The organism is Myroides sp. LJL116 (assembly GCF_054871685.1).
The window spans coordinates 1-50,521 of record NZ_JBTXLR010000019.1 but is presented as its reverse complement, the minus strand read 5'-3'; the positions used below and the strand labels follow the sequence as shown (position 1 = coordinate 50,521).

The 50,521-nt window shown below is 33.8% G+C and carries 40 protein-coding genes and 1 rRNA gene; 12 read left to right on the top strand and 29 right to left on the bottom strand.

The genetic code is table 11. The annotated features are described in order from the left end of the window. Nucleotides 1-12 precede the first annotated feature (12 nt). Both rrf and ACYSNM_RS12280 read left to right on the top strand, forming a co-directional pair. Nucleotides 13-122 (top strand): 5S ribosomal RNA (gene rrf / locus ACYSNM_RS12285). A 516-nt stretch (nt 123-638) separates the two neighbouring features. Then, complete coding sequence (locus tag ACYSNM_RS12280) at nt 639-2,564, top strand: polysaccharide biosynthesis protein (RefSeq protein ID WP_461757178.1); 1,926 nt, start codon at nt 639-641, stop codon at nt 2,562-2,564. A gap of 151 nt (nt 2,565-2,715) precedes the next feature. On the opposite strand, the gene metK is transcribed toward ACYSNM_RS12280, so the two are convergent. Continuing rightward, nucleotides 2,716-4,011, bottom strand: coding sequence for a methionine adenosyltransferase (gene metK, locus ACYSNM_RS12275; protein ID WP_461757177.1), 1,296 nt, complete (start codon nt 4,009-4,011; stop codon nt 2,716-2,718). Between the two features lie 390 nt (nt 4,012-4,401). Between metK and ACYSNM_RS12270 the strand changes: the two genes are divergently transcribed. Next, entirely contained in the window at nt 4,402-5,046 is a 645-nt protein-coding gene (locus ACYSNM_RS12270; protein WP_461757176.1) for a carbonic anhydrase family protein, read from the top strand. A 9-nt stretch (nt 5,047-5,055) separates the two neighbouring features. Beyond that, on the top strand, nt 5,056-5,706 hold the full coding sequence (locus ACYSNM_RS12265) for a carbonic anhydrase (protein WP_461757175.1): 651 nt from the start codon (nt 5,056-5,058) through the stop codon (nt 5,704-5,706). Here ACYSNM_RS12265 and ACYSNM_RS12260 read toward each other — a convergent pair. The 3 genes from ACYSNM_RS12260 to ACYSNM_RS12250 all read right to left on the bottom strand — a co-directional run bounded on the left by ACYSNM_RS12260 (nt 5,703) and on the right by ACYSNM_RS12250 (nt 11,062). Further along, nucleotides 5,703-6,866 carry an LETM1-related biofilm-associated protein gene (locus ACYSNM_RS12260; RefSeq protein WP_461757174.1) on the bottom strand — a complete coding sequence of 388 codons (1,164 nt, stop codon included), beginning with the start codon at nt 6,864-6,866 and terminating at the stop codon, nt 5,703-5,705. The genes ACYSNM_RS12265 and ACYSNM_RS12260 overlap by 4 nt on opposite strands. 54 nt (nt 6,867-6,920) lie before the next feature. Next, on the bottom strand, nt 6,921-8,285 hold the full coding sequence (rimK, locus tag ACYSNM_RS12255; RefSeq protein WP_461757173.1) for a 30S ribosomal protein S6--L-glutamate ligase: 1,365 nt from the start codon (nt 8,283-8,285) through the stop codon (nt 6,921-6,923). A 224-nt stretch (nt 8,286-8,509) separates the two neighbouring features. Further along, on the bottom strand, nt 8,510-11,062 hold the full coding sequence (locus tag ACYSNM_RS12250; RefSeq protein WP_461757172.1) for an ATP-dependent Clp protease ATP-binding subunit: 2,553 nt from the start codon (nt 11,060-11,062) through the stop codon (nt 8,510-8,512). Between the two features lie 246 nt (nt 11,063-11,308). On the opposite strand from ACYSNM_RS12250, the gene gyrA reads away from it, so the two are divergent. Further along, complete coding sequence (gyrA, locus tag ACYSNM_RS12245; protein ID WP_461757171.1) at nt 11,309-13,861, top strand: DNA gyrase subunit A; 2,553 nt, start codon at nt 11,309-11,311, stop codon at nt 13,859-13,861. A 51-nt stretch (nt 13,862-13,912) separates the two neighbouring features. Then, nucleotides 13,913-15,181: a tetratricopeptide repeat protein gene (locus tag ACYSNM_RS12240; RefSeq protein ID WP_461757170.1), complete on the top strand. Its 1,269-nt coding sequence runs from the start codon at nt 13,913-13,915 to the stop codon at nt 15,179-15,181. 108 nt (nt 15,182-15,289) lie between these two features. Here the strand turns inward: ACYSNM_RS12240 and ACYSNM_RS12235 are convergent, their stop codons facing one another. The 15 genes from ACYSNM_RS12235 to ACYSNM_RS12165 all read right to left on the bottom strand — a co-directional run bounded on the left by ACYSNM_RS12235 (nt 15,290) and on the right by ACYSNM_RS12165 (nt 34,387). Continuing rightward, complete coding sequence (locus ACYSNM_RS12235) at nt 15,290-17,170, bottom strand: DUF349 domain-containing protein (protein WP_461757169.1); 1,881 nt, start codon at nt 17,168-17,170, stop codon at nt 15,290-15,292. 257 nt (nt 17,171-17,427) lie between these two features. Then, nucleotides 17,428-18,165, bottom strand: a complete 738-nt coding sequence (locus ACYSNM_RS12230; RefSeq protein ID WP_461757168.1) for a shikimate dehydrogenase family protein — start codon at nt 18,163-18,165, stop codon at nt 17,428-17,430. Between the two features lie 46 nt (nt 18,166-18,211). Further along, nucleotides 18,212-19,612: a tetratricopeptide repeat protein gene (locus tag ACYSNM_RS12225; protein ID WP_461757167.1), complete on the bottom strand. Its 1,401-nt coding sequence runs from the start codon at nt 19,610-19,612 to the stop codon at nt 18,212-18,214. A gap of 24 nt (nt 19,613-19,636) precedes the next feature. Continuing rightward, entirely contained in the window at nt 19,637-20,830 is a 1,194-nt protein-coding gene (locus ACYSNM_RS12220) for an aspartate aminotransferase family protein (RefSeq protein ID WP_461757166.1), read from the bottom strand. Nucleotides 20,831-20,995: 165 nt separating this feature from the next. Then, nucleotides 20,996-22,795, bottom strand: coding sequence for an OstA-like protein (locus tag ACYSNM_RS12215; protein WP_461757165.1), 1,800 nt, complete (start codon nt 22,793-22,795; stop codon nt 20,996-20,998). Nucleotides 22,796-22,914: 119 nt separating this feature from the next. Then, complete coding sequence (locus tag ACYSNM_RS12210) at nt 22,915-24,186, bottom strand: adenylosuccinate synthase (RefSeq protein WP_461757164.1); 1,272 nt, start codon at nt 24,184-24,186, stop codon at nt 22,915-22,917. A gap of 49 nt (nt 24,187-24,235) precedes the next feature. Next, nucleotides 24,236-24,694, bottom strand: a complete 459-nt coding sequence (locus tag ACYSNM_RS12205) for a Fur family transcriptional regulator (RefSeq protein WP_461752793.1) — start codon at nt 24,692-24,694, stop codon at nt 24,236-24,238. Between the two features lie 168 nt (nt 24,695-24,862). Next, a complete protein-coding gene (locus ACYSNM_RS12200; RefSeq protein WP_461757163.1) occupies nt 24,863-27,067 on the bottom strand; it encodes a RelA/SpoT family protein in 2,205 nt (734 codons plus the stop codon). A 208-nt stretch (nt 27,068-27,275) separates the two neighbouring features. Further along, nucleotides 27,276-28,073, bottom strand: a complete 798-nt coding sequence (locus ACYSNM_RS12195; protein ID WP_461757162.1) for a TrmH family RNA methyltransferase — start codon at nt 28,071-28,073, stop codon at nt 27,276-27,278. Between the two features lies 1 nt (nt 28,074). After that, nucleotides 28,075-29,217, bottom strand: coding sequence for a DUF58 domain-containing protein (locus tag ACYSNM_RS12190; RefSeq protein WP_461757161.1), 1,143 nt, complete (start codon nt 29,215-29,217; stop codon nt 28,075-28,077). Between the two features lie 205 nt (nt 29,218-29,422). Further along, the gene (locus ACYSNM_RS12185) at nt 29,423-30,421 is read right to left on the bottom strand and encodes an AAA family ATPase (protein ID WP_461757160.1); all 999 of its coding nucleotides are present in this window, start codon (nt 30,419-30,421) and stop codon (nt 29,423-29,425) included. A 13-nt stretch (nt 30,422-30,434) separates the two neighbouring features. Next, nucleotides 30,435-31,652 carry a DUF4350 domain-containing protein gene (locus ACYSNM_RS12180; RefSeq protein ID WP_461757159.1) on the bottom strand — a complete coding sequence of 406 codons (1,218 nt, stop codon included), beginning with the start codon at nt 31,650-31,652 and terminating at the stop codon, nt 30,435-30,437. After that, nucleotides 31,645-32,496 carry a DUF4129 domain-containing protein gene (locus ACYSNM_RS12175; RefSeq protein ID WP_461757158.1) on the bottom strand — a complete coding sequence of 284 codons (852 nt, stop codon included), beginning with the start codon at nt 32,494-32,496 and terminating at the stop codon, nt 31,645-31,647. The genes ACYSNM_RS12180 and ACYSNM_RS12175 overlap by 8 nt, the downstream gene beginning before the upstream one ends. Then, on the bottom strand, nt 32,471-33,394 hold the full coding sequence (locus ACYSNM_RS12170; protein ID WP_461757157.1) for a hypothetical protein: 924 nt from the start codon (nt 33,392-33,394) through the stop codon (nt 32,471-32,473). The genes ACYSNM_RS12175 and ACYSNM_RS12170 overlap by 26 nt, the downstream gene beginning before the upstream one ends. Nucleotides 33,395-33,409: 15 nt before the next feature. Then, the gene (locus ACYSNM_RS12165; RefSeq protein WP_461757156.1) at nt 33,410-34,387 is read right to left on the bottom strand and encodes a stage II sporulation protein M; all 978 of its coding nucleotides are present in this window, start codon (nt 34,385-34,387) and stop codon (nt 33,410-33,412) included. Nucleotides 34,388-34,410: 23 nt separating this feature from the next. Here ACYSNM_RS12165 and ACYSNM_RS12160 point away from each other — a divergent pair, with 23 nt between their 5' ends. Together ACYSNM_RS12160 and ACYSNM_RS12155 are read left to right on the top strand one after the other, a co-directional pair. Next, nucleotides 34,411-35,148, top strand: coding sequence for an RDD family protein (locus ACYSNM_RS12160; RefSeq protein WP_461757155.1), 738 nt, complete (start codon nt 34,411-34,413; stop codon nt 35,146-35,148). Nucleotides 35,149-35,171: 23 nt separating this feature from the next. Continuing rightward, on the top strand, nt 35,172-35,777 hold the full coding sequence (locus ACYSNM_RS12155) for a trimeric intracellular cation channel family protein (RefSeq protein ID WP_461757154.1): 606 nt from the start codon (nt 35,172-35,174) through the stop codon (nt 35,775-35,777). Nucleotides 35,778-35,861: 84 nt separating this feature from the next. Here the strand turns inward: ACYSNM_RS12155 and ACYSNM_RS12150 are convergent, their stop codons facing one another. From ACYSNM_RS12150 to ACYSNM_RS12120, 7 genes are all read right to left on the bottom strand, one after another. After that, entirely contained in the window at nt 35,862-37,721 is a 1,860-nt protein-coding gene (locus ACYSNM_RS12150; protein ID WP_461757153.1) for an LTA synthase family protein, read from the bottom strand. A gap of 803 nt (nt 37,722-38,524) precedes the next feature. Further along, a complete protein-coding gene (locus ACYSNM_RS12145; RefSeq protein ID WP_461757152.1) occupies nt 38,525-39,205 on the bottom strand; it encodes a glycosyltransferase family 32 protein in 681 nt (226 codons plus the stop codon). Nucleotides 39,206-39,408: 203 nt separating this feature from the next. Then, complete coding sequence (locus tag ACYSNM_RS12140) at nt 39,409-40,170, bottom strand: glycosyltransferase family 2 protein (protein ID WP_461757151.1); 762 nt, start codon at nt 40,168-40,170, stop codon at nt 39,409-39,411. Nucleotides 40,171-40,394: 224 nt separating this feature from the next. Next, nucleotides 40,395-40,931, bottom strand: coding sequence for a mechanosensitive ion channel domain-containing protein (locus ACYSNM_RS12135; protein WP_461757150.1), 537 nt, complete (start codon nt 40,929-40,931; stop codon nt 40,395-40,397). A 10-nt stretch (nt 40,932-40,941) separates the two neighbouring features. Continuing rightward, entirely contained in the window at nt 40,942-41,526 is a 585-nt protein-coding gene (locus tag ACYSNM_RS12130) for a Maf family nucleotide pyrophosphatase (protein WP_461757149.1), read from the bottom strand. 4 nt (nt 41,527-41,530) lie between these two features. Further along, entirely contained in the window at nt 41,531-42,058 is a 528-nt protein-coding gene (locus tag ACYSNM_RS12125; RefSeq protein WP_461752809.1) for a KdsC family phosphatase, read from the bottom strand. Beyond that, a complete protein-coding gene (locus ACYSNM_RS12120) occupies nt 42,058-42,807 on the bottom strand; it encodes a Rossmann-like and DUF2520 domain-containing protein (protein ID WP_461757148.1) in 750 nt (249 codons plus the stop codon). Before ACYSNM_RS12120 ends, ACYSNM_RS12125 begins: the two co-directional genes overlap by 1 nt. Nucleotides 42,808-42,866: 59 nt before the next feature. On the opposite strand from ACYSNM_RS12120, the gene ACYSNM_RS12115 reads away from it, so the two are divergent. Then, nucleotides 42,867-43,256 (top strand): group III truncated hemoglobin, encoded by a 390-nt coding sequence (locus ACYSNM_RS12115; RefSeq protein WP_461757147.1) that lies wholly within the window; start codon nt 42,867-42,869, stop codon nt 43,254-43,256. A gap of 84 nt (nt 43,257-43,340) precedes the next feature. Here the strand turns inward: ACYSNM_RS12115 and ACYSNM_RS12110 are convergent, their stop codons facing one another. After that, nucleotides 43,341-44,756 (bottom strand): TlpA family protein disulfide reductase, encoded by a 1,416-nt coding sequence (locus ACYSNM_RS12110; RefSeq protein ID WP_461757146.1) that lies wholly within the window; start codon nt 44,754-44,756, stop codon nt 43,341-43,343. Between the two features lie 184 nt (nt 44,757-44,940). Between ACYSNM_RS12110 and ACYSNM_RS12105 the strand changes: the two genes are divergently transcribed. Beyond that, nucleotides 44,941-46,557 carry an ABC-F family ATP-binding cassette domain-containing protein gene (locus tag ACYSNM_RS12105; protein ID WP_461757145.1) on the top strand — a complete coding sequence of 539 codons (1,617 nt, stop codon included), beginning with the start codon at nt 44,941-44,943 and terminating at the stop codon, nt 46,555-46,557. Between the two features lie 265 nt (nt 46,558-46,822). Then, nucleotides 46,823-47,461: a VTT domain-containing protein gene (locus ACYSNM_RS12100; RefSeq protein WP_461757144.1), complete on the top strand. Its 639-nt coding sequence runs from the start codon at nt 46,823-46,825 to the stop codon at nt 47,459-47,461. Between the two features lie 317 nt (nt 47,462-47,778). Here the strand turns inward: ACYSNM_RS12100 and ACYSNM_RS12095 are convergent, their stop codons facing one another. Both ACYSNM_RS12095 and ACYSNM_RS12090 read right to left on the bottom strand, forming a co-directional pair. Beyond that, entirely contained in the window at nt 47,779-48,849 is a 1,071-nt protein-coding gene (locus ACYSNM_RS12095) for an alanine racemase (RefSeq protein ID WP_461757143.1), read from the bottom strand. 2 nt (nt 48,850-48,851) lie between these two features. Then, a complete protein-coding gene (locus ACYSNM_RS12090; RefSeq protein ID WP_461757142.1) occupies nt 48,852-49,298 on the bottom strand; it encodes a GNAT family N-acetyltransferase in 447 nt (148 codons plus the stop codon). A gap of 745 nt (nt 49,299-50,043) precedes the next feature. Between ACYSNM_RS12090 and ACYSNM_RS12085 the strand changes: the two genes are divergently transcribed. Continuing rightward, complete coding sequence (locus tag ACYSNM_RS12085) at nt 50,044-50,406, top strand: DUF6680 family protein (RefSeq protein ID WP_461757141.1); 363 nt, start codon at nt 50,044-50,046, stop codon at nt 50,404-50,406. Nucleotides 50,407-50,521: the final 115 nt, after the last annotated feature.

The window sequence follows — 50,521 nt, the reverse complement described above, 5'->3', positions numbered from 1 at the left end:
TGACAACCGATTTAGGGTGGTTATTGCAGCGGGGCTCACCTCTTCCCATTTCGAACAGAGAAGTTAAGCCCGCTTGCGCAGATGGTACTGCTAACCAGTGGGAGAGTATGACACCGCCCTTCTTTTATAAAATCCTCAACATGTTTATGTTGGGGATTTTTTTTTGGAATGAACTTTGCTATACTTTAAGTGAAGAATTTCCTACCAGGAGTTTTAATGGAATATGAGCTGTTTAAGCCTTATGTATATCTCATAGACTCTATTATACTTGTCGATCTTACTATGCCTTAAATAGGCTAAGTTTGCCTAATAGAATGCATTGCTAACCTGTTGGGATTTTTCTTTAAAAAGAAAGCAAATTAATTTTTAACCGAAGGTCTAAGAGGCTTTTGGAAATGTTTTTGGTAAAACACGCTTTTTCTTGAGTATAATCTATTTTTAGAAATCCTCAGTGTTTATTCTGTTTTTAACTTAGATATGCTTTCATTAAGGATGAAAGCTTTTAAATAGTATTAAAAATTTAATAAAATAAAGGTTTTTTTTAGAATATTTATTATTTTATATAGTCTTTTTTTTAGAGTATATTTGCATTTTAGGAAAAAGAGTGGGGCAACTCAAAAGTTAATAGGTATTATATTATGAAAACAGCTTTAAAGCGTCAACTTAAACGAGATACACCTAGGGGTATTGTTTTATTTATAGATTTACTGATTATTTCGTTTACTTATATTATTTCTAATTTATTCTTAACGAATTTTTTTGGGAATTACTCTGTAGACTTAATGATGAGTAAGTACGTTGTTGTACTTTTAAGTTATTCTATTTCCTTTTATATATTTAAGCCCTACCGCGGTATTATCCGTCAGACTAGTATTAAAGATATAGAGAATATATTCCATACTTGTCTATTTGCTACGGTTCTTCTTACCATTTGTACTACTTTACAAAGGAATGAGTTCTTGGGTAATAGTATGGAGGAATTTTTCCGCTATTCCTACTCCTTTATTTTCCTACAATTTTTCTTTACCGTTGTGATGCTTAGTTTAGCGCGCTTATTCTATAGTCAATTTTACCATACTTATATTTTAGAGGTAAGAAACCAAAGAAGGGTACTTATTTATGGAGCTGGGGATTCAGGTATTATTACTGTAAAGGCCCTACAAGCAGATACTAAAGTACGTACGGAAGTTATTGCCTTTGTAGATGATAGTGAATTTAAAGTAGGCAAGCGTATTGCGGGATATAGAGTTTTAGATTCTAAATGTATAACAGAGAGTTTTATTCATAAGAATCGAATTGACGATATTGTTATTTCTATTCAAAATATTTCTAGGGAGCGTTTGAATGAAATCTCTGCATGGTTAGAGCTTTTACCTGTTAAGATAAAAATTATACCAGGGGCTAGCGATTGGTTAGATGGTAAGATTACTAATAGACAAATCAAAGAATTAAAGATTGATGATTTATTAGGTAGAAAAAGTATACGCTTAGACAATCCAATTGTATCTAATGAGATTAATAATAAGGTAGTTCTAATTACTGGAGCTGCTGGTTCTATTGGAAGTGAGATTGCGCGTCAAGTAGCAAGTTTATCTTTTAAAAAGTTGATCCTAGTAGATTATGCTGAATCTGCTTTATATGACGTGCAGCAAACTATGGTTTCTAAAAAGACTCAAGATATTGCCTACATTGTAGGTAATGTTAGGGACTTTGATACCATGGAGGATATCTTTGCTATGTATCGTCCAGATATCGTATACCATGCTGCAGCTTATAAGCACGTACCATTAATGGAGATTTATCCTTATGAGGCTATTCATACCAACATTAAAGGAACTAAGATTATTGCTGATTTATCGGTAAAATATAAGACAAGCAAGTTTGTGATGGTATCTACCGATAAGGCTGTAAATCCTACTAATGTGATGGGAGCTACTAAACGAGCTGCTGAATTATATGTTTCTTGTCTAAAGGATACAGGAGTTACCAATTTTATTGTTACTCGTTTTGGAAACGTATTAGGTTCGAATGGTTCTGTTATTCCTCTATTCAAGCGTCAAATTGATGCAGGAGGACCATTAACAGTTACCCACCCAGATATTACTAGATACTTTATGACCATACCAGAGGCATGTCAATTGGTATTAGAAGCATCCGTAATGGGACATGGGGGAGAAATATTTGTTTTTGATATGGGACAAAGTATGAAGATTGTGGATCTAGCTAAGCGTATGATACGTTTAAGTGGGTATAAGTACCCAGAGGAAATAGATATTAAGATAACAGGACTTCGTCCAGGAGAGAAAATCTTTGAAGAGTTATTAGCCAATAATGAGAATACTGTTAAGACACATCATGAAAAGATTATGATTGCATGTGTACCTGAACAAGACTTGACTTCTATTAAAGCTCTTTTAGAACAAATTTGTCATAGTGTTTGTGAACCTGGACTTCAGGATAATTCTCTAAACTTAGTACGCCAATTAAAAATTATTGTACCTGAGTTTAAAAGCCAGAATTCCCAGTATGAAAATATAGATAAACAATTGTGCTCTGTGCAATAGTGTACTAAAGATATACCATAGGTAAAACGCTCCTTTACAAGGAGCGTTTTTTGTTTATAGTAATTTGATATAGGTAGCAAAAAAAAGCAGCAAGATTAACCTCTTGCTGCTTCTTAGCTTAAAATGGTACTTGAATAAAGTACTATAGTATTTATTTTATTTGAAAAGCATTTTTAATGTCTTCAACACGGTCTAATTTTTCCCAAGTAAATAACTCTACTTCTAATTCAACTGTTTCTCCACCTGGTTTAGTAAAGGACTTTGTAACTGTTTGTGGTTTACGTCCCATATGACCATAAGCAGCTGTTTCACTATAGATAGGATTTCTTAACTTAAGGTTCTTTTCAATAAAGTATGGTCTTAAGTCAAATAACTCACTTACTTTCTGTGCGATTTGTCCATCTGATAATCCAGTTTTACTTGTATTATACGTATTGATATATAAACCTGTTGGTTTAGCAACACCAATAGCGTAAGAAACTTGAACTAAAGCCTCATCACAAACTCCAGCAGCAACTAGGTTTTTTGCAATATGTCTGGTAGCATAAGCAGCACTTCTGTCTACTTTACTTGGGTCTTTTCCTGAGAAAGCACCTCCACCATGAGCACCTTTTCCTCCGTAAGTGTCTACAATAATCTTACGTCCTGTTAATCCAGTATCTCCATGAGGTCCACCAATTACAAAAACTCCTGTAGGGTTGATTAAGTGTTCGATTTGCTCTGGGTTTTCAAATAAGTATTGGTATTGAGGATATTTAGCTAATAATCTAGGGATTAAAACTGTTTTAATATCTTTCTCAATTTGAGCTTGCATTTGTTTTTCTGCTTCTTGTTTAGCCTGTGGGCTTGCATCTGCAGGTTGAATGAAGTCATCGTGTTGAGTAGATAAAACAATAGTTACAATTCTAATAGGTGTATTATTATCATCATACTCTAAAGTAACTTGACTCTTAGCATCTGGTCTAAGGTAAGTAACTTCTTTGTTTTCTCTTCTTATTTGTGCTAGTTCTTGCAATAATTTATGAGACAAGTCTAAAGCTAAAGGCATATAGTCTTCCGTTTCTTTAGAAGCATATCCAAACATCATCCCTTGATCTCCTGCTCCTTGTTCCTCTGGGTTGCAACGATCTACTCCTTGGTTGATATCCGCTGATTGTTCGTGAATTGCAGATAAGATTCCACAAGAGTTTGCATCAAACATATACTCGCTTTTTGTGTAACCAATCTTGCGAATAACCTCTCTTGCGATTTGTTGTACATCTAGGTAAGTTTCACTTTTAACCTCTCCAGCTAAAATAACTTGACCAGTGGTAACTAAAGTTTCACAAGCTACTTTTGAGTTTTTGTCAAAAGCTAAAAAGTTGTCGATTAATGCGTCTGAAATTTGATCTGCGATTTTATCCGGATGTCCTTCACTTACAGATTCCGATGTGAAGTAATAAGCCATATTTACTATTTTTTTATAGATTAAAAAATAAGAGGAAGTGGCTAAAGGGAAGTAATGATATATTTCTGCTTTAGCATTTTTTTACCGAGGTTGCAATCAGTTCAAATTTTTCCTCCCTTTATTTGTGATGCAAATGTATTAACTATTTTGTATTAAAGGCAAGTTTTTTCGTACTTTATATTAAGCTTAACGAATATTTGTCACACTTATAGTCTAAAAATGTCTAGTTTTTTCCGCACACATTTCCTTAAGCTTTGAATTATAGCTATTTTCTACATATATTTATTGTGTAATTAGCAAAAAGAGCAAGATAAATTCGTTAAATTCTATTTTTAATTCTATTTTTATATACATTTGTCCCCCAACAATACGTTTTTAAAACAAGTACATATGAGATTACATAATGTGGATGATCAAAAGTCATTGTCGCCTAGAGTAGCACTTAACTTCTTAAAAGAAGGTAATAAGCGATTTGTTGCTAATTTAAAAGCACATAGCAACCTTTTAGAGCAAGTCAATAGTACTAAAGCAAATCAATTTCCTTTTGCTATTGTATTAAGTTGTATCGATAGCCGTACTTCTGCAGAATTAATTTTCGATCAAGGTCTTGGAGATATATTTTCTACTCGAATTGCTGGAAACATTTTAAACGATGATATCCTAGGCTCGATGGAGTTTGCTTGTAAGTTAGCAGGATGTAAGTTGATCGTTGTTTTAGGACATAGTCACTGTGGTGCAATAACTGGAGCTTGTTGTGGAACTAAATTAGGTCATTTGACTAATTTATTAGACAAAGTACAACCTTCGGTAGAATACGTGAAAAAGCATAATCCAGATTTAGAAATCACCTCTAAGGAAGCTGTGGATTTAGTTGCTTACCAAAATGTAACTCATACTTTAGAGCAAATTTTTGATAAAAGTACAGTATTACAACAAATGTACGAACAAGGAGACATTGGAGTAGTTGGTGCTTTTTATAAAGTAGAAACTGGAAGTGTAGACTTCGTACAAGAGTTATTTATTGACAAAAAATAAGATGTAATTGTGAAGCACAATGAATTCTACCGTAAAATCTTAGATAATAATAAGGTGTGGGTAGAGAAAAAACTGGCCATAAATCCCGAGTATTTCAAGCGACTAAGTGAAAAACAATCTCCTCCGGTTTTATGGATAGGTTGTTCGGATAGTCGTGTTCCTGCAAATGAAATAATAGGAGCTGATCCAGGGGATGTATTTGTACACCGAAATATAGCCAATATGGTTATACACTCGGATATGAATATGCTTAGTGTATTGGCCTATGCGGTGGATATATTAAAGGTTACCAATATCATTGTGTGTGGTCATTACGGTTGTGGTGGAGTGCTAGCTGCCATGAAAAACGAATCTTACGGACTTATAGACAACTGGATTCGTCACATTAAAACGGTTTATCGACTTCATCATGATGAACTAGACCAAATAGAGTGCGATCAAGAGCGCTTTAACCGTTTTGTGGAAGTAAACGTACAAGAACAAGTATATGATTTAGCTAAGACTTCTATTGTACAAGAAGCCTGGGCACGTAACCAAGAACTTAGTATACACGGATGGGTATATGGTTTAAATTCTGGCTACGTGACCGACTTAGAGGTAAATGTTACTAGCAATGCTGATTTAGACGAAGTATATCAGCTTAGCTTCAAAAAACTTTAATCGTTTTGTTGGATATTTTCGTTAAATGCACTTGGTAGTAAAGTAGGTATAAAACGAAGTATAATCGGTAGCATTACTGTTCCACCAGGTAGTAAGAATATGGCCAAAGAAGGTACTGTTTTAATAACTTCAATGGTTTGTGTTTTTACTATTTTCTTTTCCTGCTCTGTAAGTGGAGTAGTAGTAGCTTTAGCTAAAAGATTCATCAATTGGGCATCTTTTTTCATTTCTTTTACAATGCGAGTTTTATTTCGCGATAAAAGGTGCTCTATATAAGAAGTTGAGTTAGTAAGTATATTGCCAAATAAGTTAGTAGACTTGTAAAATTGGTAGTTGTTTGCATTTAACTGCACTAAGGCTTTAAAAGCTTCTGCACTTACCTCTAATTGATCCTTTTTCAATTCTAATAACTCAAAAATAGGCTGGTTTAACTCCGGTAATTCTATTTCTTTAGTGGTATTATTCCAAGCATTACAAACTGTAAAATCGCTAATAAAAGCAATTTCTAATTCCGATTTGTGAATTTTTTGATGTTCATCACTATTGATAGTTATGGACTTTTGTAAAAAAGAGATTAGTTTTTTATCCTGATCCCCTTTAGGGTCTATGTCTTTTTTAAAGGCTAATACAACTTCTTCTAATAAGTGGGCTAAAGTTTGGGTATAAGCATTAGGGTCAGTCTTATCAAAGAGGTATTTCTCAAAGGCTAAAACGTCCAAGCACAATAAAATCATATTTAGTACTAAATCGTTTTGGGCACTTTGGGAGAAAAAGTGATCTTTCCATCTACTAGTGAAAATTTCTTCTACTTTATCTTCTGGTTTTTTTGGTGAAAATAACTTAGTAAATAAATTGTTCTTATGAGGTATAAGAATCTCATAGAAGTCAATTAGAGTAGGAAGAAACTCCTGGCTCTTATCGTTGCTATGAAAGTATACTTGTTCTAATAATTGCAGATAACAAATTTTAGAAAGCTCTACTTGGGTGTATTTAAATTCATGGAAAGCCTCTGGGAAGCGCTCATAATTTAATAGTCCATAGGTAAAACCTAACTGTCTTACCTTAGCTATTATTTCTTTTTTAGAATGGTTAGGGAATAATTGAAATTTCTCGTGTTGGGAAAAATACTTTTTTATCCAACCATTAGCAGAAGGGTTCATATTGTATGTTTACTACTTTTAAGAAAAAAGATAACCTTTAAAAGGTTACCTTTTTTACCATTTAACTTGTTTTTCTATTGCTTTAATCATCTCAGCAGCGATATCTTTATTAGTTGCACCCTCGATTCCTTCTAAACCAGGTGAGGAGTTAACCTCTAATAATAAAGGACCTTTATCGGAGCGAATAATATCTACACCAGCCACTTTTAAGTTCATGGCTTTTGCAGCTTTGATGGCTATTTTCTTTTCCTCAGGAGTTACTTTTATCACCGATGCTGTACCACCCAAGTGGATATTGGCCCTAAATTCACCCGGTAAAGCTTCTCTTTGAATAGCTGCCACTACTTTGCCATCTACTACAAAACAGCGAATATCCTTTCCGTTTGCCTCTTTGATGAATTCTTGTACTAATATATTAGCATTTAAACTCTTAAAGGCATTGATAACACTCTCTGCTGCTTTTTTAGTTTCAGCAAGTACCACACCTTTTCCTTGAGTACCTTCTAAAAGTTTAATAATTAGCGGACTTCCTCCAACCATTTTAATCAGATCATTGGTGTCTAATGGAGAGTTAGCAAAACCTGTAGTAGGTATATCTATTCCATTGTTTAACAAGAGCTGTAAAGAGAATAATTTATCTCTACTTTGGGTGATAGCTGCCGCGCTATTTAAGCTAAATACTTTTAGGGATTCAAAGTGTCTAGTTAAGGCGCATCCATAATAGGTCATACTTGGACGTATACGAGGAATTACTGCATCAAAATCATTTAATACTCTTCCTCCTCTGTAATGTATCTCTGGTTGGTTAGCATCTAGTTTCATGTAGCAGTATTTTAAATTTAAAAAGTGCATTTCATGACCTCTAGCTTCTCCTGCTTCGATAATTCGTCGGTTGCTGTATAAATCTGGGTTACTAGCTAAAAGACCAATTCTAAGACCGGTACGTTCGGTTTTAACCGCATTATAATATTCTTGTATTTTTTCTATAGTTGGTTGTCCAAGTAGAAAATGTTGTTCAGGATCTACTAATAACTTACCAATCATAGCTTCTCTACCCAATAGCATTCTATAGCCCATCGAGTCTCTATTGGTTAGGGTTAATTCGATTTCCCAACTCATATCGGCAAGCTCGATGTTAGTAGCAATCACAAAGCGGGATTCTTTACTTCCACTAGAACTTTTTATTATTCTCTTATCGATTACTTTAGCTTCGCAATGGATAAGTGTTTTTCCATTATTTTGAAGGGGATTTACATTAAATTTTACCCAAGGTTCTCCATCTTTTTCAAAAGGAGTTATGTTAAGCGCATGCAAAGCAGAGGTTTTAGCCCCTGAATCTACTCTTGCTTTAATAGCAGGAATTTTTAAAGTAGAAAAAGAACACCATTCTTCACTACCAACAATTACTTTGTTTACCATATATGAAAATTATTTTGCGAATGTAGTATATTAAATATAATCCTTCGCTATGAAATAAAAAAAAATAAAGCCTAGTTTATTTTGGTTTTATTTACTTGAAAATAGGGGAGTTATCCTTTTTCTTTAGGCTTAATTTAGTTTTAAAACAGTTGGTTTTTTATCCTTTAGAACTTAAAAGTATAGGGAAATATTTAAAGCTAGTAAATACAAAAAAAATAAGCCTACTAATTAGTAGGCTTATTTTGGTTTTGTATCACGGTAATTTCTAATTCTTCTTTGTCCTTAGAAATAGAAAGTTCCACTTTATCTCCGATTGAAATTTTAGAGTTTACAATTTCTTGTGCTAAAGGATCTTCAATATATTTTTGGATTGCTCTTTTTAAAGGACGAGCTCCATATTGTTTGTCAAAGCCTTTCTCAGCAATGAATTCCTTAGCAGAATCCTCAAGGTGGATTTCATATCCAATTTCTTGAACTCTTTTATATAGCTTGTCTAATTCAATATCGATAATTAATTGAATGTGCTCTTTTTCTAAAGGATTAAAGACAATTATATCGTCGATTCTATTTAAGAACTCTGGTGCAAATGCTTTCTTAAGTGCATTTTCAATCACTGATTTTGAATGTTGATCAACTTGTTCTTTACGTGCAGTTGTTCCAAAACCAACGCCTTGTCCAAAATCTTTTAATTGACGTGCACCGATATTAGAAGTCATAATTATAATGGTGTTTCTAAAATCTACCTTTCTACCTAAGCTATCGGTTAAGTGTCCATCGTCTAAAACTTGTAAAAGCATATTGAATACATCCGGGTGAGCTTTCTCTACTTCATCAAATAGAATAACGCTATAAGGCTTTCTTCTTACTTTTTCCGTTAACTGACCACCTTCTTCATAACCAACATATCCCGGAGGTGCTCCAACTAATCTTGAAACGGCAAATTTCTCCATAAATTCACTCATATCAATGCGTAATAAGGCATCTTCTGAATCGAACATCTCTTTGGCAATTACCTTGGCAAGTTGTGTTTTACCTACTCCGGTTTGTCCAAGGAAGATAAAGGATCCAATTGGGCGATTAGGGTCTTTTAATCCAGCTCTATTACGTTGAATTGCCTTGGCAATTTTTTCTACTGCTTGGTCTTGTCCAATTACTTTTTGTTGGATTTGGTTTGGTAGATTAGCTAGTTTTGTAATTTCTTTTTCCGCAATTCTATTAACAGGAATTCCAGTCATCATAGAAACAACATCTGCAACATCTTGTTCAGATACAACAATGCGATTAGATTTTACGTCGTTCTCCCAGTCTTTTTGAGCCAGGGATAGATCTTTTTCTAGTTTTTTCTCCTTATCTCTTAACTCAGCAGCTTCCTCGTATTTTTGCTTTTTAACCATGTCGTTTTTATCCTGGCGCACTTCTTCTAATTGGGTTTCAAGCTCCACTATGTTTTGTGGAACATTGATATTAGTTAAGTGAACACGAGAACCAACTTCATCCATAGCATCTATAGCTTTGTCCGGAAGGAAGCGATCGCTCATATAGCGGTCGGTTAATTTCACACAAGCCACTAGTGCCTCAGGTGTATAAGTTACATTGTGGTGTGTTTCGTATTTATCTTTAATATTGTTTAAAATAATGATGGTTTCCTCCACAGAGGTAGGTTCCACTATTACTTTTTGAAATCTTCTTTCTAAAGCTCCGTCTTTTTCAATGTGTTGTCTAAACTCATCTAGAGTAGTTGCTCCAATACATTGTAGTTCTCCTCTTGCTAAAGCAGGCTTAAACATATTAGAAGCATCTAAAGAACCAGTGGCTCCACCAGCTCCAACGATGGTGTGAATTTCATCAATAAATAAAATGATATCTGGGTTTTTCTCCAGTTCATTCATTACTGCTTTCATTCTTTCTTCAAATTGGCCTCTGTATTTAGTACCTGCTACCAAAGAAGCTAAGTCTAAGGTAACTACTCTTTTATCGAATAAAACACGAGAAACCTTCTTTTGGATAATGCGCAAAGCCAAACCTTCGGCAATAGCAGATTTACCCACTCCAGGTTCTCCAATTAATAAAGGATTATTTTTTTTACGACGGCTTAGAATTTGAGATACTCTCTCAATTTCTTTCTCTCTCCCAATTACTGGATCAAGTTTGCCATTCTCGGCCATTTCTGTTAAATCTCTACCAAAATTATCTAAAACTGGAGTTTTAGTTCTTTTAGTAGATTTGCTAGTGAAATTGTCACTATTGTCATCATTGTCTCTGTCATTTTGACTGCTTGGGTCATAGGTTTGAGCAGAAGGTTGATCTGCAATATCTTGGTTATCAGAATTTACATCACTAACATTTCCAAGGTATTGGTGTTTAACAGCATCATAATCTACTTTTAATTTAGTTAAAACCTGAGCTGTTGGATCGTCGTTGTTTTTTAAAATACACAACAATAAATGAGCAGTGTTAATTTCTCTATTCTTGAAAAGTTTAACCTCTAAATAGGTTAAACGCAATGCTCTTTCAGCTTGTTTGGTTAAACTCAAGTGAGCCTTATCATTCATAACGGTATGATTAGCTGTAGTTGGGTTTAAGGTTTCTATTTTGTGGCGTAGAAAATCTACGTCTATATCTAAATTGCGTAGGATAGTAGATGCTTCACCTTGCTCCACTCTTAGTAGGCCTAATAAAAGATGTTCTGTTCCAATAAAGTCGTGACCCAATCTTAGGGCTTCGTCCTTACTGTAGGAAATTACATCTTTAACCTCTTGTGAAAAATTGTCTTCCATTGTTTATTAATATTTAGGTGAATATTGATATGTGACTATATTGCAAAAAGTGTTCCTTGCCCTATAGCTGTCATAAGCTAATATGACAAAAAAACAGCTATTAAAAAAATATGTGCTTAAGTTTTTTTAAAAAAAATCGAAAAGCATATTTTCTGGGGTAAATACTTGTTAAAAGATATGGAATAAAGCCACGAAATCCATATATTAGCACGTTTAATATTTTGAGAAATTTAATTTTATATACTTATGTCTGAAGGAGAAAAGTTGATTCCTATTAACATAGAAGAGCAAATGAAGTCGGCTTACATTGATTATTCAATGTCTGTAATTGTTTCTAGGGCTCTTCCGGATGTTAGAGATGGCTTAAAACCTGTTCATCGAAGAGTATTATTTGGAATGTACGAATTAGGTACTTTATCTAATAGAGCACATAAAAAGTCTGCTAGAATTGTAGGAGAGGTTCTAGGAAAGTATCACCCACATGGAGATACTTCGGTATATGATGCGATGGTTCGTATGGCTCAAGAATGGAGTATGCGATACTTGCTAGTAGATGGTCAAGGTAACTTTGGTTCTGTGGATGGTGATAGCCCTGCGGCTATGCGTTATACAGAAGCGAGAATGAAAAAGTATTCGGAGGAAATTCTTGCCGATATCGACAAAGAGACAGTTGATTTTCAACTGAACTTTGATGATACATTGCACGAGCCTACGGTAATGCCTACTAGAGTACCAAACTTACTTGTGAATGGTGCTTCTGGAATTGCAGTGGGAATGGCAACTAATATGGCACCCCACAACTTATCAGAAGTAATCGATGGAACTTTAGCTTATATTGATAATCACGATATCACTATCGACGAGTTGATGGAGTACATTAAGGCTCCAGACTTCCCAACAGGTGGTGTAATTTATGGTTATGAAGGTGTAAGAGAAGCTTTCAAGACGGGCCGTGGACGTGTTGTAATGCGTGCAAAGGCAAATTTCGAAGAAGTGGATGGAAGAGAGTGTATCGTGGTAACGGAAATCCCTTATCAGGTGAATAAAGCAGAAATGATTAAAAAAACTGCTGAAAGCATCAATGATAAGAAAATCGAAGGTATCTCGACAATTAGAGATGAATCCGACCGTAAAGGGATGCGTATTGTATACGTTTTAAAAAGAGACGCTGTTCCAAACATCGTTTTAAATACCTTATATAAATACACTCAATTACAGTCTTCTTTCAGTGTTAATAATATTGCTCTTGTAAATGGAAGACCTCATACTTTAGATTTAAAGGAGTTAATTTTCTACTTCGTAGAGCACCGTTTAGATGTAGTGACTCGTCGTACACAATTCGAATTAAGAAAAGCAGAAGAAAGAGCACACATATTAGAGGGATTAATTATTGCTTCTGATAATATTGATGAAGTAATTGCTATTATTCGTTCTTCTTCTAATCCAGAAGAGGCAAGAGCAAGATTAATCGAACGTTTTAGCTTAAGTGATATTCAAGCTCGTGCTATTGTAGAGATGCGTCTACGTCAATTAACAGGACTAGAGCAAGATAAACTACGTGGTGAGTACGAAGAAATCATGAAGTTAATTACTCACTTACGTGAATTATTAGCAAACAAAGATCTTTTAATGAATCTTATCAAAGAAGAATTAATCGAAATCAAAAATAAATACGGAGATGAGCGCCGATCAGTAATTGAATATGCTGGTGGGGATGTTAGTATCACCGACTTAATTGCAGATGAGCAAGTAGTTATTACTATTTCTCATGCTGGATATATTAAAAGAACACCACTTTCAGAATATAAGACACAAAATAGAGGAGGAGTAGGACAAAAATCTGCTGGAACAAGAGACCAAGATTTCTTAGAGCATATGTATGTTGCTACCAACCACCAATATATGTTATTCTTTACTCAGAAAGGAAAATGTTTCTGGATGAGAGTTTACGAGATTCCAGAAGGGACTAAAACAAGTAAAGGTAGAGCTATTCAAAACCTAATCAATATTGAGAATGACGATAAGGTGAAAGCATTTATTTGTACACAGGACTTAAAAGACGAAGAGTACATCAATAATCATTATGTGATTATGGCTACTAAGCAAGGTCAAGTGAAGAAAACACCTTTAGAGCAATATTCTCGACCACGTCAAAATGGTATTATGGCCATTACTATTAAGGAAGATGATGAGCTATTAGAAGCTAAATTAACCGATGGTAAGAGTAAAGTACTACTTGCAGTTCGCTCTGGTAAATTAGTTCGTTTTGATGAGGAAAAAACTCGCCCAATGGGTAGAACTGCCTCAGGAGTTCGCGGAATTACTCTAGCGGATGATAAGGATGAAGTAATTGGCATGCTTTCTGTAAGTGATATGACAAGTGAAATTCTTGTAGTATCGGAAAATGGATACGGAAAACGTTCTGCATTAGATGAGTACCGTGAAACCAACCGTGGTGGAAAAGGGGTGAAAACCATGAACATCACCGATAAAACAGGAGAATTAGTTTCTATTAGTTCGGTTACCGATCAAGATGATTTAATGATTATTAATAAATCGGGATTAACTATTCGTATGCGTGTTTCTGAACTTCGTGTTATGGGACGTGCAACACAAGGAGTGAAATTAATTAATATTAAAGATACGGACTCTATTGCAGCGGTTTGTAAGGTAATGAAAGACGAAGATGAAGATGAGTCTACTTTACATCAATTGCCTTTAGAAGAAGGAGAAACAGGAGATTTATTTAAGCACCAAAATCTAGAAGAGGAGCAGGAAGATCAAGAAGATCAGGAATAATTTTTGCTAATCAATAGATACCTATTTTGTCAAATTAAAAAACTATAAAAGATGAATAAAAAGTATGCTTATTTATTTACTGCTTTAATGATTTCAGGATTATCTATGGCTCAGAAAAAAGAGCTAAAAGATGCTGAAAAAGCAGTGAAAAAAGGAGATGTAACAGAGGCTACTGCTGCTTTGAAAACAGTAGAAGCACTTTTAGGTAGCGCTACTAAAGAGCAACAAGCACAATACTATGCATTACAAACTAATCTTGCTTACCAACAAGTAGAGAAGAATGTAGATGTAGATAGTAATGTGGATAAAGTACTAGCTTCTTATAAGAAGCTTACTGAGGTAGAACCTAACAAAAGCAGTAAGTTAATTCAAGTAGCAGATCAAGAACTTTTATCTGTTGCTAATAAAGTAGTAAATATTGCTATTGAAGATAATAGTTCTTCAAATTTTAAGGGTGCTTCTCGTAGATTTAACCAAGCGTTTCAATTAAATCCAAAAGACACTATTTATTTGTATTATGCTGCTTCTACAGCTATTAATGCTCAAGATTTTGACCAAGCTGCTACATACTACAAACAATTATTAGACTTAGGATATGATGGAAGCTCTTCTTACTACACAGCAGTAGAGAATGAGTCAGGTGAAGTACAAAACTTCGGAAGTGATTCTAAGATGCGTGATTTAATGGTAAAACAAGGAACTCACTCTTCTCCAGAGAAAGTAGTTGAGGAGTCTAAACGACCAGAAATCATCAAAAACTTAGCTTTAATTTACTACCAAGAAGGAAAGTTTGATTTAGCAGAACAAGCAATTGTAGAGGCTAGAAAATCTAACCCTGAGGATATCAACCTTTTACTTACACATATGGATTTATATTTAAAATCCAACAATATGGGTAAATATACAGAGCTTGCACGTGAGGCTTTAGCTAAAAATCCTAATGATGATGTTTTATTATACAACTTAGGAGTAACTAGTTTCCAAGCAGGGAACTTAGAAGAAGCTAGAAAGTATTACCTAGAGGCAATCCGCGTTAATCCTAAGAGTGAAAATGCTTATTTAAACTTAGCATTCTTAAAATTACAAAAGGATGAGGAGATTACCAATGAGATGAATAGTCTTGGTATGAGTGCTGCTGATAATAAGAAGTACGAAGCTCTTTTAGCTAAAAAGAAAGAAATGTATAGAGATGCAATGAATGACTTAGAAAAGGTAATATCTATTAATCCAGATAACCAAGAAGCTGTTCAAACTCTTAAAGGTATTTACAATGCTTTAGAGATGACAGATAAGTTAAACGCATTAAATGCAAAAGGATAATCCTTTACTTATAATACAAAAAAAGCGATCAAATTTAATTTGATCGCTTTTTTTATTTCTATCCTCCTTGGTTTTTATTATCCCAAAAAGGGCTATGATTTGTAGAACTTACTCGTTTTCTAAGTTTCTTATTTTGTTTAATTTATCTTCCCATATTTTGGTTTCCTCTTTCAACTTATAAATGTTTTTATGTACTTCCATTACAAGTGGGTTATTAGGAGCAGGGTTTTGAATATAAGCTAGGTTGTTCTCTAGCTGTAAGGTATTATTGTGTAATTCCTCTATTTTACGTTGAATAAAAACAGCTTCATTTTGCAACTTTCTAGTATCGTTAGAATCCAAAATTGAGTCCAATCTATTTTTGAATTTAACCTGTTCGGTCTCTCTTCTACTAAGGTTTAACTTGGCAAAGAAAGTATCGAGTAATCTATTGAATTTACCTTCTATAAAACGTTTATTATCGGGTACCTTCCCTATAGACTTCCAATTGTTGATATGGTTTTTTATCTCTGCTAAGTCTGTTTTATGGTCTCCAGATAGCTCAAAACTTTTCAGTAGTTGTAAGTATTCCTTTTTACGAGTAAAACTAGATTCCTCTTCCTTCAAGGTTTTTGCAGCCTGTTGGTGTAGATTCTCAAAGTAGTGATTACAGGTAGATTTAAACAACTTCCATAGTTTATCAGAATGTTTCTTTGGTACATGACCTATTTCTCTCCATTGCAGCTGGATCTTTTTCATAATAGGAGTAGCCATGGCAAAGTCTGTACTATCCTTTAATTCCATCGCTTTTTCTAGAAGAGCGGTTTTTTTGATATAGTTGGCCTGTTGGTCTTTCTTTAAATGCTTATAAAAGTTGTTTTTTTGCGTATTAAAGTTTCTAGTTGCAAGTTTAAATAAGTCCCAAACTTCATCACTGTTCTCATTGGGAACTTTGCCAATAGTATAGTATTTAGCGCGTAATTGCTCTACTTTTTTTATTTCTCTTTGCCAAGCGCCATGGCTGTCAAAGTCTTGTTTAGACAATTGATCAATCTGGCTAATGATAGCAACTTTTGCATGTAGATTTTCTCTTTCTACTTGTCGTAGTTGATCAAGGATAAGTTCTCTTTTAGCATATAAGGCTTTAGTTGCTTCAAAGAATTCTTTCCAAACTTGGTCTCTCACTTCTCTAGATACTGGTCCTATGTCTTCCTTCCAAGTACGATGTAAGATTTGCAATTCATTGAAGGCAGCAATTACATCACTTTTTTCTAGTAGATCTTTTGCACGTTGAACAAGGCGTTGTTTCTGTTCTAAGTTATGTTTAAAGTCCAGTTGTCTTGTTTCATTATCTAGTTGTAATAAGTCGTAAAATCTTTCTACTTGAAAATGGTAATTACTCCATATATCTTCATATTTATCCTTTGGAATAGATCCTGCTTTATTCCACTGGTCTCTTAACTCATTTAATTGCTTTATAGAAACCTTGGTAGAGGTTTTATCTTCTACCATATCTTTGATCTTTTCAATGATCTGTAGACGATTCTCTAAGTTTGCTTGCAGGCGAGCTTCAAGTTCTTGGCGGTAGGTATTTCTTTTTTGTTTGTATAGTTTATAGTAATGATCAAATTGCTCCTTAGGGGCGCATTTAAATTCAAAATCGCTTTCTAAAGCATCCGGGTTATTTTGTAGAAAAGCATCCCTTTTTTGCTCGAATAGGTCATCGTACTTTTGAATAAAATTCTTTTTGATTTGCTCAATATTGTCCCTAATGTTTTTAATAGGATGGTTTTCGGTTAGGTCTTTTAATACATTACTTAAAGAAGCTAAATCCATTTGTTCATAGTCCAAGTTATCTACTATGATTTGTGCACTACTTAGTTCTTGTTCTTCTCCTATTTCAGCATTAACTGCCGTGATAGAAGCCAGAGTAGTGTCCTTAGTAGTATTGGATTGGTTGTTTTGTCCATCTGCTAGCTCTTGCAGGTTATCATTCGATTGGTTGTGCATAATTAAAAAACTATTACGTTGAACAATTATTTGTTTGTATTTTACTACAATATAGTCAATTCTACTGATAAAAAAACAAAATACTCCCATTATTTGTAGCTAACCCTCTCTTTAGGGCTACTTTAGCTGAAAAAAGCTCGTTATTTCTCCAAGTACTTTACCTTAGGCATACTTGCTTGGGATAAGGGCAAAGAAAAACGCCCTAAGAACAGTAATTGTCTTAGGGCGTTATCTTTATAGTGATAAGTTGGTATAACTTATTTATTCCATATTTTCCAGGCTTTTTGGGCTTGTAAAACAAGCATAGGGTAACCATTGATAGTTACTGCTCCATTTTGGCTTGCTTGTTTTAAAAAGGCAGTTTGTTCTGGATTGTAAATTAAATCATAAGCAATGTGATCAGGGGTAAAACCACTATAGTCAATAAGGGGCTTATCTTCTACATTAGGAAAAGTACCCAAAGGAGTAGTGTTGATTACAATTTTATATTTTTGAAGTAATTCCGGTGTTACTTGCTCATAGGATAGTTGTCCTTTTTTTGGACTTCTACTTACTATGGTATAGTCTATTTTTAATTTATCAAGGGCATATTCAATGGCTTTACTAGCTCCGCCATTTCCTAAGATTAAAGCTCTTTTATGACGTAACTTTAAAAGTGGTTTTAACGAATGGTAAAAACCATACCAATCCGTATTATACCCTTTTAATTTACCTTTTTTAGTTACTTTAATAGTATTTACAGCGCCTATTTTTTTGGCTGTTTTCCCTAGAGAATCTAAATAGGGGATAACTTCCACTTTATATGGGATAGTAACATTTAGTCCTTCTATATTTTTATGGTCTTTGAAGATACCTTCGAAGTCCTCTATACTTTGCAAATCAAAGTTTTGGTAAGAGTGATTCTTTAGATTCTCTTTTTCAAATTTTTCTGTGAAGTGGTTTTTCGAAAAAGAATAAGAAATATTCTTACCTATTAATCCGTAGTTTTTTGTCATGTTTTATAGCTTAAAAAGCTATTTCAAAGGTGAAATAGCTTTTGTATTATTGGTTGTCGAATTTACTTAAAATGTTTTGTACAAAGGGATTATTCCACATGTTTGGGAAAATTCTTTGTATGATTTCTCTGCCCCTAGAATCTTGAACTAGTGCTTTATTTAAATAAAACTCTCCTTGCTCATTTTCCGATAGGATAAAATACAGAGCTGCTAAGCGGTAATTGACCTCTGCAGTATTGGCGTGAAAATCCGCTATTTGTAATAGCTTTTGGATAGCTAAGGGATACTGCTCTAAGATATAAAGTGTATCCGCCCATTCAATCCAGTGTTCCATTAGGTAATTGCCTAATTCGGCTGCTTTTTTATAGCCTACTTCTACCTCTTTGAAATTCAGAGTGTTTTTGTTTAACACCGCATATCTGATCCAATATTTTTGGTTCAGCTCATCGATTTGTATAGCCTTTTGTAAATAGAAAAGTGCTTTGTCGTATTTACATTCCTTAATAGATATATCGGTAAGGGCAATCCATCCTTTATCTAGTAATGGATCTTCGTGTACTGCTCTTTTATAGTATTGGTAGGCTTTTGGAAAATCGTTTAATTGTTCAAAACAACTTCCAATGCGCAGTAATACAAAGGAGGTAGCATCATCTAGCTCTAAAGTGGTATTATAACTTTCAATGGCCTCTGTGTATTTTTCTAACTTCTCTAAAGCTTTTCCTTTTTCTAAATAAGCTCCTAAGAAGTATTCATCGATTAAAGTAGCGTATTCAAAAGCCCAAACTGCCTTATCATAGTCCTTTAAAGTAAAGTACTCTCTACCTAATTGATGCCAAGCAATTTCACTATAAGGCTTTTTATCAATGTATTGAGTCAAGAAGTCAATAGCTTCTTGGGTTTCGCTTAAAAAGTCAAAACAATAAATAACGTTATAAAGCGCCGATTGGTCCTCTTGGTCTTTTTCAAGACATAGAATAAAGTTCTCCTTTGCCTTTTGAATTTCATCTAAAAGAAGATATTCCATGGCAATTAAAGAGTAAACATCTGCTAAATCTTGGGTAAGAGTAAGGGCAGTTTCTAAGGAAGCAATAGCCTGTTGGTGTTGTCCTTTCTTAGAAAGTATCGTTGCTCTTTGTATGTATATTTCCTCATTAGTGGGATCAATTTCTTGGATCTCATTTAAAAGGCGATCTACTTGATCGTATTTGTGTTCGAAAATTAAAATTTCTACTTCCACTAGCTTTAAACCAACTGAATTAGGGTGTTGAGCACAACCTAATTTAAGTGCTTTTTTAGCTAGATTAAGTTTTCCTGAATCTAAATAATGTAAGATAATATTCTCAAATTCCTCGGAATCAAAGAACAATACTTTATTGGTCTTGAGCATTGACTCAAAACGCGAAAGGGTTAATCTGTATTCTTCGTCTTCTTCGTTATCTAAATGCATAGTTTTGTTTTTTTGTACAAAAAATTATAAACCTAACTCTTGTTGTACTTCATTTAAGGCTTGTATAATCATTTCACAGCCTTGTCTAATTTCTTGTTCAGAAATAGTAAGGGGAGGAGTAATACGGATGGCTTTACCTTCAAAAAGTAGCCAAAATAATATCAATCCTTTTTCCTTACATTTAAGAATCACTCTATTGGTAACTTCACTACTTACAGTCATTGGAGCAAGCATTAGTCCAATTCCTCTGATCTCTTCAATTAATGGGTGAACTAATAATTCTCTAAATAGCTTTTCCTTTTCTAAGGTTTGGGCCATAATATCAGTATGTACCAATTCTTTTAAAACTGCTAAACTTGCCGCAGCAATAACAGGGTGACCACCAAAGGTGGTAATATGTCCAAATCCTGGGTTGCTATACAGAGTGTCCATATGCTCATCACTAGCCATAAAAGCACCACATGGCATACCGCCTCCCATTCCTTTACCCATTACTACAATATCAGGTACTACTTCATAGTTTTGGAATCCAAACAACTTTCCAGTTCTTCCGAATCCTGGTTGAATCTCATCCAAAATCATTAAGGCACCTACCTCTTGACAACGCTTTTTTACTTTGGTTAAAAAACCGTCAAAGGGCTGTATAAAACCAGCTCCACCTTGAATAGTTTCCAAAATAATACCAGCGGTTTTCTCGGTAATTTTTAAAAGATCCTCTTCATTATTAAAGGTGATAAAATCTACATCTGGAAGTAGTGGTCTATAAGCTCTTTTTCTTTCCTCAAATCCCATTACACTCATAGAACCCATAGTATTTCCATGGTAGGCATTAAAGCAAGAGATAAGCTGGCTTCTACCTGTTACTCTTTTAGCTAATTTTAATGCTCCCTCGGTAGCCTCTGTTCCGGAGTTTACCATATAGGTTTTGTTCAGCGGTTTTGGCGCATGCTCAGAAAGTAACTTACAAAACTCCACAGCTGGATCCTGGATGTATTCTCCATAAACCATTACGTGAGTATATTTATCTACTTGCTCTTTAATGGCTTTGCTTACCTCTGGGTGTTGATGACCTAGAGTACAGGCGGAAACACCTGCAACAAAGTCCAAATGAGCTTTATTATCTGTATCATATATATAGGACCCCTTGGCATGAGATACACTCATTGCAAGTGGGTTTGGAGATGTCTGTGCTTGGTATTTAAAAAAATCTTTTTGCATTATAATTCCATGTTTTTAAGGAGCTTTTCTATAGCTCCGAAAAATAATTTTTATGTATTTTAATAAGGTAACCCCTTGTCTATTAATCAAGTAATAGGTAGGGTTATTTGTTTGCAAAGATAAAGAACTTTTCACGTAAAGTGAAAACCTGTTTTTATAGGATTATTATTCCTGTATAGTTGGATTTTCAGGGGTAGGCTGACTTTGTTCTAAAACAGTTTCTTGAGATAGTTCTTGTGTAGATGTACCTATAGTATCTTGGTTGCCCATTGAAGGTTCTACCCAAGAGGACTCTTCCATGTCTTGCTCTTGTTGCAATTGTGGTAAGTCAGGATTTAGCTCGATGGTTTGCTCTTGTAATGGAATAGGAGTAGTAAAACGCTGTTTGGTTTTATCTAATTCTTGTAAAAGGGCTTTTTCCATATCTAATTCTTCTTGTGGAAAAATTTGCTCTAAAGAATCTATTCTCTCACTTGCTCTCCATAAAAATCCGCGTAGAGTTCTAGCATTTGAAGGTAAATCTTTCTCGGGATACATCTCACTGCTTGGATCTACAAATTTAGTTGCAGAGGCAATTTGGCCATCTTCAAACAATAGGTTGATATGAGAACAAATACCTTTGTCAATACCAACTAATTCTTTGTTGTCGTTATATAGATAATAGATCATTTCTGTGTTTTTGATAAGATCTATCTCTTTGAGTTTACCCTCTTGGAAACTACCATATAAATTAACTCCTTTTAATTGGTTATAACCTGGGCCAATGGTGTCTTTTTCAATAACAAAAGCATCTTGTAATACCTTTAAAGAGTCCAATACTTGGGTCTGAGGATTGTTTAATAGTTCAATAATCTTACCACTTAATTGGTTTTCTTTACTCCATACTACAGGGGAGCCTAAGAGTTGAGTAACTCCGGTTTGTTCCATAGACACAATAGAGTCTGCCTTTGCGCTCATACTATCTCTTAGGATACGGGCTCCATTATAGGCTCTAATGATACGGTGTTTCTCTGGACCAGAAAGGCTAATATGCGGGGCATATAGGTACATGATTGTACCATCTTGTTCCTCTTTACTAACTAATGGTTTTTTAGTTACAAAAACAGAGTCAATGCTTTGGTATACCTCTGCGTAGTGACTAGTTACTGTAGCTTTATTGATTGTATCGGTTATTTTGACATTAAAAGATGCAGAAGCGAACTCTTTATTTCTATCGTAATAGATAGAATCTGCCTCTATTTTTCTTTTCTCATGCCAGATATAGGAGTTTTTTAGAAGTTTGGCTATTTCTTTTTCTACATCGTAAAAACCATTCTCAGTATAGATAGAGTTTTCTTGGTTAACAATAGTAGAAGGGCCTATTAGATAGGCATGTTGACCTACTTCATAATAATCTAAATGATCTGAATTTACCTTAGTTTGATCCTCTGTTAGAATAGTTACTCCATTTAAAAACTGGAATTTCTTTTGATCCGAATAATATCTCCCATCGGTACTAGTTAAGGTAGTTCCTTTGTTTTTTATGGTTCCAAAAGAATCATAAAATAACAAACTTCTATTTCTATCGTATTTTAAAGTATCCGTTAAAAGGGTAGAGTCCGGTGAAGTAAGAATTACATCACCTTGAGCGTAAGCAAAACCATTATTACCATTGTATTCTGCATACGAACTATCTAGGGTTAAAGTATCTTTTTGAACCACATGTACCTGGCCAAATAGTTTTAAGTAGTTCTCCTTCTCAAAATAAAATGCTCTATCACAAGTCATGGTCATACCATCGTGCTCTGCAGATACGTTACCAGTTAAAATTACCGCATCGGGTAGGATATTTTGGTTGATATCGGAAAAATCTGCATGATGAATAATGATTTTATTTTGTTTTTGCGTTTGTGCAAAACAAGTAAAACAAAACAGTAGAAAAAATATAATATAATGCAATGCTCTCAAGTCAATAATTTTTTTCAAATTTAAGTAAAATTTGCGTATAAAGATTTTTGTTGGCAATAAATTATCAGTTATAAGGCGTTATTTGAAAGCAAAAAAAAAGCACCTTAAAAAAGGTGCTTTATCGCTAAGGTATTAGCTTATTTTAATATTGTTTGCGTTCTATCTGGACCTACAGAAACAATTTTCACAGGTACACCAACTTCTTTTTCAATAAAGCTAATGTAGTGTTTCAATTCTTCTGGTAATTGATCAAAAGACGTCATTTTAGTTAAGTCTTGATTCCATCCTTTGATTTGTTGATAGATCGGTTGAATGTTTTGCGGTTCTATATTATAAGGAAGGTGATCGATTTCCTCTCCTTTATATAAGTATTTAGTACAAACTTCTAATGTATCAAAACCAGATAAAACATCTGCTTTCATCATATAAAGTTCTGTTACTCCGTTTACCTCTACAGCATATTTTAAAGCAACTAAGTCTAACCATCCACAACGTCTAGCTCTTCCTGTTACTGAACCGAACTCACGTCCAACTTCAGCCATAGTTTGACCAGTTTTATCAAATAATTCTGTTGGGAAAGGTCCACTTCCAACGCGAGTAGTGTAAGCTTTGAAAATTCCGAAAACATTTTTTACTTTGTTTGGAGAAATTCCTAAACCTGTACAAGCACCAGCAGCAGTAGTGTTAGAAGAAGTAACAAATGGATATGTTCCAAAATCAATATCTAAAAGAGATCCTTGAGCTCCTTCAGCTAAAATAGATTTTCCTTCTTTTAAAGCAGTGTGTAAGTAGTGCTCACTATCGATGAAAGTTAATTTCTTTAATTGCTCAACAGCATTAAAGAACTCTTCTTCCATTTCTTGTAAGTTATACTGTAACTCCACATCATGAAACTTGATCATAGCCTCATGTTTGTCTGCTAAAGAACGGTAACGCTCTTGGAAGTCAGCAAGCTCAATATCTCCTACTCTTAAACCGTTTCTACCAGTTTTGTCCATATATGTTGGACCAATACCTTTTAATGTAGAACCAATCTTAGCTTTACCTTTAGCTGTTTCTGAAGCAGCATCCAATAAGCGGTGTGTAGGTAAGATAAGGTGTGCTTTTCTAGAGATTAATAAACGAGTGTAAATATCGATATTGAATTTCTCTAAGCCTTCAATTTCTTTGATAAAGACTACAGGGTCAATTACAACTCCGTTTCCAATGATGTTAATGGCATTTTTATGAAAAATTCCAGAAGGGATTGTTCTTAAAACGTGCTTAATTCCATCAAACTCTAAAGTATGTCCTGCGTTTGGGCCTCCTTGAAAACGTGCAATAATGTCGTATTCTTTTGTTAATACGTCAACAATTTTACCTTTTCCTTCATCGCCCCATTGTAGGCCAAGTAGTAAATCTACTGTCATTATTTGTGTTGTTAAATGTTGTTTATTTCGATTTTTAATTCTTTAGGTATTATTCTTGTTCTTTGGTTGGCGTGTTTTTTTTCACTCCATAAAAGTACAAAGAATGCGTGCTAATTTCTACATCAAAAATTTCTTCAATCGTCTTTTTGATTGTTTGAATTCTAGGATCGCAAAATTCAATTACCTCTCCTGTATCGGTTAAAATAAGATGATCATGTTGCTTGTCAAAATACGATTTTTCGTAATGCGCTTGATTTTGACCAAATTGGTGGCGTCTTACTAAACCACATTCTAAAAGAATTTCTATGGTATTATATAAAGTAGCTCTACTAACTCGGTAATTCTTATTTTTCATTTTGATATAAAGACTCTCGATATCAAAATGGTCTTCGCTATCATAAATTTCCTGTAAAATAGCGTAACGCTCCGGGGTTTTTCTATGCCCTCTCTCTTCTAAGAATTTGGTAAATACGTTTTTAACTATTTCCTGATTTTTTTCACTTCCCATGTCAAAATATCTTAACTGCAAATATATAGCTATTTTTGTTTTCAAGGGCATAAAACTCCACATTGAATTATTATTAACTATATTTTTTACTTGTTTAAAGGCTTGGGGGCCAAAAACAATGTTTTTGCCCTATTAATTAGCCCAGTAGACTTAAAAAAGTAACAAGAGTTATCCTCTTGTTACTTTTTCTATTCCTTCTATTTTTTTAATATTATTAATCATCTTTTTTAGAATCTCATTGTTTTGTACAATAACAGTGATAGATCCTCTAAAAATCCCCGCATCTTCGCTTAGAGAAATACTGCGAATATTTACCACATTGCTCTCCATGATAATTTTGGTAATCTCGGAGGTTAATCCAGAGGAGTCTAATCCTAGGATATTAATGGTAGCCTCAAAGTTCATTGCCGTAGATTTGTCAATCCATTGGGCTTGTAAAATTCGGTAAGCATAATTGGACCTTAGACTAATTGCATTAGGACAATCGGTTTTATGCACCTTGATTCCATCGTTAATTGTTACAAATCCAAAAACGCTGTCTCCAGCAATTGGGTTACAACAAGTTGCTAATTTATAATCTAGCTTTTCTTTGTCCTTTCCAAATACCAATAGATCAGGTGTCTTTTCCCCAGAGTCTATTAAGTTAGGTAAGGAAGGAGCTCTTTTGATGGTCTTTTTAAAGAAATTAAACAAAGTGTTATTGCGATTAGAGGCAAATTCTTTCAATTGACTGTTGTCAATTACTCCAGCTCCAACTCTATAGAATAACTCTTGGCTTGTTTTTAATTTAAAGTGAATACCCATTTCATTGACTACCTTTTCATCCATGGTAATCTTCAAATGCTTTAACTTACGTTGTAATTGCTCTTTACCTTCGTCAGCAATCTTTTTAATGTCTTCGTTTAAAGCACTTTTAATTTTATTTCTAGCCCTAGAAGTGGTAGCATACTCTAGCCAGCTTGGGCTTGGTTTTTTGCTATCAGAGGTAATTACCTCTACTTGATCTCCACTAGTTAAAACGTGGTTAAGTGGTACTAATCTACCATTTACTCTAGTTCCCCTAGTATGAAGACCTACTTCTGAGTGAATAGAAAAGGCAAAGTCTAAGGCAGTTGCTCCTTTTGGCAAAGATTTGATTTGCCCCTTTGGGGTAAATACATAGATTTCCTTAGAGTACAGGCTCAATTTAAAGTCCTCAACAAAATCCACTGCATCGGTTTCTGCATTTTCAAGGGCTTCTTTTAATTGATTTAGCCAAATATCTAAGGTGTTTTCTTCTGTTACTCCTTGTTTGTATTTATAATGGGCTGCATAACCTTTTTCGGCTATTTCATCCATTCTCTCACTTCGTATTTGAATTTCTACCCATCTACCCTTTGGACCCATTACTGTAATGTGCAAAGCTTCATATCCAGTTGATTTAGGAGCCGATATCCAGTCTCTTAATCGGTTAGGGCTAGGGCGGAAGTGATCCGTTACAATAGAATAGATTTTCCATGCTACGAATTTCTCATCATGAGGGGTACTTTTATAAATGATACGCAGGGCAAATTTGTCGTACACCTCGTCAAAGGTGACGTTTTGGGCTTTCATTTTCTTGCGAATCGAATAGATACTCTTTGGTCTTCCTTTCATGGAATATTCGATATGCTCTTCGTCTAAGGAATGCTTTAAGATATCCGCTACACCTTTAATGTAGGCTTGTTGCTCTTCGGTTGTTTCCTTCATTCTATTTACAATGTCTTTGTAAACAGCAGGTTCGGTATATTTTAAACCAAGATCTTCTAATTTGGTTTTAATGTTAAACAAACCTAAGCGGTGAGCTAGTGGTGCGTAGATATATAGGGTTTCCGAAGCGATTTTAGCCTGTTTATAATCGGCCATGCTCTCCATGGTTTGCATATTGTGCAACCTATCGGCAATTTTAATTAAAATCACCCTTACATCATCGTTTAAAGTAAGGAGCATTTTGCGGTAGTTTTCCGCCTGCATGGAGATATGTGGATCTGGTTCTAAAAGGGCCATTTTAGTTAGTCCTTCGACAATCTGGGCTACTTTTGGATTGAACCACTCCTTTATTTGTTGTACAGTAATATCGGTATCCTCCACCACATCATGTAGTAGTGCTGAGGCAATAGAGGTTGCTCCCAATCCAATTTCTGAGGCTACAATTTTAGCTACAGCAATAGGATGGAATATATAGGCTTCTCCTGATTTACGTCTTTGGTCTTTATGTGCTTTAACTGCTACGTCAAAAGCCTTACGTATGAGTTTTTTGTCCTCCTCGCTTAAGGTTTGGTAGCTTATTTTTAATAATTCTTTGTATTGCTGCGCAATAGCTTTATTTTCTAATTCAATTTCTGCCTCTGTCATATACGCAATCCTTAATTTGAGTGAATTCTTATAGGAAAGATACAAAATAAACCGCAATGGATTTTAATGCCTTATGTTAAATTATTATAGCACTATAGAGAAAAAGTATAGTATTCTCCTTAAAGGGAAGTTTTAGTGTAGTTTTTCACCATACAAGGGTAAAAAACTACACACATTGCTTTTTAAGTAAGTATCAAAAAGCTTGTTGTTATTGGAAGTTACGCTGTCTTTTTGCCTCGAAAAGCAAAATAGAAGCTGCAACCGATACATTCATAGAGTCAATTTGTCCACTCATAGGAATGATGATATTTTGCTTACTATGGTCTCTAAAATCTTGGCTTAACCCTGTTGCTTCTGTTCCTACCACAAAAGCACTAGGACCAGTGTAATCTATGGTATGGTAACCCGTAGAATCTTGTAGAGTAGCACTGTAAAAAGGGATGTTATTCTCTTGTAAAAAGGCAATGGTATCTTGTGTGGTTGCCATGGCAATTTGATTGGTGAAAACACATCCAACCGAAGAGCGTATTACATTTGGATTATATAGGTCTGTCTTTGGATTGGCAATAATAACCGCATCTATATTAGCGGCATCTGCCGAGCGTAAAATAGCTCCAATATTTCCAGGTTTTTCCGTTGCCTCTGCCACCAAGATAAGTGGATTATCTGTAAGGATTAAGTCCTCTAGAGATAAGGATTTTGTACTAGCAATAGCAAGAACACCTTCGGTGGACTCTCTATAGGCTAACTTATGGTAGACTTCTTTACTGATTTCAATACATTCCTTAGTGTTACTTTCTAACTCCTGTAAGATATCCTTAGGTAATACATCACTTTGAAAAAGAATGGTATTGATTAAATAACCACCAGCTTTGGCAAGTTGTATTTCTCTTATCCCTTCTATTACAAAAGAATTAGAACTACGTCTTGCTCTAGATTTCTCTTGCAGTTGTATAATGGACTTTATCAAGGGATTTTGAATGCTTTCTATCTTTTTATACGTCATTTTAAAGGGATGCTTTTGCTTTTAATTTTAGATATTTATCGATCACCTGAATACTCAAACTCTCTGGTTTTGTTAGTATACAAGAGATACCATAACGCAGTAATTCTTGTCGAATTAATTGCTTTTCAAAGATAAATTTTTCTGCCAACACTTTGTCAACTATTTCATCAATATTTTTTGGGGTCTTTTCACTGATTTCTTCTATTAGCGTATTTTCAAAAAATACCACCACTAAGGCGTGTTTTTTTGCAATATTTCTCAAATAGGGAATCTGGTTTTTTAAATTGGGAATCGCCTCAAAATTAGTGAATAAAACAAGTAAGCTTCGCTGAGGTATATTGGTCTTAGTAAAGCGGTATAGCGCCGAGAAATCACTTTCCTCAAAGCTAGTTTGCACATCGTATAACTTTTGGTTAATCTTGGTTAATTGCCCTGTTTTATTACTGGAAACAACGTGGTCTTCTACTTGTTTGGCAAGGGATATAAAACCAACTTTGTCCTTTTTTCTTAAAACGATATTACTCAAAGCTAAGGTAGAATTAATAGCGTAGTCTAATAAACTTAAACCTTCAAAAGGCATTTGCATAGCTCTTGCTTTATCTACGATACAATACACATTTAGAGTAGTTTGATCTTGGTATTGGTTAACCATCAAACTTCGGGTTTTTGCAGTAGCTTTCCAGTTCACATAACGTAAATCATCGAAAGGAGCATAGGGTTTAATTTGTTCAAATTCTAAGGAGTTTCCTAGTTTTCTTAAGGCATTTTGCCCCGATAGAGTAGGAGATTTAGACACATTAATCATTTGGTATTTCTTCATTTGTATAAAGGAAGGATAGCAAGACAAAACACAAGGGTTTTCAAAGGTGAATCTTCTTTGTAATAACCCTAGTGGACTAGTGACAAAACCGCGAAGGTGTCCAAAGTGATATACACCTCTTTTTTTAGGTACTAAAAAATAGGAGTGTTCTTTGTGTTGTTGTTTTTCCAGTTCGACTTGAATTAAAAAGTCCCTAATTTGAAAGGCAATGGGAATTTCATCGATGATCTCCACTTTTATATGGAAGTTATAATGGTTTTCTATCTTTAGGAGGATATAATTCTTATCGGAATTGGAAAGTTGTAAAGGCAACTCTCTTTTCATTTGCAGTCCTTTTTTATTGGAAAATAGCTTCCTATAATCCCATAGAATAGCTATACCTAATCCCAAGAGAATACTCCATGGCAAAAAGTAAAGTATAGGTATGAAAAAAGAGACTATAAATAAGAAGATAACACTTATTAGTACCAGGTATACTCTTTTTAATAGATAGATGTTTTTAATGTTTTCCCACATATATACTTAGTGATTAACGGGGGATTTCCACCGAATCCATAATCATTGTAATTACCTCTTTCGAAGTTAAGCCTTCCATTTCCTTATCTGGGTTAAGTACCACTCTATGGGTTAAGACAGGGTAGATAACCATTTTGATATCCTCTGGAGTTACAAAATCTCTTCCTTGAATGGCAGCATAAGCCTTACTTGTTTGTAATATAGCGATAGATGCCCTTGGAGAAGCTCCTAAATAAAGTAAAGCATTATCTCTAGTACTACTCACTATTTTAGCTATGTACTCTATAAGATGCTCATCAATATGTACTTTTTTAATAAGGTCTTGATAATGCAAAAGTTCTTCCGAGGTTAAAACAGGTTTAACCAGCGTTAACTTATTTGTATTGGTAAAGGAATGCTCTCTTTGTAAAAGCTCTATTTCATTTTCTAAAGAAGGATAATCAATGTTTATCTTAAATAGGAAACGGTCTAATTGAGCCTCAGGTAGGGGGTAGGTACCCTCTTGTTCAATAGGGTTTTGAGTGGCAATTACAATAAAAGGTCCCTTTAAAGGATAGGAATGCGAATCGATAGTGATTTGCTTTTCTTCCATGGCTTCAAATAAAGCAGACTGGGTTTTAGCTGGGGCTCTATTAATCTCGTCAATTAAGACCATATTGGAAAAAAGAGGTCCTTTTTTAAACTCAAAGCTATTGCGTTCTAGGTTATAGATGGATACTCCTAAAATATCCGATGGCATTAAATCAGGAGTAAACTGTATTCTTTTAAATTCAATTTCAGTACTTTGAGCCAAAAGTTTAGCCATAAGTGTTTTGGCAACTCCCGGGGCTCCTTCTAAAAGTAGGTGACCAGAGGCCAAAAGGCAAACTAAGATTTGATCCATAACATGTTCTTGTCCAATAATTACTTTTTGTAATTCTTGTCTAATTAAATCCATGCTTTGTTTTAATGGCTGTAAATCTAAGCGTGTTTGAAATTCTAGGTGTTGGTTATTCAAAGGTTCTTGGTCCATATTCTAGTTGATTTTAAAGCATTATTTTTTGACTTAATTTATAAAGTTTAATCAAGTTTTGTTTGTTAGGTGTAATATTGTTATGCCTTATTTCTAGGGCAAAGTGTACAAAATTGCTGATATCTTCTTTACTCTTATTGGACTTTATATGCAATTGATCTATAAAGTCTTGGTTTAAAGTATGAGTGGGGATACTATAGCGCTGTTTTATTTTCTCTAATGTGAAAAAGAGGCTTTTATCCATTAAGGACCCATAGTCTTTATTTTGTAGATAAAGCCCAGAGAGGGTTTGTAAAAAAGCTACACTTTGGTTCTCTACCATGGGTATACGCGCAATAACGCGCTGTTTTCTTTTGGCATTAAATACCATAAAGACAATCAAGGTGAAAAGAAGGGTTTGCCATGCCCACTTTAAAGAGGGATGGAAAAAGATAAAACGCATTAAAGAGGTGGATACCGGCTTTTGTTCTTTAGCTGTAATAGGGGTATCATCCAAAAAATAGGTTTTCTCTGAAGGTAAATAAGATAAGACACTTTGGGCGTAAAGGTGATTATTACTATGTAAAAGAGCGTAGTTGGTAAAAGCTACAGGATCGGTAGATAGCAATAGTGTTCCCTTGCCAATGTTTATTCTGACAAAGTTAATGTCTGTGTTTCCATAATTTGTTTTATAGCCTAATACCCATGTTTTTCCCCTTGCAGTATCTGGAATATCAAAGGCATAGTGGGTAAGCTCTTGATAAGAGAACTGCTGACTATGTAAATGTTTATTAGTCAGTTGTAATTTTTTATTATCTGGATTGTCAATTGTGAATTGATCAACTAATTTTATTTGTAAGGTGTCTAAAAACCCCGGAGGGAAATACGCATTTATAAGTAGAGCAGTATTACCTTTTTCTACATAAGAAAGAAGGTTTTCATTTACCGAATTATTCCAATCCATACTATACCCAATATACAGTAAGTTAGAAACAGAGGTAGAAACAGAGGTAGAATCAAGGCTCTGTTGCTCTAAAAAATGGCTAAGGGATTCCTTGACTTTAACAATGGAATCTTGCTCTAATAAATTGGGTAATTCTTGATTAAGGATATAAAGCCCATAAGGAATTTTATCCGATGAGCTATAAGTGGAAGTCCAATCCACTGGCGGTCTTTGGCTTTGTTTTGTTAGAACTATAAAGATAGTTACTATAAAAACTCCTAAAACAAGTTGTTGGATTAATTTACGCATAGTCATTGGTTTTTAATAGGGTTAAAAAGCAATGCTCTGCCTTGTCAAATTGGGCTTTATCGATAGAATGTTGTCCATACCAAATGTTGTCATATAGATAACATGCATAGGTGAATTCTTGTTGTAATTTTGGGTTTTTAATTTCTTTTTGATAATCTTTATTGGTCTTTTGCTTGTCCCACACAACATGGTTGTTTTTCTCTAAATGCTGTAAAAGCCATAGGTAATATAAGCGGATTGCCAGGGTATAGTTTTGCCCTTGCACACTCTTTTGAACCAACTGTTGGAAATTAGTAGCTTCTAGATTGTCTTGTATCTTTTGTAAATCTACCTGAAAGTTTTTAGAAGATTTTTTAAATAACCAATAAATGTCTTTTTGTCGGATTGCCTTATAGACATAGTACCCCAATAAAATAAGGGCTACAACACCTAGGACTTTCAATACATCAATCAACCAATAAAAAGTAGCAGAGTTAACTTCAGGCGGCTTAAAGAAAGAGGATAAAAAACGATCAATCGACTTTTTTATTTTACTCCATGTAGATGGGGTTTGCTCTGCATAATTAAACAAAGGGTCTCTTTGGTATTTTGGTTTAAAATTTGCTTGAAATTTTTTAGACACTAAGGCGGAATCCACTTCCTTTTTTAAAGGTAATACATTGACTTTTTTTATAGGTAAAGCTATAATGGAGCTTTGATTTGGGTCAAGTGTATCGGGTATTACCACCTGTAGAGTATCATTTGATACAGCTATAGGTGGTAATACAAAGGCTTTACATTGAAGGGAAAATCCAATTAAAAGCACATATAAATAGAAGCTAAAATGGTTTGTCTTGTTCTCCAATGGATTCAATTAGATTATCAATATTTGTGTTATCTCTTCTTTCTTGTTCGCTAAAAAACACAATTCCTTGGTTGACCATAAAAACTAGGTAAACTAAATAGGAGAATAAAGAGGTAATAATTCCTAGAATAACAGTGATTATTTGGGTCGGTAAACTCGGGTCATAGGGCTGTGGGTTTTCTAATCCTTGTAAGATAGATCCAAAGGTTATAAACTGCAAGATACTAGCTGGAATAGAAATTAAAATTGTAGAAAGCAATAAGATAATACATGCATTACCTAAAATAGCCCCAAAATTGGCCTTTAGCATTCTATAACTTACTCCATAGGAAGCGAAGAAGTCATTTCTATTTAGCATATAGTCATAAAAAGCCAAAGTGAAGAAACTCGCCATAGTAGGGAAAAATAGTATCAATAAAGGAATACCTATAAGAATAATACTCAAGGCTCCAAAAATACCAACAGCAATCATACTTATAGGAATAAGTAAAAAGGCACTAAAGAAAAGAAAACCAAAGGCTCTAAATCCGTTTTTTCTTACTAAAGTTTTATATTCTGATGCTTTATCTCTCTTATTTTGACCATATAGATTTAAAAAGTACATGGGGTAAATAAAAGTAATAATACTAATAATAGTTGTTAGGATAAAGATGATAAAAAGCGTCAATGCATTTATAGGGGAGAAAAATTCCTCGGAATCAAATTCTCCTGCATTAAGCTGGTTAATAAACTCATAGGAAGAGGAGGAAAGTATTTGATTTAAACCAATAGCTATAATAAGTAATAAACCGCAAAGTTTTAAATAATCCATTAAAAACGACTTTCCTTGTGCTTTGAAAAGGTCGATAGTGTCTTGCAAATAAGTACCAAAATCTTTGGGTTGACGTAAGTTAATCATTTTGAATTGTGTTGGTTAGTATACTTTTAAAGGTTGTTGTTGTCTTTTGTTTACCTTATATGGAAAGATAAAGAAATAATAAACGATACTAGTGAAGGTGAGTAGTAGAATACTGTAGTTAAGTATATTGGGCATTTCTTTGGAATACCTGGTTATAAAACCTTCAATAAAGGCAGCCACGATAGTAAATGGAACTGTGGCAAGGAAGATTTTTAAGGCATTTTTAAAACCTATTTGAAAGCTTTGTACCCTAGAATAGGTCTTGGGAAATAATATACTTCCTCCTAGAATAAATCCTGCACAAGCCTCTATGACCATACTTATTATTTCTAAGAAACCATGTAACCAAATTCCTTTAAAACTCTCCCAAAAAGAATTTTGGGCAATAAAAAAATATTGAAACGACCCAATCATTATGCCATTGTGTAATAAAAAAAGTAGGGTACCACCCCCGGCAAATATACCATAGAGGAAAAATCGCACTCCTACATAGAGATTATTTGCGGCTATAATAGTAAAACTCGACCAAGTCCCTCCTGATTTATAAATAGCCATAGGATCATCACTAGCTATATTTTCCAGCGTTCTATTTACATATTCATCTCCTAAAACTAGGCGTACAAAATTTGGGTCATAATAACTGGAAATTACCCCTATAAATACTGTGGCTAAAAACAAAGCCAAACTAAAAAATAAATAGGAGCGATACTGGTATAATAAAAGGGGCACTTCTTGTAAAAAGAAATGCTCTATTACATTGTGTTTTGCTCGTTTCCTTTTATAGATTTTTTGGTAAGTTTGTGCACACAGGGCATTTAAATATTGTGTAACTTTACTGTGTGGGTAAAAAGTTTGGGCATACCCTAGGTCATTGAGTAATGAAATATACATACTAGATAAATCATCCGCGGATAAAGGGCGATAAGACTTAAGCATATCTTCATACTTTTGCCACTGCTCTCTATTTTTTTTTATAAAAGAAACCTCTCTCATTGGGATAATTTAACACTTGATTCATGGCTAATTTAAGAATTAATACAACACAAAACATCATTATTTCTTTTAATAATGCTTCCTTAGGTAAACGCATTTTTGCATTCTTTCTGGATTTATTGTTTATGGTGCTTTATTTTCTTCTTATTTTCATTCTTTGGACGAATTTATTCAGAAACTACACTATTTCTGATAATTTTATGACCATGGCCATTGGGGTGATTATTTTCTTACCTATTATAATGTATAGTTTTATTTTTGAACTCCTATTACAAGGATGCACACCTGGTAAGAAGGTATTAGGATTAAGAGTTATTAAAATAGATGGTAGTCAAGCAAGTGCTTCTGATTATTTTATCCGATGGGTCATGCGTTTAATAGATATTTGGTCCTTTAGTGGTATTATAGGCATACTAAGTATTGTATTTAGTTCTAAAAACCAGCGTTTAGGGGATATCTTATCGCATTGTGGGGTAATCAACCAACTTGCATTTAAAAGAGGATTGCAACAATCTATCTACCAAGAAGTGGAAGATACATATAAACCTGTATATTTACAGGTTGTTAGCCTTAGCGACAAAGACATGGCTATCATTGTAAGGGCTTATCACAATTATCTTAGAACTAAGGATGTTAGCCTATTAGATAGATTGACTAAAAAGGTTACAACTACTTTGGGCATTGAGCCAAAAGAGAAAAGTAATCAAGATTTTTTAGCCACTATTATCAAAGATTACAACTTTTTAACGGCTAGGATTTAATTATTTACGGTATATATTTTTAGATGACTTTTTTTCACATTTTTGATTTATTAGGGACTTTAGCTTTTGCCATCTCCGGAGCACTAGCTGGAAGAGAAAGAAAATTAGATTTATTTGGGATGAGTATTTTGGCTTTCGCCACAGCTATTGGTGGAGGAACTATACGAGATATGATGATAGGAATCACCCCAGTGATGTGGTTAAGGGACATGAGTTACTTTAGTGTAGTTTTATTAGGTGTTGCCATGGCAATTGTGTTTTACCAGCGTTTTAATGTACTGCGTTATTCCTTATTTTTATTTGATACCATTGGTATTGCTGTATTTACTTTAATTGGTATTGAAAGAGGTTTAGAAGTGGGACTACACCCTGTGATATGTGTTTCTTTAGGAACCATCACTGCTTGCTTTGGTGGAGTAATAAGGGATACTTTAGCAAATCAAATACCTATTATTTTCAAAAAAGAAATTTACGCTACTGCTTGTATTATGGGTGGGGCAATGTATTTCGGTCTACTTCACTTTAATATTGGAAGAGATTTATTGTACATAGGTACGGCTTGTTTTATTATATTGATCCGAGTGCTGGCTGTTCGTTACAAATGGAGCCTACCTTTTGCTCACGATTAGTACTAGTGTTGTAAAGAACAAAAAAAGATATACTTCTTAAGACAAGAGTGAACTTAAAAAGTATATCTATTTAAACTTCCTTATTTAAGGAAGCAGATCATTATCTCTGATTCGATTATTGAATGTTTGTATGTAAGCCTTTAAAAAGTCTTCCATCTGTTTTGCCTTTTGAGGTAATTCCTTTTGGAGATTCTTACTAAGCGTAGGGTCCTTTTTAAAGTTATACAGACCAAGGGTCTTTTCGCCATTAAAAGCTAAATAATAATCCCCTTTGATGTAATTGTAAATATTATCTAGATAATTGACCACAAAATCTTGGTCAGATCGATAACTTTTTCCAAAAGTAAATACTTTAGTATCTATCTGTAAATAATCTATAATACTCGGTAATATATCTATTTGTTGAAAGTTTTTAGACTCTTTTTTAATTGGAATTGTAGGGTCAAAAGGAGCATAAAACAGAATAGGAATTCTGAATTTACCTACATTGTTTTTAAACTCCTCTTCTTGAGGTTCAGAGGAAGTATGATCCGCTGTAATAATAAATAGAGTGTCTTTGAACCAACTTTTTGTTTGTGCTTGTTTAAAGAACTGTTCCAAGGCATAATCTGCATAAGCAACTGATTCGTGAATCTTGGCGGTTCCCTTTGGAAACTTACCTTTGTATCTATCTGGTATAGTATAAGGATTATGGGATGAAATGGTAAATAAAGTGGCAAAGAAAGGGGTGGGAAACTCATCTATTTTTTCAGAAGAGAAATGTAAGAACTCTTCGTCAAATATCCCCCAAGTTCCATCGTATGCTTCTGGACCAACATATTGATCCTTTCCATAATATTCTTTGAATTCAGCAATATTAGAGTAGCGATCAAAATTTTGACTACCATTATGGGCACCGTGAAAAAAAGCAGTATGGTAACCTTGGTCGTTTAATATTTTAGGTATAGTATTTACTGTGTTTAAGGAGTAACTAGAGGAAATATAGGTGGTATTCATTAAGCTTGGGATACTTGAAATGGTAGAAGGGATAGCATCTATGGATACTTTACCATTAGCAAAACCATTTTCAAAGTAATAGCTTTGTTTAGTTAAGCTGTCTATAAAGGGGGTTAATCCTCTAAAGAGTACCTCGCGTCCAAAGCTCTCTACAATTAATAGAACCACGTTCTTTTTATTAATAGAGTCATATTTAAATTCTACCATAGGACAGAAAACTTGTTGCACTTCTTCAGGGGAGTAAAAGTTAATTTCTTCTAGGTTTTCACTTTTTCCAAATGTCTTTATAACAGAATAGGGAGTATTGGTGACAACAGCACAGTTTTTAATATTTCCATAAATTGCTGCATCTACCAATCTCAATGGGCTTTTTTGTACCCCGCCTCTGCCCAGAATAACTAAAAGGCCAATAGTAAGTAGGAAAAATAAGGTGTTAAGTATAGTGACATTCTTTTTTGTTACCTTAAAGCTTATTCGGCGATATAAGGTAAAGCTTATTAAAATAGTGAAAAGCATAAACAATGGAATCCACCAAAACTCTATTGTAAAATTCTTTAATAACCCAGAGATTTCTTGTTCCATTCCCTTGGCAGTAATGTAATCATATGAACTACGTCTTCCAATAAATTTAAAATACTCATAGTCTACAAAGTTCAAACAAAGGAAAAATGTATTTACTAAGTAAAAACTATAGAATAGAAACCTCTGGTATCCTTTTCTAAGTTGGAAGGCGCCAGGTATTAAGCTCAAAAATGCAAAGATGATATTGATATAACCTAAAGTCGCTAAATCAAAACGGATTCCTCCTAAGATGTTTTTCCATTCTAATGGTGCTAATAACGAACTATTAGACAAGTAAAAACCAAATCTATTCACTTGATAAAATAGAAAGAAAAGAAAAAATCTCTTAAAGAAAATAAGGAATTGCTCCGGATTAAATTTAGTCATAATAAAAAGTGAAATTAATCGAAGATGATTAATGTTATAGTATAGGGTTATGTTTTAGTAATCGTTAAATATAATGATAAAATAACAATTAATTAATATTGTTTATGAGTATATAGTATTCGATGGGAGATTTACATGAACTTTATATGTGGTTATTTTTTATTAAATTATTATTAAAATTAATTTATAAAGTTTAATAAAAAGAGATTTTTATAGTGGTGTTAATGCTGTTTTATTATTCTAAAGAGAGTATGCATACAGATACTTCCTAGCCTTTTATCTTTTGCTGTAGCTAAGGAAACTCTATTATTTTGGTTGTTTTGAAGTATTCTGATAGGTAATGAGTCAATTAGTATTTAACTCTATAATGCATCGTTAAACTAGGGTTACAAAAAAACGCCCTTCTATTAATAGAAGGGCAGATGCGCAAGTAAGGGGTATAATATTTGTTTATTGCCCACAAGGGTTCTTGTATATAACCTAAATAACAATAAGGTAAGATGGACTTTTCAGGGTACTTAAAAAGGTTGTTGTTTTTACTTTTGTGATGTATATGGTTTTAGGGCTGTTGTACTTGTTTATTGTATTGGCCCTTTAGGCAAAGAAAAACAAGGCGAAAAGAGAGCTTGGTAGAGATTTGATAAAAATGTATTTAGTGTCTTGCTGTTTTTTACGGACAGGGCTAAAATAAAAAATGCAAGATGTAGAGCGTATAAAGCGCTAAACCTTGCATTGTATTTTTATCTTTTAATAAAAAGGTATTTATTAAAAAGCTTTAAAGTCTTTAGTAACTATAGTGGTAATTATTTTTTAAATAACTTTTTGATCCATTCTTTCCTATTATTGCCATCTTTCCAAGAACCTGAAAAGCGGTGAATAGCATAAGTGTCTGCTTCTACTTTACATTCTTGGGTATATACATTTATAGGGCTAAAGTAATAAGTAGGGTAAACTGTTATACCACCACTTAGGTGTTGTATTTTGTTTTCTAATTTTAAGCCTTTTTGTAGTAAGGTTTTAGTAGTTGTAATTGTATTAGGTGTAGTGTAATACTTTTTATAAGGATGAAACTTTCTGTAGAAAGATTTACCTTTATAAAAGTCTAACAGCTCTTGGGTTAATGGGTGGTTTTTAACAGCACCAATTAATGCAGTACACACTAATTTATCGGACTCAAAACCGATAAAAAAGTCATGTTTCAAAAAGTCATCTAAATTCTTAAGTACCTCTACATCTGTATCCATGTATACTCCACCATACTCTTGTAAGGCATGTAATCTACATACATCAGAAACAAAGGCGAACTTTCTTTCACCATAGGCTTGTTTGGCAAAAGGATAAGCATCTATATCAAAATTATCTTCATTCCATACCATTAACTGATAATCGGGTAAATTGGCTGTAAAAGAGGCTAAACATTCTTTTACTAAAGGCGTATATTGTCCTTTACCAAACCAACATATATGAATTATTTTAGGAATCATAAATAAAAGTGTTTTACCCTATTAAAGGTGGTGAATTAAGCTTGCCTATATTTTTTAAAAAAGGCTTTGAGCAAATTTAAAATTAAGTTATATAAAGTATAAGCCAATAGCTATGGTTAGCTAGGTGTATTAATTAGGGGGTGTAAATAAAAAATCCACCATAGACAGTGGGCGGATTTTTTTACTTTGGCCCTAAATACCAATTATTTTTTGTTTTTAGCTTGTCTTTGTAAGGCAATGAGTTTGGTGTATTTCATAAAAGAGAAAAAGGCTTGTATACCTGCGATGGCTAAACCGTCAATTCCATTAAATACTCCACCTTTAAAGAAGTAACATCTTACAAAGGCAACTGTACCATTTAACACCGGTTTAAAGCTACTCACTCTTTTACCTGCATCAAATAATTCTTGAGCATTATGGCTAGAGTATTGGTTTTTCTTAGCAATGATTTGCTCATAACCGCTCCAACCATAGTGTAAAATATGTACATTTACTTTCTTCTTTTTAGAAGTTACAATGTACTGATGAGCCATATCATTGGAAGGTTTAGCTGTCTTTTTATTAAAGAAACGGACCTTTGAATCTGGATACCATCCGGAGAAGTCAATTAACTTGTCTCCCATAAAGTTTTTCACTCTAAAGCTGTAAGCATCATAAAGGTCCGTTTCAAAAAAGGAACCTTTTTGAATAAATTCTAAGGCATCTTTATCTAAGTACTCATCTGCATCTAAGTTTAGAATCCAGTCCCATTTACAGAACTGTAAGCCATAAGTACGTTGAGGACCATCTCCTAAATAAGCTTGTTTATATACTTTAGCTCCTTTTTCTTGGGCTATTTCCACGGTCTTGTCTGAACTGTTGGAATCTATAACAATTACTTCATCACATACTAGTAAAAGTTCTTCTACGCATCTACCTATGTTCTTTTGTTCATTATAGGTTATAATTAGTCCGCTTATTTTCATATGAAAGAGAGATTACTCTATATTTATTTTTTATTCTTATTCGTATTTTATAAAAAACAACTCTAAAGAATTTGTTTTTTATATGGAATCTTTGCAAAAATACAATAAAATAGGAAACAGGCTTAACAACTTTGGTGTTTTACTTAGAAATTATATAGCTTTAATTGGCTTTATTCTAAAAACGGGGCACTAAAGAAAATACTGTTCTTAGTTTAGCCCATACTTTAAATTACCGGGTTGTTCTCTTGTCTTTTTCGGTTTATCTTTTTGTCTAGTATTACAATACCCTTTTGCAGCAATAAACTATTGGGATAGGATATTCTTTCTTTCTCCGAAGAGAGTAGAATGGTACAAAAGGCTTGAATATCTATTATGGTACCTTCCACAGGGAAATCTTTGTCTTGTATCTTAATATCATCTCCAATCCTAAAGGGGAAACTAAAGAAAAGCAAGATACCTGCAGTAATATTACTCAGTAGGGACCACTGTGCAAACATTGCCACACCAATAACGGTAAATACAGAGGTTAATGCCACAAGGGCTTTATCGGGCTGTACTCCCCAAATAGTAAGGATAACAACTACTAATACAATAGCAAGTAGTAGATTAAATAAACGAACTACTGTTTTTACCCTTCTATCTCTTCTTTGCTCTTTGGTAGAGAATTTCTTTATCAATAGAGCAATGAACTTTTTAATAGGATAATAAAGTACAATAGCAACTAGGGTAACTATAATTTCGGTGGTATATAAGCTAAACATAAAAGAAAATCTATTTAATAAAATTGATTAATTCTTGAACTAATTCATAGGTAGGTAATCCAACAATATTGGGGTAGGAACCTTTGATTTCTTTGATTCCCACAAGACCTATCCATTCTTGTATTCCATAAGCACCTGCTTTGTCATATGGTTTATACTGATCGATATAATAATGGATTTGCTCATCGCTAAGATCTGCAAAAACAACATTAGTTATGCAGTTAAAAACACGTGTTTTCTCTAAACTTCTTAAAACAACCGAAGTAATTACCTGGTGCTCCTTATTACACATGCTTTTTATAATGTCAAAAGCCTCTTGCTTATCCTTTGGCTTTCCCAGGGATTTGCCCTCTAGCCAAACCGTAGTATCACTGGTGATTAGGATCTCTTTTGGATCTAAGATTTCAATGGCATTGCTTTTTGCAAGTGCAATATAATCGGTGATTTGTGCTCCTTGTAAATCAAGGGGATAACTCTCATCAGTATCCGATGCTCTTACAGTAAAATCAAGACCTAATTCACCTAGATAAGCCTTTCTTCTAGGTGAATTAGATCCAAGTACTATTTTATAATCTTTGAATAGTTGATTTAGCATATATTTAGTCTACTTGTGCATTAAAATGTTGGAACCACTTTTTTTGTGTTTTCATCACTTGTTCGATTACATCTCTTGCTGCTCCTTTTCCTCCAGGAACATGAGAAATATACTTGGCTACAGATTTGATTTCCGGAGCTGCATCCACAGGACATACTGGAAGAGCTACCTCTTTCATTACGTGGTAATCTGGAATATCATCTCCCATATATAAGATGTTCTCAGGTGCAATGTTATAAATGTCGATAAACTCCTTAAAGGTGTCTACTTTATTGGCTACTCCCATGTAAATATCAGTAACTCCTAAGTTTCTAAGTCTTTGTTTTACTCCATCGTTACTTCCTCCAGAGATAACACAAACGGTGTATCCATTGTCAATAGCTGCTTTAATAGCATAACCATCGCGTATATTCATTTGTCTTAGAAGTTGACCATCTTGGGTAACATGTACACCGCCGTCGGTTAAAACACCATCTACATCAAAGATGAAAGTAGTGATGTCGTTCATTAGTTCTTTAAAGTGTTTAGACATTATTGTTCTATTATTGATTTTGTTATTAATTGATAGATTTGTTTTTGCAAAGGGTTTTCTAATAAAGATTCCTGTGTAGCAAGGGTTTGTTTATCGCCTCTTATGGCTGGTCCGGTTTGGGCCAATTTAGGATCTAAGTCCTGTACTTTTTGGGCTGTCTCTAATATTAGAGGTTTAAGTATCTCAAAGGGAATATCCTTTTTATCCAAGATTGACTTAGCAATACTATAAAGGTGATTGGTGAAGTTATTTGCAAATACAGCTCCAAGGTGTATGCTTTTTCGTTGCTCAGAAGAAATTGCATATACCCTTTGACTAAAGATTAAAGCTAATTTTTCGATTAATTGAAAATCCTTTTGATCACTAGCCTCTAGGCAAAAAGGGATTGCACCAAAGTCTACTTGTTTGTCTACAGAGAAAGATTGCAGCATATAAAATACTCCTTTTCTATTGGTGTTTTGTATTACATCCATGGCAGCGCTACCACTTGTATGCACTATAAAAGGATTGTCTAAGCTAAATTCACTTGTTACTTTTGCTATAGCATCATCACTAACAGCCACGATAAAAACATCAGCCATTTGCAAATCTGCTACATTGCAGACAATTTTGTCCTTTGATATAAGATCACTCACTTTTTCGGGATTTCTTGCGTATATTTGTTTAATACAAACATCGTCTTTTTCTAAGATGGTAGAAATCAAGTGGTGAGCTACTTTTCCAGCTCCTAATATACTTACTGTAATCATAAGGCTAAGATACTAATTTGGGTATAGATTATTGGACTATAAAATTAATAAAAATTACAATGAAAAACGATATAAAAGACCTACAAGACATTAAAAACCTAGTAGACACTTTCTATGGGAAGGTTCAAAAGGATCCTTTAATTGGGCCTATTTTTGAAAGTAGATTACAAGGACATTGGCCAGAGCATTTACAAAAGATGTATAGCTTTTGGCAAACGGTTTTACTAGAGGATTATACCTATAGTGGAAGGCCTTTTCCACCACATGCTTCTTTGGATGTAGACCAAAGTCATTTTGATCAGTGGCTGTTTCTTTTTAGACAAACTTTGGATGAGTTATTTCAAGGAGAGGTTGCCCAAGAAGCAAAATGGAGATCCGAGCAAATGGCAAAAATGTTTGTCAGCAAAATCAATTACTTCAAACAGGCAAATCAAAAGCCAAAACAATAAAGTGAATTGACTTTAGTATAAAAAAAAACCAAGAATTTCTATATAGAGATTCTTGGTTTTTTTATACGTTATATTCTGTACCACTTAGTGATTATGGTGTAATTTATGTTCTAGGTTTTTATCAAAGATATTGACAAAGGCTTCTTTAATGGTACCATCTTGGTTTAATATCATGGTACGTTGGATTTTAGTAATAATCCATTTATCCTTCATTTCTTTGAAGTCTGTACTTCTAAGTTCTAATAAATCAGGATGGTTATAGGATTTTATGAAATTTTGCCATTCTTTATCCTCTCCATCTATACATACAGAGATAACCTGTAAGTTATCATTGCGCGTTAGCATATCTAAAGCTTTTCTATGGGCAGCTTCTGCGTGGGCAAGACTGTTTTTACTCCAAACAAAAAGTAGAGTAGGCCTTGTGATTACTTTATGGATATTTACCGTCTCTCCTTGTGGATTCACAAGTGCAACATCAGGTAATTTGTTTTCGTATTTAAGATTTTGAACAGCCTTTTGAATTTGAATAATTTCTTTGTGCTGACTACTATCGGTGGATAGTTCAAAATATCTCTCTAAGAACTTATCGTTATTATTTAGATTTTGGTCTTCTAATAAATAGATATAGGTGATATTATCTAAAATGGTATTTCGAACTTTCTCATTGCCAATTAAGGTATCTACAATATTTAGCTTTTCAATATTGTTATCTAGCTTTGCTTGTGGATTGAAATCAATTTCTGATTCATCTAAGATAGAACTTAACATAATAGATAAATAGCGCGTATAAGAAGAGTATTGGATTAAGTTTTCATTGTTGTAATCCACCTTTTTTCTAAAGCTATAGTAATCTAGAGGAAGTTCCCCTTTGATATTATGGCCTGTACGAATAAAATGGGCCATAGGATAAATTTCCTTTTGAGAATAAAAGTGTAGGTCTAATTTTGTTTTAGCATACAGATCAAAATCTGGATTCCATCCAATAATAGCTTTACTCTTTAAGTAGTAGGTAGTTCTAGCGGCGTGAGTGGAGTCTACTTTTTTGATAAAAGCATCTACAGGTAGATCGTAATTTTCATAACGAGTTGTCTCATCCACTAGATTTCGAACGGTAAGATTCATCAAAAAGTTGTTTTTCTCTGAACCTCTTCCTGTGAAAATAATAGAATGGTCAAAATCACGTGTATTAAGACGTAAGGTCAAACTATCATTTTTATCGAAAAACACGTATTGGTATTCTGGTGTATGTCTATAGATATACATACCAGGTGTTAAAGAATCGAATTTTTTGAAAAATTGGTTGTTCTTGTCCAAGTAAATGGTGTCTAAGACATCATTATCTTTGCAAAAAAGGATATATTCAGCATTAGGATTGATTACTTCTCCCTGAATATATGCCGTATAATCATCGGGCTCGAATTTCTTTTGACAAGAGCAAACAAGTAAGATAAAAGGCAATAAAGCCAGCAAGAAAAAATTTCCTGTATTTTTAATATTCATTTTATAAAAGCCTAAGAATTGTACAAGAGGTTTGTACTCCCTCAAGCAAATGTAAGTTTAAGTAGTTGTTTTTGTCGTTAATAAGCTGTTAAAATACAATTTGACTTACTATGAAGGTACTTTAAGGTGTTTATTAATTTAAAAATGATTAATTTTGCAGTCAATATAAATCAATATATAGAAAATGTTAACAGTTTCAAATCTGTCAGTTCAATTCGGTAAACGAATTTTATTTGATGAAGTTAATGTAACCTTTACCCAAGGGAACTGCTATGGTATTATCGGAGCCAACGGTGCTGGTAAATCTACTTTTTTAAAAATACTTTCAGGAGAAATTGATCCTACTTCTGGACATGTATCTTTAGAACCAGGAAAGCGTATGTCTGTTCTAAACCAAAATCACAATATGTTCGACGAATTTACAGTGCTTGAAACTGTAATGATGGGAAACAAGGATTTATATGCCATTAAAACAGAAATGGATGCTCTTTACTTAGACTATACGGATGAGAATGCCGATAGAATTGGTGAGCTTCAAATTCGTTTTGACGAAATGGACGGATGGAACGCAGAGAGTGGGGCAGCTACTCTTTTATCTAACTTAGGTATTAATGAAGAATTCCATTACACGCCAATGGCAGAGATGGATGCTAAATTAAAAGTACGTGTACTTTTAGCTCAAGCTTTATTCGGTAATCCAGATGTACTGATTATGGATGAGCCTACCAACGACTTGGACTTTGAGACAATTGGTTGGTTAGAGAACTTCCTTGCACATTATGAAAACACGGTACTTGTGGTATCTCACGACCGTCACTTCTTAGATGCAGTTTGTACACATGTATCGGATATCGATTTTGGTAAAATTAACCACTACTCTGGTAACTATACTTTCTGGTATGAATCAAGTCAATTAGCAGCTAAACAAAAAGCGCAACAAAATAAGAAAGCGGAAGAGAAAAAAGCAGAATTAGAAGAATTTATTCGTCGATTCAGTGCTAACGTTGCTAAGAGTAAGCAAGCGACTTCTCGTAAGAAAATGATCGATAAATTAAACTTAGGGGATATTAAACCATCTTCTAGACGTTATCCAGCGATTATCTTTGATCAAGAGCGTGAAGCAGGAGATCAAATCTTAAATATCGAAGGATTAGCAGCATCTATCGATGGAGAGCTTTTATTTAAGAACGTAGATTTAAACGTAGCTAAAGGAGATAAAATTGTAGTTATTTCTAAAGACTCTCGTGCAACTACTGCATTTTATGAAATTCTTAATGGAAACAGACCAGCTGATGCAGGAAAATTTGACTGGGGTGTAACAACACTACAATCTTATTTACCAGCTGACAATAGTGATTTCTTCCAAAATGACTTAACTCTTGTAGATTGGTTACGCCAATGGGCTAAAACCGAAGAAGAAAGAGATGAGGTTTATGTACGAGGATTCTTAGGGAAAATGATTTTCTCTGGAGAGGAAGCTTTAAAAACAGGAAGAGTATTATCGGGAGGAGAGAAAGTACGTTGTATGTTATCTCGTATGATGATGCTTAGAGCTAACGTTTTAATGTTAGACGAGCCTACTAACCACTTGGACTTAGAGTCGATTACTGCATTTAATAACTCTTTGAAAAACTTCAAAGGGACTATTTTATTCACTACTCATGACCACGAGTTCGCTCAAACAGTAGGAACGCGTATCTTAGAATTAACACCAAATGGAGTTATTGATAGATATATGACATTTGACGATTACTTAAGTGATCCTAAAATCAAAGAACTAAGAGAGAAGATGTATTCTTAATTTTAGTTTATACTTTATAGATAAAGCCGCTTCTCTTTTGAGTTAGCGGCTTTTTTCATCTATTGCTCTAGGCTGTGGTAATCACTAAATCCATTTTAAAAAAAGATTTTACCATTAAAATAGCATCCTAAGGTTTTACATAAGGGATTGGATTGCGTTTGAATAATTTTGAAAAACAAACAGACTTAAAGGGGAGAGGTAAAATGCCATGTTATCTTTTTGTGAAAAATATATTTAATTACAAGGAATTATTATCTTTGAGTCCATGGAGTTACTAGATTTTATTTTTCACATTGATAAATACCTACATGTGTTTATCGCCGATTACGGCCCTTGGATTTATGCCATTTTATTTGCTATTATTTTTGTTGAAACAGGCTTTGTTGTAATGCCTTTTTTACCAGGAGATTCTCTATTATTTGCTATGGGAATGCTTATTGCTCAAAGTGATCAGTTAAGTATTAGCCTAGCTATAGGTCTTTTAATTATAGCGGCTATCTCAGGGGATTCCTTGAATTATTACATAGGGCAGAAGGTGGGTATGCGATTAACTAATGTTCGCATATTTAATAAACAAGTGGTTACTCAAGCAGCTATTGATAAAACCCATTCTTTCTATGATAAATATGGTTCTCGCACCATTGTTATAGCTCGTTTTATTCCAATTGTAAGGACTTTAGCACCTTTTGTGGCTGGAGTAGGTAAGATGAGGTATTCGGTGTTTATGACCTATAATGTAATTGGTGGAGTAGTGTGGATTACCAGTCTTAGTTTAGCTGGGTATTTCTTAGGTAACTTGCAATTTGTAAAAGATAACTTCTCCAAGATTGCCATGTTAATTATCGTGGTTTCTGTTTTGCCAATTGTGTTTGAATTTTTAAAAGCAAAATTTAAAAAGGCGTAAAGCTCTCAAGAGTAAAAAAAGTATACATTAAAAAATAATCGAATTACACTATAAAAATAAAATCTCCAAAAGCCGTAGGCTCTTGGGGATTTTATCTTTAAGTAATTTATAATTGTATTTAGTGATAGGGTATTGCCTAACAAATGTAGTAATCATTTGTTACACTAATGAGGTTGTTTTCTCACTCCTAATCTATCAAATAAAGCACAAGCAGACTAGTAGCTACTATTATCCTGCGGCTATTTAATACATTAATACATGTTTTATTTTGAAGTAAACTTACAGCTTATTTGCTGCTATATCCTTTCAATTGGACTTTATACTAATTTCTTTTCGATATAATCGGAGTTCATACTACGCAGTATACCCATATAATCCATTTTAAAGGCGATAAAGTCCCCAACTTTAATATTATTAGGGTTATCTTTAAGATCAATGACAATCATGTCACTACTTGCTCCTACGACTTCTATACAGGGGTCTACAGTTGTAATATGATCTGGTTCTATATCCAAGAGCCCCATGTCGATTATTGCTCTATAGTTAATACTACTTTGCCATTTGGGATCTAATTCAGGTTTCTCTCCGTTCATATTGAGTCCCATTTCTCCTTGTGGCATCATTGGCTTTTCTGTGAGTTCAATAATTTGGGCATGTAAAGTAAAGACGTGTTGTTGCATCTTTTCAAAATCCGAATTATCATATGCATTGGTTCCCATAAATAGGGATTCGCCAATTCGAAAATGATTTATGCTCTTGGGAAGGGTTTGGTCGTGAATCAGTGGAATAGTTACCGAGGCTCCTCCGGATAAGTAGTCAATTTTTTTATTGAATTTTAATTCGATTAATTGTTTGTATAAAGACAGTTGAATGAGTTTGTCTTTATTGGGTAATACCCCATACATACAAGTAAGATTGGTTCCAAGGCCAACTATTTTTATATTGGGGAGTAAAAATACCTCTTGATAAAAGTCAAGTAGTTCTTCGGTCAGAACCCCTTCCCTTAGCTCACCTAACTCGACCATAATTACAATTTTATGGATTTTGTTTTGGCGTTTGGCTTCTTGAGATAATAAGGAAATGGTTTGTAATTCTGTATTGAAGCTTATATCTGCAAAGGTTACTATTTCTTCTATACTAGATTTAGGAACTGGCTTAATGTAGATGGTTTCTACTTTTGGATTGAGCTCCTTAATCATTTTTAAATTTGAAACCCTAGAGTCACAGATTTGCTTAGGATTTAGCTCTAGAAGCTGTTTTAAAAATAATTCATTTCCACACAGAAGCTTACTAACCACTGACCAACCAATATTGTGAGATTGAAATAATTGGTCTAGATAAGAAAAGTTGTACTTTAATTTATCGGTATTTAAAGTTATATAGGCCATGATTATTTGGTTAAGCGCATTTCTAAATACTTATTTTCAAAACCAAGTTTCTCATAAAGGGCTTTTGCAGGGTTATCTGAATCTACATGTAAGGCAATAGATCCTTTAGCTAAAGAAATAGCTTCTTTCATAAGTTGTTTACCAATGCCTTGTCCTCTAAAGCTAGAGCAAGTAGCGATGTAAACTAGGATATTCTCTGGAATAAAGTCATGCATAAGGGTGTGTAAGACTACGGTTATTCCAACGATTTGCTGTTCTTGTGTTTTTGCAATTAGAATAAAACCTCCTGGAGTGTTATTATAGCCTAATGCAAATTCAATAGCTTTTAATATGGCTGGTTGAGAGTCACCATATTGTTGTAAATTTTTAAAAAGGAATGCAACATAAGAGTCGATTTCCTTGGTACTGGGGAGTTGTTCTGGCGATTTTTTTTCTATACTTATATTCATGATAAAAAATTAATGCCGCTAACGCAAATAATAAAGACCTTTTAAAAAAAGCTTCGAATGATTTTGTTTTTTTAGGACTACGATCTTGTTTTTTATAGTCCAACAAAGAAAAAAAGGAAATAAGTAATGCTTTACGTGAAGCAGCTTATTGATAAATGTGAAACGTAAAGGTAAAAAAAAGAATCCAAATACCATTTAAAATACGCTTTTTTTCTTGGTAAAGTAGGTCTTAAACTAAGAAGTGAAAATTAGGAAGCTGGCGTTTTACTTACTGAAAAGTATTGTTTATTCATTTTAAAAAAGTGCTTCTTGTATCGCCAGAATATAGAAAAGGAAAAGATAATTATTTTTTTCTAACACGAGATATTCGCTAAAAGTACTATCTTTTTTTTATAATTCAATGAACAAATGCCGTTTACCTTTCTCTATAGGGACTATCTAGAATCACTATGTACTTTTGGCTGAATTTTCATTAGAATTTTCTTTTATAAATTCAATCTGAGAAAGCCTAGTTGAAATAATTTATATCTTTCTCGGTTGTCATGCTTGAAATAAACTTTAGAATGAAGTTCTTGGATATTTAACGATATTAGGTGCGCCGATTAAACTAAACAGATTCCTTTGAACAGATATATTAAATACTTTATAAGTTTATGAATAATTGACTATATTTGAAAGTAGTTTTTGGTACTTTTTTGTATACTTCCCGTTACTTGCAATTATAAAATAATACATTTATATAGATATGACAACAAAAGATTCTTTGGAAATTATTTATTGGATAATAAGTTTAGGGATTTTAAGTTTTACTGTTTATTGGATAGCTATAAGTCCTCTTAAAGCTGTCCAAATTGGTAGAAAGCTTGACAATGAACAAAATAAATACAATGCAAAACTTGAACTTTTCTTGACTCTATTCTCTTTAAGAGGAAATCCGACAAGTTATGAATTTGTGAATGGTTTAAATCAAATAGATATCGTATTTCAAGATAATGATAGAGTATTAATTGCATGGGAGAAATTATATGGATCCCTTGATAATCCTGGACAAAATAATGCTTTACAAACTTGGGATTTACTTCGGACCGAATTATTATGTAATCGGTAAATAAGAATACACAATTTTTGGCAATTAGAAATGCAGCATTTTTGGCAACAAGACTGCACAACTTTTGCAAGAATAATTACATAGTTCATCTTTTGGGGCTTACGCCCCAAAAGAA

Bases quoted from the DNA above. Each gene is read 5' to 3' on its own strand.
- ACYSNM_RS12270 (WP_461757176.1), top strand. From the start codon at position 4,402: ATGAGATTACATAATGTGGATGATCAAAAGTCATTGTCGCCTAGAGTA.
- ACYSNM_RS12225 (WP_461757167.1), bottom strand. From the start codon at position 19,612: ATGCATTTAGATAACGAAGAAGACGAAGAATACAGATTAACCCTTTCG.
- ACYSNM_RS12105 (WP_461757145.1), top strand. From the start codon at position 44,941: ATGTTAACAGTTTCAAATCTGTCAGTTCAATTCGGTAAACGAATTTTA.
- rimK (WP_461757173.1), bottom strand. From the start codon at position 8,285: ATGGTAAACAAAGTAATTGTTGGTAGTGAAGAATGGTGTTCTTTTTCT.
- ACYSNM_RS12250 (WP_461757172.1), bottom strand. From the start codon at position 11,062: ATGGAAGACAATTTTTCACAAGAGGTTAAAGATGTAATTTCCTACAGT.
- ACYSNM_RS12180 (WP_461757159.1), bottom strand. From the start codon at position 31,652: ATGCGTAAATTAATCCAACAACTTGTTTTAGGAGTTTTTATAGTAACT.
- ACYSNM_RS12280 (WP_461757178.1), top strand. From the start codon at position 639: ATGAAAACAGCTTTAAAGCGTCAACTTAAACGAGATACACCTAGGGGT.
- ACYSNM_RS12160 (WP_461757155.1), top strand. From the start codon at position 34,411: ATGGCTAATTTAAGAATTAATACAACACAAAACATCATTATTTCTTTT.
- ACYSNM_RS12220 (WP_461757166.1), bottom strand. From the start codon at position 20,830: ATGCAAAAAGATTTTTTTAAATACCAAGCACAGACATCTCCAAACCCA.
- ACYSNM_RS12095 (WP_461757143.1), bottom strand. From the start codon at position 48,849: ATGGCCTATATAACTTTAAATACCGATAAATTAAAGTACAACTTTTCT.
- ACYSNM_RS12135 (WP_461757150.1), bottom strand. From the start codon at position 40,931: ATGTTTAGCTTATATACCACCGAAATTATAGTTACCCTAGTTGCTATT.
- ACYSNM_RS12260 (WP_461757174.1), bottom strand. From the start codon at position 6,866: ATGAACCCTTCTGCTAATGGTTGGATAAAAAAGTATTTTTCCCAACAC.
- ACYSNM_RS12100 (WP_461757144.1), top strand. From the start codon at position 46,823: ATGGAGTTACTAGATTTTATTTTTCACATTGATAAATACCTACATGTG.
- ACYSNM_RS12140 (WP_461757151.1), bottom strand. From the start codon at position 40,170: ATGAAAATAAGCGGACTAATTATAACCTATAATGAACAAAAGAACATA.
- ACYSNM_RS12170 (WP_461757157.1), bottom strand. From the start codon at position 33,394: ATGATTAACTTACGTCAACCCAAAGATTTTGGTACTTATTTGCAAGAC.
- ACYSNM_RS12240 (WP_461757170.1), top strand. From the start codon at position 13,913: ATGAATAAAAAGTATGCTTATTTATTTACTGCTTTAATGATTTCAGGA.
- ACYSNM_RS12210 (WP_461757164.1), bottom strand. From the start codon at position 24,186: ATGACAGTAGATTTACTACTTGGCCTACAATGGGGCGATGAAGGAAAA.
- ACYSNM_RS12190 (WP_461757161.1), bottom strand. From the start codon at position 29,217: ATGAAAAGAGAGTTGCCTTTACAACTTTCCAATTCCGATAAGAATTAT.
- ACYSNM_RS12185 (WP_461757160.1), bottom strand. From the start codon at position 30,421: ATGGACCAAGAACCTTTGAATAACCAACACCTAGAATTTCAAACACGC.
- ACYSNM_RS12165 (WP_461757156.1), bottom strand. From the start codon at position 34,387: ATGAGAGAGGTTTCTTTTATAAAAAAAAATAGAGAGCAGTGGCAAAAG.
- ACYSNM_RS12085 (WP_461757141.1), top strand. From the start codon at position 50,044: ATGACAACAAAAGATTCTTTGGAAATTATTTATTGGATAATAAGTTTA.
- ACYSNM_RS12200 (WP_461757163.1), bottom strand. From the start codon at position 27,067: ATGACAGAGGCAGAAATTGAATTAGAAAATAAAGCTATTGCGCAGCAA.
- ACYSNM_RS12110 (WP_461757146.1), bottom strand. From the start codon at position 44,756: ATGAATATTAAAAATACAGGAAATTTTTTCTTGCTGGCTTTATTGCCT.
- metK (WP_461757177.1), bottom strand. From the start codon at position 4,011: ATGGCTTATTACTTCACATCGGAATCTGTAAGTGAAGGACATCCGGAT.
- ACYSNM_RS12115 (WP_461757147.1), top strand. From the start codon at position 42,867: ATGAAAAACGATATAAAAGACCTACAAGACATTAAAAACCTAGTAGAC.
- ACYSNM_RS12195 (WP_461757162.1), bottom strand. From the start codon at position 28,073: ATGACGTATAAAAAGATAGAAAGCATTCAAAATCCCTTGATAAAGTCC.
- ACYSNM_RS12120 (WP_461757148.1), bottom strand. From the start codon at position 42,807: ATGATTACAGTAAGTATATTAGGAGCTGGAAAAGTAGCTCACCACTTG.
- ACYSNM_RS12205 (WP_461752793.1), bottom strand. From the start codon at position 24,694: ATGGGAAGTGAAAAAAATCAGGAAATAGTTAAAAACGTATTTACCAAA.
- ACYSNM_RS12130 (WP_461757149.1), bottom strand. From the start codon at position 41,526: ATGCTAAATCAACTATTCAAAGATTATAAAATAGTACTTGGATCTAAT.
- ACYSNM_RS12155 (WP_461757154.1), top strand. From the start codon at position 35,172: ATGACTTTTTTTCACATTTTTGATTTATTAGGGACTTTAGCTTTTGCC.
- ACYSNM_RS12235 (WP_461757169.1), bottom strand. From the start codon at position 17,170: ATGCACAACCAATCGAATGATAACCTGCAAGAGCTAGCAGATGGACAA.
- ACYSNM_RS12145 (WP_461757152.1), bottom strand. From the start codon at position 39,205: ATGATTCCTAAAATAATTCATATATGTTGGTTTGGTAAAGGACAATAT.
- ACYSNM_RS12150 (WP_461757153.1), bottom strand. From the start codon at position 37,721: ATGACTAAATTTAATCCGGAGCAATTCCTTATTTTCTTTAAGAGATTT.
- ACYSNM_RS12125 (WP_461752809.1), bottom strand. From the start codon at position 42,058: ATGTCTAAACACTTTAAAGAACTAATGAACGACATCACTACTTTCATC.
- gyrA (WP_461757171.1), top strand. From the start codon at position 11,309: ATGTCTGAAGGAGAAAAGTTGATTCCTATTAACATAGAAGAGCAAATG.
- ACYSNM_RS12230 (WP_461757168.1), bottom strand. From the start codon at position 18,165: ATGACAAAAAACTACGGATTAATAGGTAAGAATATTTCTTATTCTTTT.
- ACYSNM_RS12090 (WP_461757142.1), bottom strand. From the start codon at position 49,298: ATGAATATAAGTATAGAAAAAAAATCGCCAGAACAACTCCCCAGTACC.